This window comes from uncultured Tenacibaculum sp. (assembly GCF_947498805.1).
Taxonomy (GTDB): Bacteria; Bacteroidota; Bacteroidia; order Flavobacteriales; family Flavobacteriaceae; genus Polaribacter.
In genome coordinates, this window is record NZ_CANMLT010000006.1 from 230,515 (window position 1) to 288,185 (window position 57,671).

Genomic DNA, 57,671 nt, shown 5'->3' on the forward strand with positions numbered 1-57,671 from the left:
AAGTATTCTGATTTTAAAGTTCTAAAACCAACAGTTATATCCATTAACAGCATATCGGCAAAATTTAGAGCTAACATTCAACTCGCCTTAAAAAAGCATCATTTTTCTAGCGATGTTTATGCCGTAATTAATGCTTTATTGCTTGGACAAAGACAAAGTATTTCTAAAGAACTACAAGAAAGTTACGTCAACGCAGGCGCGATACATATTCTAGCTATTTCAGGACTTCATATTGGTATTATTCTTTGGATCTTATCTTTCTTTTTAAAGCCTTTAGAGAGGCTCAAATACGGCAAGATATTCAAAACTGGACTCATTATATGTTTTCTATGGTGTTTTGCCTTTATAGCAGGACTTTCTGCTTCTGTTGTAAGAGCGGTAACCATGTTTTCTTTCGTTTCCATTGCCTTAATATCAAATAGAAAACAACATATCGAACATTCGTTAATTACTTCTATGATCTTTCTTTTATTTATGAAACCGTTATTTCTATTTGACGTTGGATTTCAATTAAGTTATGTAGCTGTTTTTGGTATCGTTTGGGTGCAACCACTACTCTCTTCTATTTGGAAACCTAAATTTATTTTAACTCGTAAACTATGGCAATTATTCACTGTTTCGATGGCAGCTCAATTAGGAATACTCCCCATTAGTCTGTACTACTTTAATCAGTTTTCAAGTCTGTTTATCATTTCAAATATTATCATTATTCCTTTCTTAGGAAGTATTCTTGCAGGAGGAATTCTTATTATTCTACTCGCTCTTATCAATCTTTTACCACAGGAGGTAGCCAACATCTATGAGTACATCATTTCTTTAATGAATAGTATCATTTATGAGATCGCTAATCAAGAAGTATTTTTACTCAAAAACATATACCTATCCTTTCCAAAAATGCTTTTATGGTATGGATGTATTATTCTCACTTGCCAGCTTATAATTCATAAAAGAAATAAGCACTTGCTATATGCTTTGTGCTCTATAATAGCCCTGCAACTTCTGAGTCTTATTGAAACACGTATCAAAAACACCAAAGAAGAACTGATTGTTTTTCATAAAAATAAAACATCTGTTATAGGAGTGCGAAAAGGTAAAGAAATGAGCTTTTACAACAACTCTAAGAGCAGCAAGTTCACACAGGAAATGCTAAACCTCTACAAAACACATCAAAACATTAGTATATCACATTTAAAAAAGCATTCTAATATCCTAACTTTCAAGGACAATGTAATTTTAATAGTTGACAGTTTGGGTGTTTATAACCTTTCTTTAAAAAGACCTCTTGTACTCCTTCAACATTCTCCAAAAATCAATCTAAGAAGATTAATCACTTACTTACAACCTCGTTGTATTGTTGTAGATGGAAGTAATTATAATAGTTATGTGCTTAGGTGGAAGGAAACTTGTGAGCAACAAAAAACGCCATTTTACTATACCGGTAAAAATGGCGCTTATATTTTAAAGTGAAAGAGACTAGATTGAACTCTTAAAGTTCTTTTCAAAGTCTTTCCAATTTGATTTCTTATAGTTATCGTTGTTAAAGAAAGCTAATATTTTCTCAAAACGTTCTTTAGTTAAATAACCAGGAACTGTTTGAATTAATTTTTGTTCTTTATCGAAAAACGCTGTTGAAGGATAGCTCATTTTTCCTCTCATGATAGCTGCAGCTAACTGATGGAATTTACTCCTACCCTGTTGTACAAACTTAAAGGTTTTTCCTTGAAAACTAATATCTTCTTTTCCTTCTCCATCCATCTTAACTGCATAGTAGTTATCGTTAATGTATTTCACGATAGTTCCATTTTTATAGGTAGTTGCATCCATCTTCTTACACCAACCGCACCAGTCTGTATATAAATCAACCAAAATAGGTTTAGGATTCTCTTTGCTCTTCTCAATAGCCTCTTCAAAAGACAACCAATTTATTCCGTTCTGCGCAGTCATTTGTAAAGTACCTACAAATATAAATGCTAGTAATATTAATTTCTTCATATCCTCTAAGTCTCAATAAGTATTCCAAATTTACAAAAAAACCTATCAAGTTTTTACACTCAATAGGTTTTTCGCATATTTTAACGTTTGTAAAACTCTATTTTACTCCGTGCATTAACTTCTTAATTACAGGATATAAAACAGCAGATAATACTGCTAATCCCAAAGAAACAAATGTTAATAGCCAGAAGAAGCTACTTAATCCTTGCTCTTGCGCAATTGATTCTGAAGATTCCGCAAACACTCCAGCTAACTTCATACCAATAGCAACGGCTAAATACCAAATACCAAACATAAATGCAATCATACGTCCAGGTACTAACTTAGACACATAAGACAATGCTACTGGAGAAACGCATAACTCTCCCATTGTATGGAAAAGATATACTAAAATTAACCAAATCATACTTACAGATGCTGTTTTAGCTCCTGGTTCAATTCCTGATGCACCAACAGCCACACACGCCATACCTAAAGCTAATAGTCCCATTCCAATTGCCCATTTCATATTTGCATTAGGATTGTACTTACTTTCCCACCATTTAGAAAATAATGGAGCTAACGTAATAATAAATAAAGAATTTAATATAGAGAACCACGAAGCAGGAACTTCAGTTGTGTCTTTTTGGAATTCTGTTGATAGCATCCATAAAGCAATTCCCCAAACAATAACAAAACTTAACGCCAAGAAAATATTAGACCAAGCGTACTTTTCAAATGTCTTTTTAAATAATAAATATAATACCCAAGATATTATTCCTAAAGGGACAATAGTCATTAAAGAATTTACTACTTTAAAAATCATTCCAGCACTTCCTTCTAAAGTTCTTTGTGTATAATCCTTAGCGAATACTGTTAAAGAACTTGGTGATTGTTCAAAAATTGCCCAGAAGAAAATAGTTACAAAAGCAAAGAAAATTACTGCTAACATTCTATCTCTTAATACTGGCGTATATTTCGGAATTCTGATTACTAACAACGCTATAAAAAGGCCCAAAGCCACAAAAATTGCTAAATCTGTTCCAGATAATCCCGCAAATTCAAATGGAAATAAATTATACTTTCCTTTAGAAACTTTAGATATTGGATCGTTAAATATCCATGCTAAACCTAAAAGAGCTGAAATTGCAATCATTATTTTTTGAACTCCTGTAAAAGGATTTCTCCCTTCTTCTTCTAAAGATTCTTCTGATGTAATATCATCAATTAAATCAACATTTTTATTCTTTGGTCCATCTCCTATTTTACCAAAAATTCCTTGTGCAAACCAGAACTGTAACATTCCGAATAGCATAAAAATTCCAGCTACACCGAATCCCCAAGACCATCCTACTTTTTCACCTAAATAACCACAAAGTAAAATTCCTAAGAACGCTCCCGCGTTAACTCCCATATAGAAAATCGTATAAGCTCCATCTTTCTTTCCTTCTTTACCTTTATACATTTCAGAAATAATAGACGTCATATTAGGTTTAAAGAATCCACTTCCAATTACTAAAAATCCTAAACCAGCATAAATAAAGAATGGTGTTTCTACAGCCATACATCCATGACCAATGGTCATCAATACAGCTCCCCAAACCACAGCTTTACGAATACCTATAACATTATCAGCAAAATAACCACCTACCATTGTAGATAAATAAACTAATGAGGTATAAGTACCAAAGATTGCATATGCCCATTCTCTTGGCCATCCCCAACCTTCGTCTAAAAGCGATGCTGTAAAAAATAAGATTAATAATGCACGCATTCCGTAATACGAAAAACGCTCCCACATTTCTGTAAAGAACAACACAAACAATCCTGCTGGGTGCCCTAAAACCTTGTCTTTAAATAGATTTTCTATATCTGTATTCATATTATAAGTATATATAATTTAACATAACAAACCTCGTAATATTCCTATTACGAGGTTTGTTTTTATTTATTATTAATGCTTTTCTTCTATTAAAATTTCATCCTCTCCACTATCATCTACATCCACCCCATGCATCATTTTCTTAACTAATGGTGATAATGCTAATAGTAAGATTCCAAATCCAACTCCTGTATACAGTAAATATTCAAATAACTGCAAATAACTTTCTTTTGCAATACCCAAATCAGGAGCTGTTCCATTAGAAGTGTCTACTGATGCAATATTTGCTAATACAGAAGCTATAAATTCTGAACTCGCTGTAGCCAAAAACCATACTCCCATCATAAAACCAACGATTTTGGCAGGAGATAATTTTGTTACTGCCGATAATCCTACAGGAGATAAACATAACTCTCCACAAGTATGTAAAAAATATGTGATTACCAACCAATAAATAGCTACCTTTCCTAAACCAGATGCATTGATACCTAATACTAATGATCCAAATCCTAAACCTACTAAGATAAGTGCTAAAGAAAATTTCACCGCTGTATTAGGGTTATACTTTCCTAATTTAACCCATAACCAAGCAAATACTGGTGCTAATAAAATAATGAATAATGCATTTAAACTAAGGAATGTTCCTGCGGCTATTTCTCCTCTATCTAATACTCTATCTGCAAATAAGTTTAACGAAGTATAAGCTTGCTCAAACAATGCCCAGAAAATTACTGTAAATACAATTAAAATAGTGAGAGCAAACAGTCGCTGTCTTGCCACTCTATCTAACTGTGTAACTGCATAATAAACAATATAAATAAATGATGCCGCACCAGCTACCATTAAAGACATAGATACTGCTTCATGTCTTTGTACCATTTGCCAAAATACAACTGTAGATAAAATACTAGCTATATAAATTAACCATTCATTATTTATTCCAAATGTACTCTTACTTAATAACTCTGGATTGCTAGACTCTCCTTTACCGTTTAAATATTTCTTACCCATTATAAAAGTTGCTAAACCTAAAGCCATACCTACACCGGCTGCTCCAAATCCGTAACTCCATCCGTATTCTTCTCCTAACCAAACACAAATAATAGTTGCTAAAAACGATCCTAAGTTAATACCCATGTAAAAAATGGTAAACCCTGAGTCTCGTCTCTTATCTCCAACCTTATATAATTCTCCTACTAGCGAAGAAATGTTTGCTTTTAAAAATCCTACACCTAGAATAATCAAGGCTAACGAGAAATAAAATACTTGTAAAGCAGTATTGTCTCTTGTAATCTCTCCTGTCATTGATTCTGTTGCAGCATTCCCTTCATAGGCCATTCCTAAATGTCCTAAAACAAGCATGATTCCTCCAAAAACAATGGCTTTTCTAAAACCTAAATATTTATCAGCAATAAAACCTCCTATTACGGGAACCGCATATACCAATGCAGCATAACTTCCTATTAATAAGTTTCCTGCACTATCAGAAAACAAATGATATTTGGTTAAATAAAATATTAAAAGAGCTTTCATACCATAGAATGAAAAACGCTCCCACATTTCTGTAAAAAATAGTATAAACAGCCCAATTGGGTGTCCAAATAATTCTTTTTCCCTAATAGAAGTTGAATTTGCCATATTATAAGTTGTTTTTAATAAAGTTTGTCATTTTAGTATACAAGTGTAAACGTGTATTTCCACCATAAATTCCGTGATTCTTATCTGGATACATACCCCATTCGAATTGCTTGTTAGCTTGAATTAATGCTTCCGCCATTCGATATGCATTTTGCACGTGTACATTATCATCTCCAGTACCGTGAATTAACAGGTATTTTCCTTTTAATAATTCTGGGTAATTTAATGGTGAATTTTCATCGTATCCAGAAGGGTTTTCTTCTGGCGTACGCATATAACGCTCTGTATAAATTGTGTCATAAAACCTCCATGTAGTAACTGGAGCTACTGCGATTGCAGTAGAAAACACATCGTTTCCTTTTAACAAACAGTTGGTACTCATATGACCTCCAAAAGACCATCCCCAAATTCCAATTCTTTTAGCATCTACATATGGTAATTCTGCTAACTTCTTAGCTACAGCAATTTGATCTTCTGTTTCGTGTTTCACTAAGTTCATATACGTAACTTTCTTGAAGTCACGTCCTTTGTAACCTGTTCCTCTACCATCAACACAAACTATAATATAACCTTCTTGTGCTAACATTTGGTGCCAATAATCGTTAGAGCTATTCCAACGATTCGCTACCTGCTGAGAACCTGGTCCTGAATATTGATACATTAATACAGGATATTTCTTAGCTGGATCAAAGTTAGATGGTTTAATAGTATACATGTTCAACTCTTCTCCGTTTACTGAGATTGTTGAGAATTCTTTTTTACTTAAGTTAAACCCAGCAATACCATCTTTTAAAGCAGCATTGTCTTTAATTGTTTTTAATACCTTTCCTTCTGAGTTTCTTAAGGTATATACTGGTGGAGTATTTGCATCAGAAAATGTATTGATAAAATAATTTTTATTCTCACTAAAAGAAGCTCTATTTGTTCCTGATGGCTCACTTAATAGTTTTTTGTTTTCTCCTTTTAAAGAAATACTATATACACCACGGTTAATAGAACCGTTTTCTACTGATTGGAAATAAATAGTATTCTTTTTAGCATTATAACCGTAATATGAAGTTACATCCCAATTTCCTTTGGTAACTTGATTGATCAATGCTCCTGTTTTATCGTAGTGATAAATATGGTTGTATCCATCTTTTTCACTTGTCCAAATAAAGCTATTATCATCTAAGAAAGTTAAATCATCTGTAACATCAACATATGCCTTATCAGTTTCATTTAATACTAAAGTACTTCTGTAGGTTTTAGCGTCTACAAAGTACATTTTTAAATCATTTTGATGACGATTCAATGTACGAACTGCTAATACATTTGCATCTTTTGTCCAGTTAATTCTAGGAATATACTCGTATTCTCCAAAAACAATTCTTGCTGTATTATTAGATTCTAATGAATACATGTATAAAGTAACCTTAGCATTGTCTTCTCCTGCTTTTGGATATTTAAACACATGTTGAGATGGGTACTTTCCTTTTCCAAAAACATCCATAGAGAATGTTTTTACATCTGTTTCATCGAATCGTAAAAATGCTAAATTCTTACTGTCTGCACTCCATTCAAATGCTCTTACAAATCCAAATTCTTCTTCATACACCCAATCAGTAATACCGTTGATAATTTTATTTTTTTCACCATCAGTAGTTACTTTTACTAAAGTGTTCTCTGAAAAATCTCTTATGAATAAGTTATTGTCTTTTGCATATGCTACCTTTTTACTATCAGGTGAAAAAGTAGGTCGTTGAATATCTTCTCCAATTAACTTTAACGATTTAGTAGCGATATCATATAAATAATAGGTTCCTAAAAACGAACGACGGAAAATAGGTTTAAATTTTGTTCCTAAAATTAACTTGCTTTCGTCGTTATTAAAATCGTATGATTCAAAATAAGCTAACCCATTTAAATCTTTACTATCAACTATAGTAGCTACTTTTTCTAAAGTTTCGTAACTATATTTATCAACAGTTGAACCTGAATCGTTGTAATTTAAAAGTGAGTAGAAATTTCCATTCATTGAATTCAAAGAATTCATATAATCGGCTCTAAATGTGCCCTTTTTCCAAATATCCTCTAGCGTAATGTCTTTTTTTTGGGCTTGTAATAGTGAAGTAATCCCTAAAAAAAAGATGAATAATTTTTTCATTTATAGTTGTTGTTTACGTAAAAAGTTTGCCAAGTTTACGGAAAAATCATCAAAAATCAGTCCTAAAAAGTTATAAATAGTGAATATAACGGCTATTTTAACAGGATTCATTTATCTTTGACGCACCAAAAATGATGATAGAATGTCGAAAATTATTTCAGGATTTTCAAAACTTACCAAGGAAGAAAAAATTGATTGGTTAGCTAAAACTTATTTTGATAATCAACCAGAAATTATTCAAACTTTAAAACAATATTGGAATGTAGATGCTTCTTTACAGCAATTACATGATGATTTTATAGAGAATACAATCACCAACTTTTACATGCCTTATGGTATTGCACCTAACTTTGTAATTAATGGTCGGGATTATGTAATTCCAATGGTTGTAGAAGAAAGCTCTGTAGTTGCTGCGGCTTCTTTAGTTGCTAAATATTGGAGCACTCGAGGTGGATTTAAAACAGAGGTTATCTCTACAACTAAAATTGGTCAAGTACATTTTATGTACTCAGGTAATAAAGAAGATTTAACTACTTATTTCAAGCAGCAAAAAACAGAATTATATGCAGCTACGGCTTCCATTACTAAAAACATGGAAAAACGTGGTGGTGGAATTTTAGATATTGAATTAGTAGATAAAACTGATAAACTTGCTAACTATTATCAGTTGCATGTTACGTTTGAAACCAAAGATTCTATGGGAGCGAATTTTATCAATTCGTGTCTAGAAGCGATGGCTAAACAATTTCAAAAAGAAGACATTGAAATTGTAATGAGTATTTTATCTAACTATGTTCCTGAATGTGTTGTTAGAGCTGAAGTTAGTTGTAAAATTGAAGAGTTAGGTGGCGAAAACCCAGAAAAGTTTGCACAAAAATTCGCCCAAGCCGTAAAAATTGCTGAAATAGAACCTTACCGAGCAGTTACTCATAACAAAGGTATTATGAACGGTATTGATGCAGTGGTTTTAGCAACTGGAAACGATTTTAGAGCCATTGAAGCTGGAGCACATGCCTATGCTGCAAAAAATGGACATTATAAAAGTTTAACGCATTGTGAGGTCAAAGATGGAGTTTTTAGATTTTGGATTGAAATTCCGTTGGCTTTAGGAACTGTTGGTGGATTAACTGCGTTACATCCTATGGCTAAATTATCATTAGATATGATGGGGCGTCCATCTGCAAGAACCTTAATGCAAATTATGGCTACTGCAGGATTGGCTCAAAACTTTGCTGCTTTACGTGCCTTAACAACAAAAGGAATTCAGCATGGACATATGAAAATGCACTTGCAGAATATATTAAATCAACACAGCGCTACTTCAGAAGAAAAAGAGCTTATTACAAAGTACTTTGAAAACAGAACTGTTTCTCATAGCGCAGTAGTTGAAAAAATAAAATCATTACGAAAACCCGAAGTAAATTGGGTTAACTTTTTAAATAAAGAAGAGCTTACTCAAAAATTAAATGGTTTAAAAGCAGATGAGCATCCATTATTTGGAAAAATGAATGGACAACAGATGATCGAGCATGTAAGTTTCTTAGTAAAGATTTCAAATGGAAAGGTTGCACTTGATGAATTTGTTAACGAAGAAAAATCTGCAAGAAGAAAGCCTTTTTTAGACACTGAAAATGAAATTCAAGTTGGTTTTAAGGCTCCTATGTTGTCTGAAGAACCTTATCCGGTTAAATTTGATACAATTCAGGAGTCTATCAATGATTTATTTTCACAAATAGACAGGTTTGAAAGCTTCTTTAAAGAAAATCCTAATAAAGTTATTGTACATCCATTCTTTGGAGAATTGGATTATGAATACTGGAAGAAGTTTCATGTAAAACATTTTACACATCATTTTAAACAATTCGGATTAGTATAATGCAATTTTACTCTAACGGAAAATTATTATTAACTGGAGAATATGTAGTTTTAGATGGTGCTACTTCCTTAGCAATTCCTACTAAATTTGGTCAAGATTTAGTTATTCAACCCATCAAAGAACCTCAACTTATTTGGGGAAGCTTTACACACACAGGTGAATGTTGGTTTGAAGCAAGTTTTGATCTACCTAAACTCCGTTTAACCTCAGCGACTTTTAATTCAAGTAATGAAGGGAGTGCCGAATTTATTGCGGAAACATTACAAGGTTTATTACAAGAAGCTAGACAATTAAACCCATCATTTTTGAATGACAATTCGGGTTATGTTGTAAAAACTAATTTAGGTTTTCCTAGAGATTGGGGATTGGGTAGTTCTTCTACTTTAATTAATAATATTGCTACATGGGCAGAAGTGAATCCATTTACACTTTTATGGAATGCTTTTTCTGGAAGTGGGTATGATATTGCTTGTGCAAAACATAATACTCCCATTTTTTATCAATTAAACGATAAAAAACCTCTTGTGGAAGAAGTTTCTTTTTCACCAAACTTTACTGAGGAATTGTTTTTTGTTCACTTAAACCAAAAACAAAACAGTAGAGAGGGAATTGCACAATACAGAAAAAACAATAAAAATATCCAACAAGAGATAAATGATATTTCTGAATTATCAAAGGAGTTTATTGAAACTACATCTGTTAATGATGTCAATAAACTAATTGTGGAGCACGAAAGAATCATAAGTTCTATTATTAAGTTATCTCCTGTAAAAAAGGAATTGTTTGGAGATTACTTTGGAGAAGTTAAAAGTCTAGGTGCTTGGGGAGGAGATTTTGTTTTGGTTACTGGAAATGAAGATACTCCTAAGTATTTCCAACAAAAAGGGTTTGAAACGATTATTCCTTATTCAAAAATGGTTTTATAATGAAAAAAGTTATAATTATTGGTGGAGGTGCAGCTGGTTTTTTTACAGCGATAAATGCAAAAGAACAGAATCCTGACTTAGACATTACAATTCTTGAAAAAGGAAAAGAGGTTTTACAAAAAGTAAAAATTTCTGGTGGCGGACGTTGTAATGTTACGCATGCTTGTTTTGAACCAAAAGAACTAACAAAATTCTATCCAAGAGGTAAAAAGGAACTCTTAGGTCCTTTTCATCAATTTATGACAGGCGATACTTTTGAATGGTTTGAAAACAGAGGTGTTCCTTTAAAAATAGAAGGAGATAACCGCGTATTCCCAGAAGCAAATACTTCACAAGCAATCATCAACTGTTTTCAATCTTTGGTTGATAGCCTGGGGATTTCTGTTTTAAAAAATCATGGAGTTACTTCTGTTGAAGAACAAAACGATCGTTGGTTAGTACATACAAAAGAGCAATCTTTTGATGCGGATTATTTGGTTGTAGCAGCTGGGAGTAGCAAGAAAGTTTGGGACTTGGCTAAAACATTAGATCATTCAATTATTCAACCAGTACCTTCTTTATTTACTTTTAATATCAAAGATGAACGAATTGCAGATTTAGGTGGAATTTCTGTACCGAATGCAACAGTAAAAATACTAGATACCAAACTTGAAAACTATGGGCCTTTATTAATTACACATTGGGGATTAAGCGGACCCGCGGTTTTAAAGTTATCGGCTTTTGGAGCAAGAATATTAGCAGAGAAAAGCTACCAATATAAAGTAGAAGTAAACTGGCTAGGAAGTAATCCTTCAACAATACTTCAAGAGTTACAAAAACTTAAAAAACAACAGGCTAAAAAACAAGCATCTTTAAAATCTCCTTTTTCGGAAGTACCTAGAAGATTATGGGAACGCTTTGTAAAAGCTGCTGGCATAAAACCAAACCAAAACTGGGGTGATTTAAACAACAATCAACTTCAGAGCTTAGCAGATCAACTAACAAAGTCTGTTTTTAATGCAAATGGTAAATCAACTTTTAAAGAAGAGTTTGTAACTGCTGGAGGAATTGATTTAAAAGAGATTAACTTTAAACGCTTTGAGAGTAAGTTTCATAAAAACTTATTTTTTGTTGGAGAGGTTTTAAATATTGATGCCGTTACTGGAGGTTTTAATTTTCAAAATGCTTGGACGGGTGGTTTTATTTGTGCCAAGTCTATTGCTGAAAGTTAGTAACTCATTATCGTTCCATAATATAGCAGCTGATAGGTTTTTACATCTAACAATAAGTAGTTCATTGCCATCATCATTCCATAATTAGATTTGTCATAAAATAAATGATTGAAGTAATCTATTTTATTCTGGTCAAAATCAAAATAATCTTTATGGGTGTTAAATCGAGCTTCATAAAAATTTTCTAACTGAGAAAGCCTGTGAACATTTACTCCCTTTGAACATGTATATAAACTATCTATTTTTCTTTTAAGCTTGGTTCCTTTATATGTTAAACGACCGTTTGATTTAAAAATGGTGTTTTTATAAGCTTCTTTCTCTAACAAATCATATAAAATACTCTCTGTACCTACTTCTTTTTGTATCCTTTCTATATACTTTGATAAATTATTAGACAATCTATTCAACTCTCCTACTCTTACTTTTGTTTTCTGAAACATTAATGGTTTCTTTTCTGCTTGTTTTTCAAAAAATGAAGTTCTTCCTTCAATAAGATCAGATTGTACTCGAATAGCATCCATCATAGACTCATGCGCTTTATAGGTAGAAAAGCTATGCTGGGCAGTACCTTTCATAAAACAAAACAACAGACTCAAAATGACACAAACGTTCTTCATTAAATATTTTTTACGAAAGATAGTTTTTTTAAAATAAACCTATTAAGACAATATTTTCACTAGCTTTAACAACTAATTTAAACCTATGTTTTTAGACAATAGTTTTATTCAATTTTGGTTTCAAAGCGCATCTACAGTTTTGGTTCGTTACTTGATTTTTGCAAGTACAACCTTTCTATTGTTTTATATTCTATTCAGAAAACAACTATGGTTTCGAAAAATCCAGAAAAAACTACCAAAAATTAAAGATTATAAAAGAGATTTTGGCTACTCTATTTTATCTGTAACCATTTTTGCTACAGTATCATTGATTGTTTTCTACTATTTAAAACCATACACTAATATTTATTACAATTTCAATGAGTATTCTAATCTATATTATGCCTTAAGTTGGGTATGGATTTTCTTTTTACACGATACTTATTTTTACTGGATTCATCGTTGGATGCATAGACCTAAATGGTACAGAAAGGTACATTTGATCCATCATAAATCTACCAATCCTTCTCCTTGGACCGCCTATGCATTTCATCCATTTGAAGCATTTTTAGAAACACTTATTGCGCCATTAATTGCTTTTACACTTCCAGTACACATTTCTTCTATTGGATTGTTTTTCTTATTCCAAATAGCCTACAATGTATATGGTCATTTAGGTTTCGAACTTTATCCTAAAGGGTTTCACAAAACATGGATTGGAAAATGGATAAACACTTCAGTAGCCCATAACCTACATCATAAAAAATTTCATGGAAATTATGGGTTATACTTCCTTTTTTGGGATCGCATAATGGGTACCTTACGTGAAGATTATGATATTTCTTTTGAAGAAACTACTAGTCGTAATTCTAAACCATAGATTTATTACAATACCCTATTCTTTCAAAATCTCGAATATTCATAGACACAATTGGAGAATTTGGAAAAAGGTCTTTTAATACTTTTACAATACTTGAAGAGAGTTTATTCTTTTGTTCTGCAGTTCTTCCTTCCATAATATTACCAAATACATGAATAAAATCGTCTTTCTTACCTCCAACAATATAATCTTCATATACTTTTATTCGAACTTTGATATCTCCTTTTACAAAAAGTTCTGATGCTTCTGCAGCTTCATAAACTAACTGCATTACTTCTTGTTTAGAAGTATCTTTGATAAGATCACCAGAGCATTCAATAATAAAATGTGGCATAATAGTTTGATTTAAGCTAATTCTCCTCTGTGAGGTTTTAATGCATCTCTAAATACTTTCATATAAGTTTCATCAACTATTACAAAAGCAATGGTATGCATTTCATTTAGTTCTTTATAGTTTACCTCATCATATGGTAGTTTATCTATTTGAGCAAACTCTGTTAAATGGATACAGTGATGTTTTGCAGTTTCTAATCCGTCTGGACCTTTAAAATCCCAAATCAATTTTATTTTTCTACTCATACAACAAAAATACCCAATTCTACTGAGAGAACTGAGTATTTCTACTAATAATCAAAAACACTATCTCTATTTTTGCTCTACTTTCCAAGTATAGTTAATCTTTCTTTTTAAATATTCTTTTAGAGGTTCCAAACCAATCTCTTTTCTTCTTCTATCTACATATGCCGGGTCTTTTATTGGAAAAGGTTCTAATTTTCGCATGGCATTGTATCGGAACTGCATTCCAAACAATTGTGGTTTATTAGAATTGACTAAAATTCTATCTTGAATTTTTGCATATTCCATACAACTCCCCTGTTTTTTCAAACAGGCTTCTTTTATTTTGGATATATACTTTACTCGAATAGCATCGTCTTTATGATGATTAATTACCAACAACGGACCATCTGCTGCCAACTTCCCTACCATATCATAAGTAGGCCATCCTTTCTCCTTTATCAGCTTTTCCATTTCAGTAAAATTCCCTCCACCGATTTCTTCTTTCATTTTTGCTAATGGATAATACCAATGCGGAGCTTTTCCCTTTTTCATATAAAACCTCTTCGCCATATCTAACTGATAATCTAAAGCCTGATCTTTCATTATAATACGTAACAACTGTTTTGCATATACGGGTTGTTGAAGCTTTCCTTTCTCTTTCTGATATTTCTCAAGCTGCTGTTCTTCAATAGTAGGCCATCTTTCATCATCTGTTAACGACAATAAATCATTGTCCGCTAAAGCCCATAAAGAGTTATCATTTTTCAATGCTCTATTTAAATAGTGAAAAGCACTATCTTTTTGATACATGATTGCATAAGCACATGCTAAATTGTAGGTGTTCCTATAATTTGAAGCATCCTTTTTAAACACTTCTTTATATGCTACAATAGCTTTCTCCAAATCTCCTTCTCTTCTAAAAGCATCTCCTTTGTTTTCTTTTTGCCCAAACAAATTCACTGAAAATAACAGGAAACAAAGTACTAATTTTCTCATACCATTATTTCTTAGCGCTCGATGAAAGGTAGGTTTGTAGTATTTGAATAGCTGTTTGAGTTGCTGATACAGTAGCAGCATTAAACGTAAATGCTATCGATACTTTTTGAGCTGGTAAATAAATAGCCACTGATTGATAACCATCAATTCCACCATCATGTCCATAAATCGTTATCCCATTAAAGTTTATTACCGAAATTCCTAGTCCCCAGTCATTCCTGATTGGTGTTGTCATTTCATTCAATATTTCGTTTGAAATAATTTTTCCATTAAACAATGCATTATAAAAAGTATTTACCTCTTGAGCTGTTGAAGTTATTCCTCCAGCTCCCATAGTTGACTTTAAGTACGTCTCTTGATAAATAGGAGTCCAAATATTCTCTTTTAAAAAATAAGAATATGCTTCATTCTTCTTAGGCTTGAGTTTAGCACCAAATGTTGTTCTTTTTAATTTCAACGGTTTAAAAACCCTTTCATTCAACACCTTAGAAAACGATTTCTTTTCTATATCTTCTATAATATATGATAATAGTATAAAATTTGAATTGGAATAAGCCGTTTGTGATCCTGGTTCGAATACACTTCCTCCTTTTATGATTTTACCTATCATCTCTTTTCTATTTCTTGGTTTTCGTATCCAAGTATCAAACCCTTCTTCATCAGTAATATTAAACAATCCACTTTGATGACTTAATAAATACTTGATGGTTATTTTATCTGAATTAGGAACTTTTGGAAAGTATTTACTTAACAAAGTATTTAATTCTAGTTTTTGCTCTTCAATAAGTTTTAAAACGACACTCGCTGTAAATACTTTTGAGATAGATCCAATTTTATATCTGGTATTGGCATTAGCAACTTTATCTTGTACCAAATTAGCTTTACCAAAGGACTTATTATAAACCTCATTTCCATTTTGAAAGATCGAAACTGTTCCCATTGCTTTTTGTTCTACTTCAAAAGAATGCAACAATTGATCTAAATTTTCATGCTGTGCATAGGTAAAAAAAGAGCATACGAATCCTATAAAAACAAGTACATGTTTCTTCATAATTATAATTTAATAAGTTATACGAATACTTTTTACGCCTCTTTTTGCTTAAGGGTTAACCCAATAATTCCTAAACGCGCTATTAAGAAAACAACCATTCCAAAGGTTGGACAAAGTAATGCCACTTTTAATCCTCCTGCGAGTATGCTAGAGGATACCGGACCACTTTCACTTATTGAATCAAAAGCTCCAATTAATCCGATCATTTGTCCTAAGAACCCCCAAACCAAAGCAAATAAACTAATATGATGTACTGTTTTTTTTAATACTCCTTTTTCATCTCCTTTAAGTAAAGAAAAAACTACTAAACCAATACAAGTTAGCATCATTAGAAATAATGGATACATAAAAGCAGGTCCACCTTCGTTTAATCTATCGAAAAACTGACCAAAAATTAAAAATCTCATAGTTATTAAATTTTAAAAGTTATTATGCTCCAAACTTACTTGAGTTATAGCTTGCTTATTTTTAATTTCGACACATGACAAAATTAAAAACTAAAACTACGTTTTTTATAAGATAACTTGCAAATCTGCTATTCACCTCTTTTTTTCCGTTTTTTATCGCTAAAAACATTTCCTTTTCAAAAAAAGAAAGATATTGCACCAATGAAAAAAACTACATCAATACTAAAATGGTTAGCTACTACAGCCATTCACCTTTTATTTTGGATTGGTGTTTATTTCTTTTACACCTATTTTTTAGGATATGGTACCAGTAATACTGCTTATGTAAATAAGTTTTCTCTGTTTTTAATGCCTATTACAATCTGTACAGGCTATTTCTTTTTATTATTTCTAATACCTAAATACCTATTACAAAAAAAGCAAGTCTTGTTTATTGTATATACGATATATACATTTATTGTTAGTTCTTTCTTTATCCTACTTTCCATATTATACGGGCTAGTTTTTTCATATGACCTCACCATTAATGAAGCTTCCCCTTTAACAAAAACGCTTCCTTTTATTGTGTTTGGTGTGTACTTTGTTGTGTTGGTAGTTATCATGTTAGGACTGGTAATGCACAATTATAACTCAGCATTAAAAAGTGAAGACTTAAAGAATAAATTCTTAAAGACTCAATTACAACTGAAGGAACAAGAATTGAAGTTTTTAAAAATGCAAATTCATCCACATTTCTTATTCAATACACTAAATACACTCTATGGGTTTGCTTTAAAAAAATCAGACAATGCTCCTGATATGATCTTAAAACTATCTAACTTATTAGATTACATCTTATATCAAGTTGAAAAACCAAAAGTTTTATTAAGCAATGAGGTACAGCACATTGAAGATTATATCTCACTTGAAAAAATGAGGTTTCAAGAAAACCTACAGATAAATTTTGAAAAAGAAATTCACAGTGATCTAATCCAAATTGCTCCTATGATTTTACTGCCTTTTGTAGAAAACGCTTTTAAACACGGGAACCATTTCAATGGAAAATTAAGTATAGACATTCGTTTAAAAACATCTGATAATTCTTTATTTTTCAATATTGAAAATTCAGCAAAAAAAACAATCAACTCCAAAAAAGGAATTGGTTTAGAGAACATTAAAAAGAGATTAGAAATGTTATTTGACAATAATTTCAATTTGGATACAAACCAAACAGATACCAAATATGTGGTTAGTTTAAAACTTCCTTTAAAAAATGAGTACTAATCTAAATTGTGTTGTTGTTGACGATGAACCTGTAGCTAGAGAAATACTGGCTACCTATATCGAAAAAACTCCTAACTTACACCTTATAGCCAGCTACCAAAACGCTTTAGAGGTCATTCAAGCTACACATGATAATAGTATAGATATTTATTTCTTAGACATTAACATGCCAGAAATTACTGGGTTAAGTTTAGCTAAAATCTTAGGGAATTCAGCACATATCATCTTTACTACTGCCTATAGAGAATATGCTGTAGACGGCTTTGATTTACAAGCTACCGACTATTTATTAAAGCCTATTTCCTTTGATCGTTTTTTACAAGCCATACAAAAGATCACTTCAAAGTCAAAACCTACCCTAACTCCTTCAACAGAAACAAAAGCAACCGACTTTATGTTTGTTAGAGCAGACAGAAAAATGATTAAAATAAATTTTGATACTATTTTATACATTGAAAGCTTAGGTGACTATGTAAAAATTATCACTCAAAAAGAAACAATCACTACCAGAGAAACCATCTCGAATCTAGAGAAAGAACTTAACAGGAATTACTTCTTAAGAACTCATAGATCTTACATTGTTAACCTTCATCAAATAAACTCTTACACGAATGAGTTTATCGAAATAGAAAACAAAGCAATCCCTATTAGCAGAAGCTACAAAGAAGACGTTTTAAAGTTTTTAAAATAAGATAGTTAACGATACTATATTAACAATGAATTTGTTAATAAAATACATTTTTAACTGCTTACTGTACCATATTATCAAAAATTCGTAATTGATGTTTTGATTTAATTTATTTGGATTTCTAATTCAAAAATTTAAGTATGAAAACACGAATTTTATGGCTCTTATTTTTTATAACACAAATAACGCTAGCCCAAGAAAAATTCATTTCAGGAATTGTTAGTGACACTTCCGGACCACTCCCTGGAGTGAGTATAGTAATCAAAGGTACAACGCAAGGTACCGAAACAGACTTCGACGGAAACTATAGGATAAAAGCAAAAATTAACGATGTACTTGTTTTTAGGTTTGTTGGAAAAAAAACAGTTGAAAAAACAGTTACTACTTCAAACACTATCAATGTTTCTCTTGAAGATGACGATAACGTTTTACAGGAAGTAGTAGTTACTGCCTTGGGAAAAGTTAAGAAAAAGAAATCTTTAGGTTTCGCTCAGGCATCTGTTAGTGGAGAAGATTTAATTAGAACAAACGAAGTAGATCTTAACAACTCAATCGCTGGTAAAGTTTCTGGGGTACAAGCTATAGGTAACTCGGGGGCTACCTTTGACAGTGCAGGTATTAGACTTAGGGGTAATTCTAATGTATTGTATGTGGTTGATGGAGTTAGGGTACAATCTCCAGCCGATATTAACACCGCCGACATTGATGATATCTCTATTTTAAAAGGAGGAGCTGCAACGGCATTATATGGAACAGATGCAAGTGGTGGTGTGGTAGTTATTACTTCGAAAAAAGCAAAAAAAGGAACAGAAATAAACGCACAGTTTAGTACAGAAGTTGGTAGTGTTACCAATATGTTAGAATACCAAAACGAATACGGTGGTGGTTATAGCCAAAACTTTATAACCATGTCTAACGGTCAATTACGCCCTGATTATGGTGCAGATCAATCTTGGGGACCTAGACTAGATGGTACCTTAGTAAGGCATTGGGATAGTTGGATTGAAGGTGATCCTGAATACGGAAAACTAAGACCTTGGTCTCCAAACCCAACAAACGTAGAAGATTTTTATGAAGAAGCAATTATAAAAAAGGTAATCCTCACGTTTCAAAACGGAGGAGAAAATCACAATATAAGCTCTACTTTAAGACATGTTGATCAAGAAGGTATTCTTCCAAATTCAGGAAGAAAAACCACTCAATTTAGTTCAAATGTTAACTTTAATGTTACCGAAAAACTAAAATTAACTGCCAACCTTAACTATCAAATTAGAAACACTTTAAACAATCCACAACTAGGATACACAGGAAGTGGATCATTTTTTAGACCAAACCAATGGTGGCAAAGACAATTAGATATGAAACGTCTAAGAAACTATAAACGAAACGGTAAGTTTGTTTCTTGGAACATTCAAAGTCCTACCAATCCTATACCTGCTTTCTGGGATTCACCATATTTTGAATTCTTTGAAAACAGAAACGAACAGGACAAAAACGCAATTTTTGGGAAAGTTGCTTTAGACTATGAATTTAATGAACAATTTAGTGCCTCTTTACAGTATAGAAAAACATTCAATACATTTGATTTCTACAGACTAAGAGCCTTCGGAGGAAGAGGTGGTGCTACAGAACCAAGGTACGACGAAAGTACTTCTACAAACTCTGAAGACGAATTATTTGGTTCAATTACTCACAAGATCAAACTTGGAAACAATGATGAGTTTGATGTAAATACAACCGTAGGGTTTCAAATTCAAAATAAAGAATTCAAATCATACTTTGCTAATACTGTTGGAGGGTTAACTACTCCAGGGTTTTACTCGATAGATTCTTCAGTTGACAGGCCTTTTATTGGAAGAAATTTAGCTACGATAAAATCTAGAGCTATTTTCGGGAATCTTACTATTGGTTATGATGACATATTATTCCTAGATGCTACATTACGTTCTGACTGGAGCTCTACAGCAAATCCAGAAAAAAACAGGGTTATTACCTATGGAGTATCTACCAGTTTCGTTTTTAGCGAACTATTAAAAGACTTAGACTTTTTAAGTTTTGGTAAGTTAAGAGGAGGTTTTTCAAGTGCTCCAAGCTTCCCAGGAATTCATCAAATTCTAGAAACTTATCAAAGTGCTGGAAACTACAATGGACAACCATTATATTCAATACCTTCTACAGCTAAAAATCCAGAAATTATTGGTGCTAGCTCAAAAGAAAAAGAATTTGGTTTGGAACTGAAGTTTCTTAACAACAAAATTGGTTTAGACTTAACACATTACAACACAAAAATTGAAGGTTTTCCTAGACCGGTAGCATTACCCGCATCAACAGGATTCTCTTCAATTCAAAGAAATAGTGGAAAAGAAACAAGAAGTGGATGGGAACTAGGATTAAATTTTAAACCTATAACTACCGATGACTTTTCTTGGACTTCTTCTATCAATTTAGCTACTATTGATTGGGTTGTAGATGAGATAAACGCTACCGACGATCCTAGTCTTCCTAGTACAAGAGTATTAGACAGAGTATGGACATGGAATACAGGATATATTAACTTAAAAGATGTTGAAGGTAGAGCTAAAGGAGGTATTTATGGTTCTAGACCGAAAAGAGACGCACAAGGTAGATTAATTATTAATCAATCTGCAGGTGATTGGAGTAGACAATTATTTGAAGTTGAAAATGATGTTTTACTGGGTAATTTCTTACCAGACTTAACAGGTGGATTTAACAACACTTTTAGATACAAAAACTTTGAATTATCAGCTACTATCGATTTCCAAATTGGAGGTGATTATTATTCAACATCAAAAAGATGGGCTCGAGGTTCTGGACAATCTATAGAAACTGTTGGTACAAATGATAAAGGAAATCCTATTAGAGATGACGTAGCCGATGGAGGTGGTATTAGAGTTGATGGAGTAGATTCTGTAACTGGTGATCCTGTTACTAGATACATTACAGCATACGCTTATTTTGACAGACAATTACCTGCCTTTGGAGAAAGCCTAGTTTTTGATGCTAGTTATGTTAAGCTTCGTCAGTTTTCTTTAAGCTATACACTTCCAAAAGGGTGGTTTGACAAATGGGGAATTAAAAATGTAAGAGCAAGTATTTATGGAAATAATCTATGGTTAATATATGCAGCTGATGAAATAGATCCTTCAGAGATAGAAAATGTAAGCGGTACAAGTTTAGGAAGAAACGGAAACGGTTTTAGATGGCAAGAAGGAGCTCAATTTCCAAGTCAAAGAACCATTGGTTTTAATCTTAATTTAACTTTTTAAAGAAATAATCATGAAAAAGCATATTATAAATATCTCAATAGTATCTCTAACTTTTCTATTTACACTTTCTTGTACAAAGGTAGATTTTGGAGATACCAACATAGATCCAAACAATCCAACTGAAAATTTAACAAACGCATTATTATCAAATGCACTCTTTGTAACTGGTGGAGCTTCTACGGCAATTACTCCGGGGTATTATGTACAACATTATTCAGACATACAATACACCGATGGTTCAAGATATGGAACTTCTGAGTTTGGATATAACGGGTTTTACACAGGAACCTTACATAATTTAGAAAGGATAATTGCATTGAATACCAATGATAACACAAAGAACGACGTAGCTACTTATGGTAACAACGACAACCAAATAGCCGTAGCTAAATTAGTGAAAGCATTCACCTATCAACAAATGACAGATAGATGGGGATACATTCCTTTTTCACAAGCTCATAAACCTGGTGAATTTGATTTCCCAGAATTTGATTCTTCTATAACAATTTATGACCAATTGTTTAACTTAATTGATGAAGCATTAGCTCAAATTAAAACTTCGGAAAGTGGACCTACTGGAGATATTATCTTTCAGGGAAACATGGAAAGATGGAAACAATTTGGAAATACTTTAAAATTAGTAATGGCACTAAGGTTATCAGATGCTTCTTCGGAAATGACCACAGCATCTGGAATTAACAATTATGCAGAAACAAAATTTAATGAAGCAATGCCAGGAGCAATTAGCAACCAAGCAGAAGACATTTTGTTTCCATATACACTAGATGATGCAACCGATAATCCTTGGCAAGATCGATATAATGGAAATCGTGCACCTGATTTTACAGTAAGTAAAACTTTAGTGGATTTCTTACAAGATCCTAACAGAAATGATCCTCGTATAGCAAAATATGCCGATGAAGTTCAAAACGCACCAGGAACTTATGTAGGAATGGAATACGCAGTTATCTCACCAAACGTAGACAGACAAGATATTTCATTGCTAACCTCAAACATCGCTAACAAAGGAGATGCTCCTGGGTATGTTTTCACCTATGCGCAAGTAGCCTTTGCTAAAGCAGAAGCAGCTTTAAAAGGGTGGATTTCTGGAACTCCATCTGATTACTATTATGAAGGAATTAATGCTTCTATGAAACAATGGGCTGTTACTGACGCACAGTACAATACCTATATTACGCAGCCAGCCGTTGTATGGGACGCTGCAAGAGGAATCGAATTAATTGCTGAACAAAAATGGATTGCTCTTTTTATGCAACCTTTTGAAGCATGGGCAGAATGGAGAAGATTGGATTTGCCAGCATTAACTCCGGCAGCTAGCCCGATTAACGGAACTGCAATTCCAGTAAGATATGGTTATTCAAGTACAATCAACGATAGTAATAGAGCTGAGCTTCAAAAAGCAATACAAAGCCAAGGCTTACCTACTCTAGATGATTTGGGTACTAAACTGTTCTGGGATAAAAACTAATAAAAGTAATTTGACTATTGTTCGAATTACACATAATTGATGTGATAAAATTTACATTGTAACTAATCTTACATAATTATTTGAATTATTTTATCATTCGTTTAAAAGACTGTTTTTTATATAAAAGACAGTCTTTTTTATTTTATACTTTACAACTATCTTTACACCAAAATTTAGAGCATTGAACACTTCAGAATTTATTTATAAATCTTCAGAAAAGAACATTGAAAACTTAACAGTTGCATGGCAAACTCCAAGTAATATTGCTTTGGTAAAATATTGGGGGAAAAGCGAACCACAAATTCCTAAAAACGCCTCAATTAGCTTTACACTAAACAACTGTAACACAAAGACAAAAATTGAGTTTTCAAAAACAAACACACTTCAATCACCAGAATTTGAACTTTATTTTGAAGGTAAAAAGAAGGACGATTTTAAACCTAAAATTAATAAGTTCTTTGAACGTATAAAAGAATATTGTCCATATATCTTGGAGTATAAGATGGTAATCCATTCTGAAAATTCTTTTCCTCATAGTAGTGGAATTGCTTCTTCTGCTAGTGGAATGGCCGCTATTGCAATGTGTTTAATGAATTTAGAAAAAGAACTAAACCCATCATTAACCGATGCCTATATAAATCAAAAAGCTTCGTTTCTAGCCAGATTAGGTTCAGGTAGTGCTAGTAGAAGTATTGAAGGCCCATTAGTAGTTTGGGGAGAACATCCTAAAATAACCGGTAGTTCTGATTTATATGGAGTTAAATTCCCATTTAATGTACATACTGTTTTTGAAGATTATTGCGATACTATTTTGTTAGTTGACAAAGGAGAAAAGCAGGTTTCTTCAACAGTTGGGCATAATTTAATGCATGATCATCCATATGCTGAAAATCGCTTTAAACAAGCAAATGACAACCTAGAGAAACTTTCAGAAATTCTTCAAAATGGTGACATCAAAAGCTTTATTTCACTTGTTGAAAGTGAAGCTTTAACCTTGCATGCAATGATGCTTACTAGTAATCCGTATTTTATATTAATGAAACCTAATACCTTAGAAATAATTAATGAAATATGGGAATATAGAAAAGAAACCAACAGTAATGTTTGCTTTACTTTAGATGCAGGAGCGAATGTTCATTTATTATACCCTCAAAACGAAAAGGAAACTATTGAAAACTTCATTAAGGAAACTTTAAGTAAATACTGCCAAAAAAATCATTATATTTGTGATAATGTGGGCTTTGGCGCGCAAAAAATATAACTTAATTCCCTTTAATTATGAAAAATTCAACATTTTACCTGCTGATGTTGATTACCTTTTTATCTGTATCAGCTACCGCACAAGAAACTATATGGTTTGATGCCAATTGGCAAGAAACCTCAAAAGATAATGCTGAATATTACCGCCCTGCCCCACAAAAAAAAGGTAATGGTTATTTAATTGTTGATTATTTCAAAAATGGTCAAATACAAATGAAAGGTTTTAGTACTAACGCTGAACCGCATAAAGAAGAATTTCAAGGTTTAGTTGTGTATTATCATCAAAATGGAAAACCATATCACGAAGCAAATTATAAAGACGGAAAGTTACATGGTGTAAGGAAAGTTTATTTCGAAAGTGGTGAACTTAAAGAACAAGGAAAGTACAAAGATGGACAGCGAGATGGTATTTGGAAAACTTTTTATAAAACTGGAAAAATAGAAACTAAAGGAAAGTACCAAGACGGAGAAAAAGTCGGTGTTTGGAAAACCTTCTATAAAAACGTTCAATAGCAAGCAATTAAATAAATACTTTATCTATATTTGCTGTCAAAATTCAAACCTATGAAAGGACCTTTGTTTTATGCGAAAATATTGTTATTCGGAGAGTACGGGATCATTAAAGACTCTAAAGGACTCGCTATCCCTTTTAACACCTATAAAGGAGCATTAAAAACGGTAAGAAATTTAAGTGGTGAGGCTTTAAAATCTAATCAAAGCTTGCACAAGTTCTATGGTTACTTATCTAACTTAGATTCAGATGCTGTTTCTTTTGATCTAGATCGCTTAAAAGAAGATATTGATGCTGGAATGTATTTTGATTCTTCAATACCTCAAGGATATGGAGTAGGAAGTTCAGGAGCCTTAGTTGCTTCTGTCTATGATAAATATGCAAATGATAAGATTACCGTTTTAGAAAATCTTACTCGAGATAAACTATTACAATTAAAGCAAATCTTTTCTTTGATGGAATCTTTCTTCCATGGAAAAAGTTCTGGTTTAGATCCGTTAAACTCTTATTTAAGCTTACCTATTTTAATCAACTCTAAAGAACATATTGAGCCTGCTGGAATTCCGTCTCAAAAAGAAGGAAAAGGAGCGGTTTTCTTATTAGATTCTGAACAAATTGGAGAAACGGAACCTATGGTAAACATCTTTATGAACAAGATGAAAAACGAAGGGTTTAGAAAAATGATAAGCGAAGAGTTTGCAACTTACACTGATGCTTGTATTGATGATTTCTTAAAAGGAAATGTAACATCATTATTTGGAAATGTCAAGAAGCTTTCTAAAGTAGTTTTAGCAAACTTCAAACCTATGATTCCAGATGCTTTTCATAAAGTTTGGGAAAAAGGTATTCAAACCAATGATTACTACTTAAAACTTTGTGGTTCTGGTGGAGGTGGATACATCTTAGGGTTTACCGAAGATTTTGATAAAGCAAAGAACATTTTAAAAGAATATAAATTAGAAGTAGTTTATAGATTTTAAATAAATGTTTGTATTGATTCATTTAATATTCGAGTTTTTTAGAATCTCTATTCTCTCTTGTATTTATGGATTACTTTTGAATTTTACTTTTAAATCAAAAAGAATGAACCTACCAATAATCGTTGGCTTTTTGTTCATCTCTTTATTCATCTGGAGATTTTCTTACTGGAGAAATAATGGTCTTGGTGATTCTGGAAGAATACCATTATCAGGGACACATGAAATTAAAATTATTGACTGGGTTCAGGGCACCATTTATTCTAATGGATCGCAGTTAGCAATCGCCGAAAAAATCTATTGCAAAGATGACATTCTATATATCGCAAACAATAATGGCTATTCTATAATAGAGTTAAGAAATGATGTAATACATAAAAATCTTTCAGCAAAAGAATTCACTAACATGCAAGGAGAAGTAAACAAATTACAAAAGCTTAGTAAATTTCATTCTTCACATCATAGCACATTTAAATTACTGTTATTTTAGGGTGAAATGAGTAATACAAAAACTTTAAGTAAAAAACTATTTAGCCTTCTATCTGTTGTTAGAGGATATAATATATTAGTACTAATAGCAGCTCAATATTTGGCTGCTATTTTTATTTTTTCTGATGCTGATTCAATTAAAAAAGTAATTTTCGACTGGCATCTTCTTTATCTTGTACTTGCTACCGTTTGTGTTATTGCAGCTGGATATATTATTAATAATTTCTACGATTTAAAAGCAGATAAAATTAACAGACCTGTTAAATCAAACTTAGATGCTTATGTAAAACAAGAAACAAAATTAAGCCTGTACTTTTTTTTAAACTTTGTGGGCTTTTATTTTGGTTGGTTGGTTTCATGGAAAGCAGCATTATTCTTTGCACTCTATATCTTTGGTATATGGTTTTATTCACACAAACTAAAGAAGTATCCAGTTTCTGGTCTTATTGCAGCAACCATACTTACCATCCTTCCTTTTTTTGTGGTATTTATACATTATAAAAACTTTTCTAAAGTTATTTTTATTCATGCTTTCTTTCTATTCCTCGTAATAATGGTGAGAGAATTGATTAAATATTTAGAAAATATTAAAGGAGCTGTAGCCAATAATTACAACACATTCCCTGTGCAATATGGGGAACGAAACACTAAAAAAACCATTGTTTTTTTATTAGTTTTAACCTTGATACCCGTTGGTATTCTTTTTAATTACCCTGCTATTGAATATATGAAATACTACTTCTATTTAGCAGCTGTTATACTTATATTCATTGGATTTTATATTTGGAAAGCAACAGATAAAACCCAATATCAATTATTACATAACATTTTAAAGATACTTTTACTTATTGGTGTGTTTAGTTTGTTATTTATTGACAAGACTTTACTTTTAGATAAAGTTGTTGAAGTTTTAGATTAAAAATCAAATATTTAGCGTACATTTGCGCGCTTAAAATTTTCAAGAAATGCAAAGAAAAAACTCGTCGAGAGGACGACAAGCTGATAAAAACAGCAATCCTCAAGGAAAAGGTAAATTCAAAAAAGACTTCAGAAAACCAAAGTCATCTGCTTCTAAACCAACTCAAAAGAAGGATGATGGAGTACGTTTAAACAAGTACATTGCTAACTCAGGAATTTGTTCTCGTAGAGAAGCAGATACGTATATTGAGCACGGTAGTGTAGTTGTAAACGGGAAGTTAGTTACCGAAATGGGATACAAAGTTCAACCAGGAGATGAAGTAAAATTCGATGGTACCTTAATCTCTATGGAACAAAAGCGTTACGTTTTATTAAACAAACCAAAAAATTACATTACTACCATGGAAGATGATCGTGGAAGAAAAACGGTAATGGAATTGATTTCAAACGCTACCAAAGAACGTATTTATCCTGTAGGGCGTTTAGATAGAAACACTACTGGATTGTTACTTTTTACCAATGATGGAGAGTTAGCTAAAAAGCTTACACACCCTAAGCACAATGTGCGTAAATTATACCATGCTTCTTTAGATAAGAAACTATCATTAGCTGATTTAGAGAAATTACGTGGAGACGTAATTATTGAAGGAAGAAAAGTATTTATTGATGCAGTTTCATATGTTGAAGGTGAAAGAAAAACTGAAGTAGGTATCGAAATTCACTCAGGAAGAAATCGTATTGTTCGTAAAATATTTGAACACTTTGGTTATACTGTAGTAAAGTTAGACCGCGTAATTTTTGCTGGTTTAACGAAAAAGAATTTACCTCGTGGTAGATGGAGAGAGTTAACCAATCAAGAATTAAATAACTTACAAATGTTATAAGAAAAATCCCAAGTATATACTTGGGATTTTTTTTCAATAAAAACTAATTTAAAAATTATCTCCTGGATTTTCAGGACTTTGAGCTTGTGCTTTCTGAGGGTTTAAAATCATATAGGTACCCAACGCTGTTAAAGCGGTATACTTTCCGTATTTACCAATTTTTTTCAACGCCTCTTTTCTCGATATCTCTTTATTTTGCTTCATAATTAACTATTAATGAATCCTTATCTCTATAATATGTTATACTAATTAGATCTAGTTTATAATGATCTTTTTAACTCCTTGTTTATTACCTAAAACCGCTTTCACTAAATATACTCCCGTTGATAACCTAGGCAATTCAACTATACTATCATCTGCACTTACCTGCTTCTCTTTAAGTAATTCACCCTGAATCGAATACACATAAACATTCGTCTTATCCTCCACTCCAACAATCTCTAAAACGTTAGAATTCAATTGAATGATTTTAAAATCTGAAACTTCTTTGATTGTATTATCGGTAAGTACCTTTGAAGTTATATGTAGAAAAAAACGTCCAGTACCTATAGTTTTTTCAGTAATTTTAGCGGAGTAGCTTTTTGTATCATCATCAAGTTGAAAAAATTGCTCCTTTTCTTTATCTTCTATATATACTTTCATTTTACTTGAAACACTTTTAGCATCTATAGAAAACTTAACATCTTCTCCTTCTTCAGCCATTATTCCAATTGGAACAACTGTATGCTCTTTTACATTTGGTAATGACTGAATTTGAAACTTCTTATTTGTATTGTTTTCTAATAACTCAGTATATACCTCAAACTTACTTTCTACACCAGAGAACAATTCTCCATCATACCCATTATCGAATCCATTTGTTGCTAATTTTGAAAAATAAACTTTAGCATATTTATAAAGTTCTCCATTAAAAACATTTAGTTTGATTTCTGTTCTTTCGGCTAAGTTTCTTTGAAAGGTATCTGCTCCATGGCTTTGGTTAGCCTTACTAAACACCACAGGCTCATACCTTACCTTTGATTTCACAAAAAAACCTTGTCCAGGAGCTAACTTAAAATCATCTGCACTTACCTTAGTTTCATAACTATTCGTTGCCTGATTCCAAATCCAAATAGTTTCACTTTCTAACAAATGCGTGTTCTCATTTAAAAAAGCCTTAGAGTTAACCATTGCGAGATACGGATTACTTAGCAAATTATATGAGTTTAATCCTTTTTTAATATGGGTACTTACATTATTAGCATTGACAAACCCTCTTATAAAGAAATCATCAGGAGAAGCTAATTTAACAGCAAATCCCTTCCCTTGATTTACCCCTCCATATGAAGTTGTTTTTTGATATTCCCATCGATTACTTACGCCATTCTCATTATTATAATATGCCATACCGATGTTATTGTTTTTTCCTGTAGCAAACACATTATTAGCTCTCAAGTATTGAACCCCCTCTCCATTTAAAGGAACCCCCATTAGATACCAATTTGTAGTCGCTAAATTTCTTTTATAGGTAACATATCCAGATACTTCTGCATTAGCCACTAACGTAGTTCCCGATTCCATGACAATACTTTTTACAGTTGTATTGGTATTTATTGTTGGAAAATTACTAGCTGTTGAAGGAATTAATACCCTATCTGTCGAACTAGGCAATGTTCCTCCTTCCCAATTCCCTACCAAAGTCCAATCTGAACTTATATTTCCAGACCAAGTTATAGGCTCGCAATTTTCATTATAATTTACTGTTACATCCTTTTGTGTCCAATTTGTTGTACTCCATGTAGCATTATCTACTTGAATACAGCTCAGTCTTGGAGTATATCTAACAGAGAAATCCGAAGTACTAATAAATCCATTAGCTCCATTTTTCACATTCAAACGTTCTAATTTCGAATTACCAGACGCATGCAGTCGAATAAGTTTAGTATGTTGACTTACATCTAATTCTTTTATTAATGTATTATCTATTAGCAATGCCTGTATATCTAAATTCGTACTTAAATCAATACTTTTAAACAAGTTATGTCCTAATTCTAAACTCCCTCCTAGTTTTGTTTGATTCGTTATATCTAATTCTTCTAAGTTATTATTACTTAACGATAATCTAACTAACTCAATGTTTTTGCTAAGATCAATTGATGTTAGCTCATTTGACTGCAAATACAAATTAGTTAATGCCGTATTATTACTTACATCAATTGATGTCACTCTGGTAGCCCCTAAATTAAGGTATGTCAATTTTATATTCTTACTAAAGTCAAAATTCTGCATTCTAAAGTTCCCATAACAATTTAGATATGTTAACTCTGTATTCTTTGACAAGTCCATCTTTGTTAGGGAGGAATTCCTAAAAATTGACAATATTTTCAATGCTGTAAAATCCTCTATTCCTGTTAAATCTACAATTTCCAAATTATCGAGAGTCAAATTTTCAACATTGCTAATATTGGCTGTTACTACAGTACCATCAATAACGTCATCATGTCCTAAATTAATTAGCGCTTGCTCAAATTTAGCATCTGGAATTACTGTAGTTTGCGCATAGCCAACAATAGTTATACATGTTAATAGTAATAGTAATTTTTCTTTCATAATTAAGTTATTTAAAAAAAGCAAAACTACTCTTACCTCATGTTTTCAAGTTCACCCGAAAAAGGTGATTTTTTATTTTTCTATTTCCTCAAACTATTCAAACTATTCAAACTAAAATACAGATAACCTATACAGACCATTAAGAACAAATGAAAGACATAATAAAAAAGCCGAGTTTTAAAACTCGGCTTTTATCTTTAACTCTTTTCTTCTTGATGATCTTTTTTCACTTCTTCATCACGATATTTACAACATGGATGTAAATTATCATACGCTTCATCTGAAGCCTTTATCTCTTTAGTGTCATGTCCTACAGCTGCCATCTTTTGCTTAACAGCTTTTACATTGGTTTTTCGTTCATCCATAATAACCATTAGCTGATGTGTTTTAACATTCCAGTTAGCAAACTTTATCCCTTTAATATTTAAAGCTGCCTTTTCTATTCTTTTTTTACACATCATACAAACACCATCCACTTCAAAAGTAACCTTAGCATTTTTCTTTTGAGAAAATCCTGAAAAGCTAATGAACAGCACCGCTATTAATAATAATACTTTTTTCATTTTTTAAATTATTTAGTTTTTAAGTTAATCTATTCTATATCGTAAACCAGCATAGAAATTACCTCCAAAAATTGGTGCGTATACAATTGTAGTATCAAAATTTGCACCAAACGGGTCATTACTTCCTAGCACTGGATTACTTTGTTTATAATTTGTTACATTTTCTCCTCCTGCATATACTTCAAACTTCTTAGAAAACACTCTTGTAACCTGAGTATTTACCAAACTATAAGGCTCTACATATGTTGAAGTTCCAGGTAAACGTTGCTCTCCTATCCAATTATAGGTAACATCAAATTTCCAATTTGCTTGTTTTGTAGTTTTGGTTGTTTCATAAGAAACATTCGCAAAGAATCGATGTTTTGCTAATAACGATTTCGATAAGTTCCCTGAAGTAAAATCAGTATTTACGTCATAAAACTTATAAGAAAAACGGGTATTGAAATATGGAATAATATTTTGATTTAGTTCAATCTGAAAACTATTCGCCACACTATTTCCATCTAAATTGTAGAAAGAAATTGCTTGCGGATTTTCCCAATCTACGACTACCTGATTTTTAAAATCGGTCATGTAATAATCAAACGTAATATCTCCTTTTCTTCCAAACAACTTATACCCTTGTAAAAAAGAGAGTCCATAATTCCATGCAACTTCAGAATCTAATCCGTAAATATTACCACCAGCATTTACAATATTAATTGCTCTTGAGGAAGCAAACAACTTTTGGTTTTCTGCAAAAATATTAGCACTCCTCTTCCCTCTTCCTACTGATGCTCTAAAAACTCCTTTTTCCCATGGAGTATATCTTACGTGCAAACGAGGAGTAACAAAAGTTCCTAATAAATTATGCGTATCTATTCTAATTCCGGCAGTAATGCTTATATCTTCTGAATTATCATACCCATATTCAAAGAAAGCCCCAAAAGAAGTTTCATCTCTATTAAAATTAACAGCACCAGTTGAAGTAGTATTAATAAACTCATCATAATTATCATGGGTAAAATTAACACCTGTTTTAAACTTATGACGTGTATCTCCAATAATAGAGTTAAATATTAAATTACTATAAAAACTTTCATGGTGAATATCATAGTCTCTTAACCCAAAATAAGAATCTTGTTTATGATTACTATAGGCTGCTTGAAATCCTGCGCTTTGAAATGGCAAATCAGGAAAAACATACCCTACTTTAACCGAACTCTCAAACCTATTGGTCTTAATCTCACTTCCCCAAATAGTATTTGAACCTTTATGAAGATCTGGATCAAAACCTAATTGACCCGCTTGCTTATTATCATTTACAAAATGAACATTAAAGAAACTCACCCAACCTTTTTCAGCATCGGTATATTGCCATCTATTTAGCACATTAATTTGTTCGGCTAGTGGGTTATCTAAAAACCCATCTTTATTTCGATCAAACTTTTGTCCTCTGTAGTTTCCATGTAAATACAATCCTGTATCCCATTTATCACTTAGCTTTTTGTTTATATGAGTATTTAACTCAAATCTACCTCCGAGAGAACCATAGGCATTTACAAACAAGCTATTATCTGTAGATGGCTTTACTAACTCTGTATTAATTTGTCCAGAAATACTCTCAAAACCATTCACTACACTCCCAGCTCCTTTAGTAATTTGAATACTTTCTACCCAAGTACCAGGAGTAAAACTTAGTCCAAACACTTGAGACGCTCCTCTTATTGACGGAATATTCTCCTGAGTAATTAACAAATATGGACTTGTTAAACCCAACATTTTAATTTGCTTTGTTCCAGTTAATGCATCTGAAAAATTCACATCAATAGATGGATTCGTTTCAAAGCTTTCAGACAAATTACAACAAGCTGCTTTTAACAGCTCTTCACTATTAATGGTAACTAAATTTTGTGTTTGCAAATATGAACGTTGTGTAGCTTCTTTTTTCGCATCTATTTCAACCTCCTCTAAAACACTTTCTTCAGTTAAATAATGATGAATTGGTTTTAAACTTTCAACATCAATTGTATCGGTTTTATACCCAATAAAACTAACTACCAATTTCTTGTACTCCTCTTTATAAGGTAATGTAAACCATCCTTTTTCATTTGTTGTAGTTCCAATTTCAGTGTTCAACCACCAAACATTGGCTCCCATAACCCCCAAATTATCTTTAGAGTTATTTTTATCCATAATCATTCCCTTAAATTCTTCTTGAGAAAATGCTACAGATGATATTAGCATTAATATGCTAACTATATGTGTTTTCATTTTTTATCATATAATTGTATTACACCTTTATTATTTTATTTCTAAAAAAATAGTGTGTAAAATCATATAGTAAAAACCTCATGTAAAACGTTTAGATCAAAAAAGAGTTTGGGTGGTAAATAGTTTTTATGTGGAACAAATTGTTTTTCCAAGCCTTGAAATAACAATTTGTAAGAAACTGCATAAGAAAGTATGAATGCTTTTTGTTGAAAGGATATTTTATCTGTTGATAATTTTTGAAGTTCATCTTGCCCCTCAATTTTTTCAACTTCATCCTTGCAACATTTCTTTATTACTTTCTTAACTCCACAATCGGTTCCTGCTGCTTCTCCAGCACAACCACCTGACTCTCCAAAATAAGAAGTATTTACTAAAAAATCACCACAATAATGTTTTTCTACAGTAAAAGAAAATGTAGAAAACAACACTAATAGTGCTAGTAATACAGATGATATTTTAGTGAAATATTGTTTCATTAACAGGACAAAGTTACAAAAATTGATTTTTAGCTTTAATAAGACAATTGTTAAAAGTATTTTTGTAAGCTTTTATAAGCTATTACGAATAAGCTACTAAAACATATAAAATGAACATAGAGCAATTAAAAGATAAAGTAGATGGTATTATTTCTTCAACAAACTCAAGAGAAGAAAAATTACAACAGATATGCGATTATTTAGCAGGAGAAATATCTTATTACGATTGGGTAGGGTTTTATTTTAAGAATGGAGACAAAGAAGAATTAAAATTAGCTCAATATAATGGAGAACCAACAGACCATACTATTATCCCTTTTGGAAAAGGTATTTGTGGACAGGTTGCTGTTAGTAATGAAAATTTTGTCGTTCAAGATGTTAGTGAGCAAGACAATTATATTTCTTGTGGGTGGAAAGTAAAATCTGAAATTGTAATTCCAATTTTTGTTAACGAAGAAAATATCGGACAAATAGATATTGATTCTCATACAGTTAACCCTTTTACACCACAAGACGAAGAACTTTTAAAACATGTTTGTAACAAAGTTGCAACTATTTTATAATTTATTTCCTAAATATTTGATTATTAGCATTTTTTTTATTTAATTTGATGCTCAAAGCAAATTTTTAACTTTTTTTAATCCCCTTAAGATGAGTAACAAAGAATTCCCTACGTATGCTGCATTAGGAAATGCGCATTCGAAAACAAGATTATCTCTTTACGAAAAATTTGCAATGTGGTTCCGTAATTTTTTAGAAAATGCTGAATAACATTAAAATTTTCGTTTTGTTATAACAAAACACCATCAGAAAAGCACGCTTTTTTTGATGGTGTTTTGTTTTTTATGCCACTTCCATAACTTAGCAAATATACTGTTGTATAAGCGCCCTTGTTTTAGTAATTTTGCACGCTTAACAACACAACAACAAATGAACACAACAAAAACGATTAAATCTGCATTAATTTCAGTTTTTCACAAAGACGGATTAGCTCCAATAGTTAAAAAATTAAACGAGTTAGATGTTACTATTTATTCAACAGGTGGTACAGAAAAATTCATAAAAGAATTAGGTATCGATATTGTTCCTGTAGAGGACGTAACTTCATACCCTTCAATTTTAGGAGGTCGTGTAAAAACCTTACATCCAAAAGTATTTGGAGGAATCTTAAATCGTCAAGAGCATGAAGGAGACGTAGCAGAATTGGCTGAATATGATATTCCACAGATAGATTTAGTAATTGTAGATTTATATCCTTTTGAAAAAACAGTTGCTTCAGGTGCTCCTGAGCAAGATATCATTGAAAAAATTGATATCGGAGGAATTTCTTTAATTAGAGCAGCTGCTAAGAACTTTAAAGACACCGTTATTGTTTCTTCTATGGAACAATACGATGATTTTTTAAATTTAATTTCTGAAAATAACGGAACAACTTCAATTGCAGACAGAAAAAAGTTTGCTGCAAAAGCTTTTAATATTTCATCTCATTACGATACTGCTATTTTTAACTACTTCAATGCAAGCCATGAAGAAGCTGCTTTAAAAATTAGTGAAACGAATGGAAAAGTATTGCGTTATGGAGAAAATCCACATCAGAAAGGTTTCTTCTTTGGTGAGTTAGATGCTATGTTTGACAAGTTACACGGAAAAGAATTGAGCTACAATAACTTATTAGATGTTGACGCTGCCGTAAACTTAATGAACGAATTTAAAGGAGAAGCTCCAACCTTTGCAATTTTAAAACACAATAATGCTTGCGGTTTCGCTCAAAGAGACACGGTTTACCAAGCTTATGTTGACGCTTTAGCAGGGGATCCTGTTTCTGCTTTTGGTGGAATTTTAATTTCAAACTCAAATATTGACAAGGCGACAGCTGAAGAAATTCACAAATTATTTTGTGAAGTGGTCATCGCTCCTTCATTTGACGAAGATGCTTTAGAAATTTTAAAAGGAAAAAAGAATAGAGTTTTACTGATTCAAAAAGAAGTTGAACTACCTAAAACCACGGTAAGAACTTGCTTGAATGGTGCCTTAGTTCAAGAAAAGGACAATAAAACAGATAAGCTAGAGGATTTATCGTATGTAACGAACAATAAACCCTCTGAAAGTGAGTTAGAAGATTTATTATTCGCAGCTAAAATTTGTAAGCATACGAAATCAAATACTATTGTTTTAACTAAAAACAAACAATTGTGTGCCAGTGGTACTGGACAAACAAGTAGAGTTGATGCATTAAGACAAGCCATCGATAAAGCAAATAGTTTCAATTTTGATTTAAATGGAGCTGTAATGGCAAGTGATGCTTTCTTCCCTTTCCCTGACTGTGTTGAAATAGCAGATAAGGCAGGTGTAAAAAGTGTAATTCAACCAGGAGGATCTATTAAAGATCAATTGAGTATTGATTACTGTAACGACCATAATTTAGCGATGGTTTTTACAGGAACAAGACATTTTAAACATTAAGAACAAACGGCGTGAAATCAAGCATATTTTTATTAGATTTGTAAGATTCACCTTAAATTATAGAAATACCAAATAGCATATGGGTTTTTTCGACTTTATGACAGAAGATATTGCAGTTGATTTAGGAACTGCAAATACACTTATTATCCATAACGGTAAAGTAGTTATTGATAGTCCTTCTATTGTAGCTAGGAATAGAATGACCGGCAAAATTATCGCCACAGGTCACGAGGCTAACAAAATGCAAGGAAAAACTCATGAAAACATCAAGACCATTCGTCCTTTGAAAGACGGTGTAATTGCTGATTTCCAAGCTTCAGAAGAAATGATCAAAGAATTTGTTAAACAAATTCCTGCCATTAAAAAGAAGCTTTTCCCGCCATCATTACGTATGGTTGTTTGTATACCTTCAGGAATTACAGAGGTTGAAAAAAGAGCGGTTATTGACTCTGCTCGTCATATGAATGCTAAAGAGATTTATTTAATTTACGAACCAATGGCAGCAGCTATTGGTGTTGGTATTGATATCATGGAGCCTAAGGGTAACATGATTATTGATATAGGTGGAGGTACTACAGAAATTGCAGTTATTGCTTTAGCTGGTATTGTTTGCGATCAATCTGTAAAAGTTGCTGGTGATTTATTCACCAGTGATATTATGTATTATATGCGTACGCAACATAACTTATATGTAGGAGAAAGCACTGCCGAAAAAATAAAAATCCAAATAGGATCTGCTACGGAAGATTTAGACACTCCGCCAGATGACATGATGGTACAAGGTAGAGATTTATTAAGTGGTAAGCCAAAACAAGTTCAGGTATCTTATCGTGAAATCGCAAAGGCATTAGACAAATCTATCTTACGTATTGAAGATGCGGTTATGGAAACCTTATCTAAAACTCCACCAGAATTAGCAGCAGATATTTACAATACTGGTATTTATTTAGCAGGAGGTGGTTCTATGTTAAGAGGTTTAGACAAGCGTTTATCTAGAAAAACAGATTTACCAGTATACGTTGCTGAAGATCCATTAAGAGCAGTAGTTAGAGGTACTGGAATCGCATTGAAAAACATCGAAAAATATAAAACGGTTTTAATTAAATAAAACTCAATGATTATTTATGCAACAGCTTTTTTATTTCTTACGAAAGTTTAAATACTTCCTGTTTTTTATTTTTTTAGAAATAATCGCTGTTGCATTAATCATTAATAACCATTCTTTTCATCGAAGTAAATTTATTAGTTCAACCAATTCTTTTACAGGTAATCTTTCTCAGAAAAGAGCTAATATTAGTGAATACTTCAATTTAAAAAATGAAAACCAACTTCTCTCTGAAGAAAATAATCGCTTAAAAAATTTATTGGAAGTATATTTAAAAGGAAACGATTCTATCGTAGACCAACAAATTTCTGATAGTCTTAATAATCAAAACTATAAATACCTCAACGGAAAAGTTATTATCAATGACTACTTGACTCCTGACAATTTTATTACTATTAATAGAGGAACAAAAGCTGGAGTTCAAAAAGAAATGGCTGTAGTTAATAGTAAAGGAGTTATTGGAATTATAGACAATGTATCTGGTAATTTTGCTCGAGTACAATCTATTTTAAACTCTAAAAGTAGAATAAATGCCGGTTTCAAAAACAACAACCATTATGGTACGCTTAAATGGGATGGTAAAGACTACACTACTGTACAACTAACAGATATTCCAAGACAAGCACAGTTTAAAGCTGGAGATACTGTTGTTACCGGAGGTAAATCTACCATTTTCCCAAAAGGCATTTTAATCGGAACTGTAGTTAGCGTTCCTGAAAAAGTAACTGCTGTAAACACCATTAACATTAAACTTTTTAATGACATGACCAATCTTGGGTATGTTAACATTATAAACAACTTAAACAAAGAAGAAATTAAAATACTCAATTCAACGAATGAATAAACCTTTGCAAATAGCCTTTTTATTTGTCTCAGTATTATTGCTTCAAGTTTTAATATTGAACAATATTAAATTTATGGGATATATAAATCCATATCTGTACATAGCTTTTGTTTTTGTTTATCCTATAAGAATGAATCGATTTCCTTTTTTAATCTTAGCTTTTCTTCTTGGACTACTTATTGATACTTTTACAAACTCTGGTGGAATACACGCCTTTGCTACACTTTTTATAGCTTATATACGTTTATTCTTTATTAAAAGTATTTTTAAAAAAACTGAATCAGATTATCAAACTTTTAGTTTATCACTAGAATCATTTGACAAAGTATTTAATTATGTAGCCATATTAACTATTATACATCATTTCATACTTTTTCTATTAATCAATTTCGGATTTAGTAATTTTATTAATGTATTGTTAAACACCATTTTTTCAAGCATTTTTACATTAATTTTGTACTTTTTAGGCAGGTTTTTATTTACTAAAAAGCATTCATGAAACGTAGTCTTTTACTCATTTTCCTAATTGCATTTGTTAGCATTGTCTACGTTGTTAGACTATTTCAGCTTCAAATTATTAGAGGTGGCAATTCGAACCCTCTATACGGTGCTACTATTAAAATTGAATACGACTATCCGGAAAGAGGGTATGTATATGATAGAAATGGGAAATTATTAGTTGCCAATCAATTATCATATGATGTAATGGTTGTCCCTAAAGATGTGCAACCTTTAGACACTTTAGAATTCTGTTCATTACTAAAAATTGATAAGGAGAATTTTAAAAAGCGTTTTAAAAAAGCCGAAAAATATGCGCGTTGGCTTCCTTCCGTTTTCTTAAAACAGCTTGCTAAAGAAGACTTTGCTTTTCTTCAAGAAAAACTACACAAATTTAAAGGATTCTATATTCAAAAGCGTATCATTAGAGATTACCCTATTAAATCTGCTGCCAATGTAGTGGGATTTATTGCTGAAGTTAATGAACACAAAGCCCGTACGAGCGACTATTATGAACAAGGTGAGTTAATTGGTAAACTAGGAATAGAAGCGCAATATGAAAACCAACTAAGAGGAATAAAAGGTAAAAAACGCTTTAAGAGAAACAATTTAAACAAGATTACAGGTTCTTATAAGAACGGAAAATACGATACCCTAGCCGTAGCAGGAAAAGATTTAAAACTAACAATTGATAGTGAGTTACAGCAATATGGTGAATTATTAATGTCTGGAAAGAGAGGTGGTATAGTTGCTATAGAACCTGCAACTGGTGAAATCTTAGCATTGGTAACTGCTCCTTCTTATGACCCAAACTTATTAGTAGGTCGTAAACGCTCGCCTAATTCTGTACGCTTATTTAATGACACCATAAACACTCCTACTTTCGATAGAGGTTTGCAAGCAATGTACCCTCCTGGATCTCCTTTTAAAATAATTAATGGTCTTATTGGGCTTCAGGAAGGCGTAATCGATGAAAACTTTTATACATATTGTCGTCATGGTTATCGATACGGAAATAGAAAAAGTGACTTTATGGGATGTCATTGCGGTATTGTTGGACGACCTATCCGTTTAAAAACTGCCATTTCCCAATCTTGTAACAGTTATTTTTCAACAACCTATAGAAGAATCATAGATAAATACAACGATCCCAAAGCAGGTATGGAAACCTGGAGTAAACATGCCAAAAGTTTTGGATTAGGTAATTATTTAGGTTATGACCTACCATCTGGTAGAAAAGGATTTATTCCGAATCAAAAATTCTATAGTGATTGGTATAAATATAAATGGGGAGCCACTACTACCATATCCAATGCCATTGGTCAAGGTGAAATCTTAACAACGCCAATACAATTGGCAAATATGACAGCAGCCATTGCAAATAAAGGTTTTTTCTATACACCACATATTGTAAAAAGTATCGACAATCAACCCATTAACAATTCTACATATACAACTAAAAGACATACAACCATTGATCCAAAACACTTCCCTATTGCCATTGAAGCGATGCATCAGGTATTTACCTATGGAACTGCAAAATGGGTTCAGGTAAAAGGATTGGATATCTGTGGAAAAACTGGAACCGCAGAAAACAAAATTAAAATTATCGATGGTGAAAAAGTACAAGCCCCTGATCACTCTATTCTGGTTGCCTTTGCTCCAAAAGACAATCCGAAGATAGCCATGGCTGTATATATTGAAAACGGAGGCTATGGTTCTACCTATGCAGCACCTATTACAAGTTTAATGATTGAAAAATACTTAACAGGTAAAACCACAAGAAAATGGCTTGAAGACAGAATGAAAGATGCAAATTTTGAGAGCATATACGAAAAATTAATTCCTAAAAAAGATACACTTGCGACAGGAACGGAATAACATATTTGCTGGTATAGACTGGGTAATCGTAGTAATCTACTTATTACTCGTTGCTTTTGGTTGGATGAATATTTATGCTGCATCCTTAACCGAAGAAACACCAAGTATTCTTAATTTTAGTACAAAGTATGGTAAACAGCTTATTTTTATTTGCTGTAGTTTTCCACTTATTGTATTTATTTTATTCTTTAATGCTAAGTTTTACGAACGTTTTGCCAGTGTTTTTTATCTATTTTCCCTGATATTATTGACCGGAGTTCTTGTTTTGGGTAAGAAAATTAACGGTGCTACCTCATGGTATAATTTTGGAGGAATAGGACTTCAACCTTCTGAGTTTGCTAAGGCGTTTACCGCGCTAGCAGTAGCTAAATTAATGAGTGATAGACAATACAACCTTAAGCTACTTAAAAATCAAGCAAAGGCGTTTATTATTATTTTTTTACCTGCATTCTTTATTGCTCTACAGCCAGATATGGGATCGGTTTTAATTTTCTTTTCTTTCTTTTTTGTTCTTAATAGAGAAGGATTAACGTTAAAGTACTTTATTTTAGGAGTTACTTCTATTGTATTATTCCTTTTAACCATAAACTTTGGAACGAAATGGGTATTGCTAAGTTCGTTATCCATTTTAACCCTAATCGTGGTTTACTATACCTATAAAAACAGACAATTCTTTCGTTTTAATTGGCCATTGATAACGGGTGCTTACTTACTTTCTAGTGTATTCATTTTTGGTGTTGGTTATATGTATACAAATGTTTTAGAACAGCATCAAAAAGATCGTTTTGATATTCTTTTAGGTAAGATAAAAGATACTCGTGGTATTGGATATAACACACATCAATCTGAATTAACAATAAGTTCTGGTGGTTTTTTAGGAAAAGGATTTTTACAAGGAGATAGAACTCAAGGAGATTTTGTTCCTGAACAACACACAGACTATATTTTTAGTACCGTAGGGGAAGAATGGGGATTTATTGGCTCTACATTCGTAATTATACTCTTTATGGTTCTATTGTATCGAATCATATATTTAGCTGAGACGCACACTAATAAGTTTGGAAGAATTTATGGATATGGTCTTGCCTCTCTACTCTTCTTTCACGTTGTAGTAAACGTAGGAATGGTAATTGGGTTGCTTCCAACCATAGGAATACCTTTACCTTTCTTTAGTTATGGTGGATCCTCATTATGGGGTTTTACCCTACTCCTATTTATTTTTGTACGACTGGATGCACATAAAAAATACGATTGGTAAAACAAAACATCACATAAAAAAAGGCGATCATTAAATGATCGCCTTTTTTATAGGTTTACTTTTTTATTGTTTACGCTTTGCTTCAATACTTAAAGTAGCATGAGGCACTAATTTTAAGCGCTCCTTTTGAATTAATTTACCTGTTACTCTACAAACACCGTATGTTTTGTTTTCAATACGAACAAGAGCATTTTTTAAATCTCTAATAAACTTCTCTTGTCGAATAGCCAACTGCATGTTTGCTTCTTTTGCCATAGTATCTGACCCCTCTTCAAACGACTTAAACGTTGGCGAAGTATCGTCAGTACCATTATCAGATCCATTTTTGTAAGAGGCTTGTAATAATTTTAAGTCCTCTTCTGCTTTCTCAATCTTATTCAAGATGATTTCTTTGAACTCTTGTAAATCTCCATCAGAGTATCTTACTTTAACGTCATCCATAATGCTATATTTTTTGTATTAACATTTTACTTTTTATGGCATCGAATTCAATTTCTGTACCATTTTCTAACGTATTAACAAAAACTAACTCATTCGTTAAGGTTTCCGTTTTTATATAAACTTCATTTGAAGACACCGATTCCTGTAAATCAGCAGTATTTAAGATTGTTAATTTTATTTTATCAGTTACTTCTAACCCTGAATCTTTTCGAGCGTTCTGAATTCTATTTACTAACTCTCTAGCTACACCTTCTTTACGTAAATCATCTGTTATTGTAACATCTAACGCAACCGTAATACCTTCTGCATTTGCTACTAACCATCCTTCAATATCTTTTGATGAAATCTCTACGTCAGTGGTTTCCAAGGTAATCAATTTATCATTAATTTCCACGGAAATTTGCCCTTCTTTTTCGATTTTAGAAATTTCATCCTGCCCGAAAGACTGTATCTTGCTAGCTATCAGCTTCATATCTTTACCAAATTTTGGCCCTAATGCCTTAAAGTTTGGTTTAATCTGTTTCACTAAAATATCTGAAGCATCATCCAATAATTCGATCTCCTTAACATTCACTTCTGACTTTATTAAATCAGCTACTGCTAAAATCTCCTCTTTTTGAGTTACATTTAATACTGGAATCATTATCTTTTGAAGCGGTTGACGCACTTTAATCTTCTCCTTAGCTCTTAATGATAATACTAAAGAAGATATTGTTTGAGCACTTTCCATCTTACGTTCTAAAGACTTATCTACTAAAGCTTCATTATATTCAGGAAAGTTTGCTAAATGCACACTTTCAAACGCTTCTTTTCCTGTTGCTGCTACTAAATCTTTATACAATCGATCCATGTAGAATGGTGCTACTGGTGATGCCAATTTAGCTACCGTTAACATACAAGTATATAATGTTTGGTATGCAGATATCTTATCCTGACCATACTCTCCTTTCCAGAATCTTCTTCTACACAAACGAACATACCAGTTACTTAAATGATCTTGTACAAAATCAGAAATAGCACGTGTAGCACGTGTTGGTTCATAGTCTGCATAAAAAGCATCCACATTTTTAACCAATGAATTTAATTCAGATAAAATCCAACGATCAATTTCTGGACGTTCATTTAAAGGAACCTCAGCTTCAGCATAGGTAAAACCATCGATATTAGCATATAAACTAAAGAATGAATATGTATTGTATAAAGTACCGAAGAATTTACGACGTACTTCCTCTACTCCAGCTAAATCAAACTTTAAATTATCCCATGGATTCGCATTTGAAATCATATACCAACGTGTAGCATCTGCTCCATATTTCCCTAAAGTTTCAAATGGGTCTACCGCATTTCCTAAACGCTTAGACATTTTTTGCCCATTCTTATCTAACACTAATCCGTTAGACACTACATTTTTATATGCAACAGAATCAAACACCATGGTTCCAATTGCATGTAATGTATAGAACCATCCACGAGTTTGATCTACTCCTTCAGCGATAAAGTCTGCTGGATACGACTCTTTGTTATCTACTAACTCTTTATTTTCAAACGGATAATGCCATTGTGCATATGGCATAGAACCAGAATCAAACCAAACATCAATCAAATCGCTTTCACGTTTCATTGGTTTTCCTGTAGATGACACTAATGTAATTCTATCCACTACATTTTTATGTAAGTCGATTTTATCATAATTCTCATCTGACATATTTCCAACTTCAAAATCAGCAAAAATATCCTTAGCTAACACTCCAGCTTCTACTGCTTTTGCCATTTCCGCTTTTAATTCTTCTACAGAACCAATACATATTTGTTCTGTTCCATCTTCTGTTCTCCAAATTGGTAATGGAATACCCCAGAAACGAGATCGAGATAAATTCCAGTCATTAGCATTCTTTAGCCAATTTCCAAAACGTCCCTCTCCTGTTGATTTTGGTTTCCAGTTGATGGTTTCGTTCAATTCGAACATCTTATCCTTTACATCGGTTACTTTAATAAACCAAGAATCTAATGGATAATATAAAATTGGCTTATCAGTTCTCCAACAGTTTGGATAACTGTGCACATATTTCTCTACCTTAAAGGCTTTATTTTCTGTTTTTAATTTAATAGCAAGTTCTACATCAACCGATTTTTCAAGTGCTTCTCCATCTGCATAATATTCATTCTTTACATACTTCCCTGCAAATTCTCCCATTTCTGGTCTGAATCTTCCTTGTAAATCTACTAATGGAACTGGATTCTCATTTTCATCCAACACTAACATTGGTGGAACTTCTGGAGTAGCTTGTTTTGCTACTAAAGCATCATCTGCACCAAAAGTAGGAGCGGTATGTACGATACCAGTACCATCTTCAGTAGTAACAAAATCACCAGAAATTACTCTAAATGCATTCTCTGGATTTTGATATGGTAATGTATAATCTAAAAGTTGCTCGTACTTAATTCCAACTAAATCTTTCCCTACAAACTCTTTAATTATTGTATATGGAACCTGTTTATCTCCTGCATTATACGCTACTAATTCAGCTTCGTTTTCAACTTGATTAAACTTCTTTCCAGCAAATTGCTTTCCTACTAAGTTTTTAGCTAATACAACCTGAATTGGTTCAAAAGTGTATTGATTAAATGTTTTTACTAAAACATATTCTATTTTAGGTCCAACAGTTAAAGCTGTATTCGATGGAAGTGTCCATGGAGTAGTGGTCCAAGCTAAGAAATGTACATCTCCTTCTACTTGTAAAAAAGATGGTAATGTTTCTTTGATTGTTTTAAATTGAGCAACCACTGTGGTATCAGTAACATCCTGATAGGTTCCTGGTTGGTTTAACTCGTGTGAACTCAAACCAGTTCCAGCTTTTGGAGAATATGGTTGAATTGTATACCCTTTATATAATAAATCCTTCGAGTAAATTTGTTTTAATAACCACCAAACAGACTCCATATATTTTGGCTGATATGTTACATATGGATTATCCATATCTACCCAATATCCAGCCTTACGAGTCATATCATTCCAAATATCGGTATAACGCATCACCGCCTTTTTACATGCCGTATTATACTCTTCTACCGTTATTTTTGTTCCGATATCTTCTTTAGTTATTCCTAACTCTTTTTCAACACCAAGTTCTACTGGTAAACCATGAGTATCCCATCCTGCTTTACGTTTAACTTGATATCCTTTTTGAGTTTTATAACGACAAAAAATGTCTTTAATAGCACGTGCCATTACGTGGTGAATTCCTGGTAAACCGTTTGCTGAAGGTGGTCCCTCAAAAAACACAAATGGTTTATTTCCTTCACGTGAAGTTATACTTTTCTCAAAGATGTTGTTTTCTTCCCAATAGTTTAATATTTCTTCTGCTACTTTTGGTAAATCAAGTCCTTTGTATTCAGTAAACTTTTTACTCATTTTTTTGTTGTATTAATTGAATGTGCGAAATTACGTATTTTCTTGTAATTGTAGGGGTTGCACTACAAAAAAACATTTCTAATTATAACAAAAAACAAAGTACTAGTGACTAGGCGTAAGATTTGCCTTTAAATCTCTCTGATTCTCCTGATTGACATTTAGGTTTTTGACAAAAATTGCTGAAAAATAATTGAAGTTTAGCAAAACTTCCTATTCATTTTTTACAATATAAAAATATGATCTTCTATTCTTCTGATGTTCTTCCTCTGTACATTTTTTGGCATCATCACAATCATTTAACAACTGGTCTTCTCCGTACCCCAAGGCGCTTTCAATTCTATTAGCAGAGATACCTCGAGCAATTATATAATCTCTTGTAGATTTTGCTCTTTTATCTGAAAGATTCCTATTATAATCGGCAGGACCGCGACTATCTGTATGTGATTCAATTTTGATTATCATATTAGGATTGTTATTCAGCACAGCAACTACATTCTCTAATTCATATGCTGCATCTTTTCTAATATCATACTTATCAAAATCAAAATATATTGGATTAATAACAATCTGGTCTTCAACAATCAATGATTTCAATTGAAAGTTCGTGATAATACCTTCTCCATCAACATCTAATGTTTCTGTATCTTTTTTATCATTATCATAGTCTTCTTTTTCAGCAACTACAACAAACTCTCTATTACAATCTATCTGATAAAAAGCATAACCTCCATCTTCTCCGGTTCGCTCTTCTGCAAGGATTTTTCCTTCTTTATCTACCAGTTTAACTAAAGCTTCTTTTATAGGAGTGTTATCTTTTGCGTCTGTAACAATTCCTTTGATATCTTCTTTACAATGATAAATTAGAAAACTATAAATATCATCATCTCCTTTTCCTTCTTTTCTATTGGAAGAAAAGAATCCTCTATTTTTCTTGGTATTGATTACAAAACCGAAATCATCATAAGCCCCATTTACTGGTGCCCCTACATTTACCGGTTTTTTATAAGAGTTTTGTTCCTTTTTTACTTCAAAGATATCCAAAGCTCCTAATCCTAAATGTCCATCTGAAGAAAAATATAAGGTTCCATCATCTCCAATAAACGGGAACATTTCTCTTCCTTCTGTATTAATATCTTCTCCTAAATTTACTGGTCTTCCAAAGTCGTTTTCTCCAATAATATCAACCTTATAAATATCGGTCCCTCCAAAACCATCAGGCATATCCGACGAGAAGTACAATTCATCTTCATTTTCACTTAATGCTGGATGTCCTACTGAATAACTGTCGTCATTAAAAGGTAACTCCTTTATGTTTCCCCAAACATCACCAATCTTTTGAGCTTTATATATTTTTAAGTTCGCGATTTTATTTTTCCCTCCTCTTAACTTTTTACCGTCAAAACTTGTTCTTGTAAAATAGATTGTTTTTCTATCTTTTGTAATCGCTACACTAGACTCATGATACTTTGAAGATAATGAGTTTACTTTTTCGGAAGCATCTACATCTAAAATTAAAGTCCCTGGATTAAAAACTTCTTTAGATTTATAAATATTCAAATGTGGTTGATTATTCCATTTGTATATTTTTTTGTTCTCTTCATCGGGTTTTGTTGACGCATAATAAAAATAATCGTCCAACATAAACCCACCAAAATCAGAATACTTGGTATTTGTAGCTAGATTATGAATATTGATATAAGTCTTTTTTCTATTTGTATACTCTGAAAAATACCCTTGATTATCCACCAAATATTGCGCTCTTGAATCATCCTTTTTAATTTCATTGAGCTTTAGCATCCATTTATCAGAAACTTCTATTTTCCCATTACTTTTTAATACTTGGGCGTATCTAAAAAAGTATTCTGGAGATAAAACACTCAAATATTTATCTATTAATTTGGAGTACCATTCCTCGGCTTCTTTAAAATTTGCATTAAAATAATAACAATCACCTATTCTACTCAATACTTTGTATGAATCGGTACCATCATTATAAATATCTTCATAAAGTTTTACAGCTTTTTTATATGCGTAGTCTTCAAAATATTTATCTGCCGCATACTTCTTTTGACTAAACCCTAAACAACTAAAAAATAAAAATCCTAAGAAAAGTATTTTTTTCCCCATATTATCCATTAAAATTATATCTCCCCTAATTATAAATATATAAAAAAGAATGCACTATGCCATTCCTCTTTCCTTTTTTATCTTTTCATAAGCAGTTTGAATTCTCTGAAATTTTTCTTTTGCACCTTTTAAATGCTCATCTCCCAAGCCTTGTAATTTATCTGGATGATATTTCTTAGCCATTTTTCTATATGCCTTTTTTACTTCATCATTTGAAGCCTCTTTGGTAATCTCTAAAATTTTATAATCGTTATCAGAATTACCATAAAACATTGCTCTTATTGAACTGTAATCGTAGTCATTTACATATAAATATCCTGCAATCTTTCTTATCTCTTGCTCTTCTGATGAGATTACTTGACCATCTGCCTGAGCTATTCCAAATAAGAAATGAATTAATTGCAAACGTGTAGAGTGCGACATATGTTGACGTATTTGCAAACAAACTTGTCGCGTGGATATTTGTTTTTTTATAATTCCATTGAATAATTTAAATGCATGATTAGCTCTTTCTTTACCATACATTTTCACAAAGTACATTCTTACATAGTCCAACTCTCTTTTATCAATCTTACCATCTGCTTTGATTACAATTGATGCTAATATTAATAAACTAATCTCAAAATCACCTGAAGTTGCTCTACCTCTTCTCCCTTGCTGCTGATTTTGCTGATATTCTTTTTGTTCTTCTACAAAATCTTCTACGGAAATGCCATCTATAAAGCTCCCTACAACAAAGCCAATAATACCTCCGATTGGCCCACCTAAAGTAAAACCAGCACCTGCTCCCAACCATTTCGCAAATTTCCCCATTTTAAAAATTTAAAAACACAAATATAATAGAAAACATAATCATTTAAACTTAATCCTTTCAATGGAGCTAACTAACTTGGTTTATGCATGTAAAAAAGGTATCTTTGTAAAAAATTTTAATTAAAAATATGTATCCAGAGGAATTAGTAAAACCAATGCGCGATCAGTTAATAGATGCTGGTTTTGATGCATTATATACTGCTGAAGATGTTGACACTGCTTTAGCGAAAGAAGGAACTACTTTAGTAATGGTAAATTCAGTTTGTGGTTGTGCAGCAGGTACTGCAAGACCAGGAGCTATTGCTTCTTTAGGAGCTGATAAAAAACCAGATCATTTAACAACTGTTTTTGCAGGAGTAGAAAAAGAATCTACGGCAAAAGCAAGAGAGTATATGATTCCTTTCCCTCCTTCTTCACCTGCTATTGCATTGTTTAAAGATGGAAATTTAGTACACATGTTAGAGCGTCATCATATTGAAGGGCGTTCTGCACAAATGATTGCAGGTAATTTAGCGGAGGCTTACGACGAATTTTGTTAAGCTTTTTATATAAAAGAATATAGATAAAATCCGCTCAAACGAGCGGATTTTTCTATTTTTACTATCAAACTTATTACAATGAGTAAAAAACTAAAAATAGACGGAATAGACAAAATCATCATTAAACGATTGGTGAAGGATGCCCGTACTCCTATTTTAAGTATTGCAAGAGAGGTAGGAATCTCTGGAGCAGCTATACATCAAAGATTACGTAAATTAGAAGATTCGGATCTTATAGATGGATATAAAATGACACTAAACCCTAAAGCCTTAGGATATACTACTACGGCATTTGTTGGTGTATTTTTAGACTCATCAAGTTTATATTCTTCTGCTATCAAAAGATTAAAAGATATTCCTGAAGTTGTTGAAAGCCACTACACTACGGGTAATTACGCTATTTTTATAAAAATAATGTGTAAGAATAACGAAGACTTAATGCATTTGTTAAATAAGGATATTCAAACTATAAAAGGTGTATCAAGAACCGAAACTTTTATATCTTTAGACCAACAAATAGAGAGACAAATAAAAATTTAAACCCCGAATGAACGATTTCATTTACTACTTTAAACTAGGGCTATTTCATGTGTTAGATATTAGAGCCTATGATCATATTTTATTTTTAATTGTATTAGCTGTTGTATATCAGTTTAAACAATGGAAAAAAGTGCTATGGTTAGTTACGTTATTTACCATTGGACATTCTATTACTCTGGCATTATCTGCCTATGGAATTTTAAATGTTCGAGCTGATTTAGTCGAATTCTTGATTCCTTTAACCATATTCATTACTGGTTTAATGAATGTATTAACCGCAAAGAAAGCCTCTGTAGGAAAAGAAAATCAAAATCTGTTCTTTGCTTTATTTTTTGGTTTAATTCACGGATTAGGATTTTCAAACTATTTTAAAATGATGATTGGTAAAACTAGTGAGAAATTCTTGCCTTTGGTAGAATTTGCTTTAGGTGTTGAAGCCGCTCAAATTATTATTATTGCTTTGATATTGCTAGTTGGTTCTTTAGTACAATCGGTTTTTGGAGTAAATCGTCGTGATTGGATTTTAGTTGCTTCTTCTATTGTAATCGGCTTTGCTTTTCAAATGATGATTGACCGTGTTTTTTGGTAAAAATTAACACCTTACTCTTTCATTTCTAATTAACTTAGCTAAGTAAAATTCTAATTTTGAATAAAAAACAATTAAAATACGATATTGCCTATTTAAAAATGGCAAGAGAATGGGGACAACTTTCTCATTGTATTCGTAAAAAAGTAGGTGCTTTAATTGTTAAAGACAGAATGATTATTTCTGACGGATATAACGGTACTCCTTCTGGTTTTGAAAATTATTGTGAAGATGAAGATGGATATACAAAATGGTATGTTTTACATGCGGAAGCCAATGCCATTTTAAAAGTAGCCGCTTCGACACAATCTTGTCAAGGTGCAACATTATATATTACACTTTCTCCTTGCCAACAATGTAGTAAACTTATACATCAAGCAGGAATTAAAAGGGTTGTATATGCCGATGCTTATAAAGACAAAACAGGGTTAGAATTTTTAGAAAAAGCAGGCGTAGAATTGATGCATTTACCATATGAACAAAAATAACTTACCAATATATTTTTCAATTGCCGTAGTTTTCGGAATGTTAATAGGATCATTTTTTGGTTCTGGTAACAAACCTATCGTTGGCAGTAGTTCTGCCAATGAGCAAAAAATAAAGCGTTTAATTAATTACATTCAACGAGATTATGTTGATGAAGTTAATACAGACGAATTATTAGATGGTGCTATTGCGCAAATGTTAGAAAAATTAGACCCACACTCTGTATATATTCCAAAGGAAAACTTGCAACTTGTTACTGAAAACATGCAAGGTAATTTTGTGGGAATTGGGGTTCAGTTTCGAATGATTGGTGATACCATTACTGTAATACAACCAATAAAAGGAGGTCCGAGTATTAAAAAAGGGATTAAAGCTGGAGATAGAATTCTTATTGCCGACAATGATACTTTATATGGAAAAAAACTGCTGTCTGGGCAAATATTAAAACGTTTAAAAGGACAACCCAATACAGAAGTAAATCTTCAAATGTATCGCAAATCTAACGACAGTATTTTCAATGTTACTTTAAACAGAAATAAAGTCAATATTAAAAGTGTTGATGTAGCTTATATGTTGAATGACAGTATTGGTTACATTAAACTAGATCGTTTTGCTCGAAATACTTTTAAAGAATTTAAAACATCTTTAGATACTCTCTTAGTAAAAGGAATGACAGACTTGGTCTTAGATTTAAGAGGAAACGGTGGAGGTTTTATTGATATTGCTAATAAAATTGTAGATGAGTTCTTAGAGGACGGAAAACTTATTGTTTTTACTAAAAATAATAAAGGAGATGTAAATGAATCTTTTGCAACCTATAAAGGTGATTTTGAAAAAGGAGGTTTATACGTATTAATAGATGAGAATTCTGCATCTGCTTCAGAAATTGTAGCAGGAGCCTTACAAGATAACGACAAAGGAATTATTATTGGACGACGTTCTTTTGGTAAAGGACTTGTACAAGAGGAAATGGATTTAGGAGATGGTTCAGCAGTTCGTTTAACAACAGCTAGATATTATACTCCTACGGGTCGTTCTATCCAAAAACCATATAAGAAAGACGAAAGCTCTACTAGTTATGATCAAGATTTTAGAAATAGATATCAAAACGGAGAACTCTTTCATAAAGACAGTATAAAAACGGTAGATAGCCTACAATTTAAAACTCCAAAAGGAAAAATTGTTTTTGGTGGTGGAGGAATTGTTCCTGATGTTTTCGTTCCAATAGACACTAGTGCATATATCCCTACTATTTTCTTTGGAAGGCTGAACAACTTTGCTTTTAATTATGTAGACAATAATAGAGTAAAACTTTCGAAACTTACCATTGATGAATTCATTGATAATTTCGACAAGAATAAAGAAGTCTCGAATAAGTTTTTTAACCAACTTAGAGATTATAAGGTTTCATTTAAAACAGATCAACTTATTAGACGTAATTTAAAAATTCTTATTGCAAGAGATCTATTTAATGATGAAGGTATGTACAAACTTCAGCATAAGAGCGATAAAATGATTCAAAAAGTTCTCGAACTAGAAACCAAACAATAACACTTCAAACCTCATAAATTTCTATGAGGTTTTTTTATTTCTAAAAAAAATATTTAAAAAATGTAACCTTTTTATAAATTGATGGTTTTAAAGATAGAAACTAATCAAAACTAACACTCGTTGAAACATCTAACTGATGAAGAAATAATGTTAGCAGTAGCTAACGGAGAACTCAAACAATTATCTATTCTATTTGATAGATACCATGTTCGCATATTTAATTTTTTCAATAAAATGTTACACAACAAAATGGTTAGTGAAGATTTAACACAAGAAGTATTTGTGAAGGTTTTAAAATATAGAACATCATATAAAAGTGGAAATTTTACTTCTTGGATTTATACCATAGCTCGAAATATATTTTCTAGTTATTATCAAAAACAAAAAAAGGAAAGAACTAATTTAATTGAAGACCATTTAATAAGCTCAGAAGAAAAGTTAATCACAGAAAGCAATCAAGAGGAGTTAGAACATTTACAAAAATCGCTCTTACGATTGAATCAAACAGATAGAGAGCTGATTGTAATGCACCGATTTCAAGAAATAAATTACGGACAAATAGCAGAAATCATTGGAAGTTCAGAAGGAGCCGTAAAAGTAAAAGTGCATCGAGCTTTAAAAAAATTAAAAGATATTTTCTTTCAAACAACACACAGTTAATTATGGATTGTAAACACATACAAAATAAACTTATTGATTACATCGAAGAGCAGCTTTCACAAGTGGAAATGAAAGAATTTGAAGCACATTTAGCTTCTTGCGATAACTGTAAAAAAGAATTAGAAAACATCAAACAATTTCTAGCAATTCTTTCTTCTGATAGTCAAGATATTCCTAGTGAAGGTTTAAAAGCTAATTTCGAAAAAATACTAAGCGAAGAAATTCGTAAAGAAGAATCAAAAGTGATTCCTCTTAATCCAACAACAAATTGGAAAACTTATTTAAGAGTTGCTGCTAGTATTTTAATAGTGGTTAGTGCATTTGTAATTGGACAACAATCGAATAAAACTGAAAATTCAGAACAACAACAGGTATTAGCATTGTTAGAAAACCAATCTGCAAGTAAACGAATTCTTGCAGTATCAAAAGCAGAAGAATTTAATAACAATGACACACAAATAATTGATGCCCTTATACAAAAGTTATTTAATGATAAAAATGTAAATGTGCGTTTGGCTGCAGCAGAAGCACTGTCTAAATTTTCATCATTAGAACGTGTAAAACAAGCATTGATAAAATCGCTAGAGACAGAAAAAGTACCAACAATGCAAATTGAATTGATTCAAATTTTAGCTAAGATTCAAGAAAAAAGAGCGCTCGAACCTATGAAAAAACTATTAAACAACGAAGAAACACCAGCATACGTAAAACAAGAATTAGAATACAACATAGCGAGTTTATTCTAAAAAAAAACATATCAAAATCATGAAAAAATTATTAGTAATATTTTTATTTATTAGCGGAGCCTTAATAGCTCAGGATAAAGAATACACACAATCTTTATCAGGAATCAAAAAGGTACGTATTGAAACCAATACAAAAACCAAAATCGTAGTAAGCTCAGGAAACTCTTTAACTATCAAAAATCTAGCATCATCACACGGAAATTGCGGCGATTGTGATTATGACAAACACGAAGATCATGAAGATGAGTCTCACTGGCCAAACAAAGATCACGCTGATAAAAAAAGAAAGAAAAAAGAAGATAAAAGAAAAGGGTTAACAGCTATTTATCCTGGTGGAAAAGACAATACTAACGGATTTGGATTTAGTATTAACAAAGATGGAAACACTTTAATTGTAAGAGATTTAAAATCACATTTCCAACGCCATGGTATACAATTAGCATTACCTAAAAATGTAAACATTTCAGTTGACACCGGAAACCTTGGTAGTATTGAAGTAGTTGGGTTTACTGCTGAAGTAGAAGTAAACACCAATGTAGGAAGAATCAATATGGTAGATGTTACAGGACCTATTACTGCACATTCGAACGTTGGTCCAATAAATATTGAGTTTTCAAAAGTGAGTCAGGCCTCTCCTATTACAGTAAGCTCTTCTGTAAGTGAAATAGACGTAGCAATTCCTGCAAATACAAAAGCAAACCTAGAGTTAAAAACCAATGGTACGGTATATACAAACTTTGACATAGAGGTACCAACTCCTAAAAAAGGAATGAGAAATGTTAGTGGTGTTAAAAAAATTGTAAGCGCTATTAATAATGGAGGTGTAAAGATTAAGCTAAAATCTTCAATGGGAAACATCTACTTACGTAAAAAGTAATTTCAAACAACATAAAAACTTATACAATGAAAAGATATATCTTCTTCATAGGGCTTCTATTGTCTTATAGTACCCTAACAGCTCAAAAAAAAGTTACCGAAAGCACAAGTGCTTCAAACATTGAAAATGTTTATGTTAAGCTCAAATTCGCAGAAAAAATTGAGGTAAAAAACTGGAATAAAAATGAAATTTCTGTGGAAGCCATGGTTAACATCAATGATAACAAAGACAATGATGTTTTCAGCTTAAAAACAGACAAGTCAGGTAATAGCTATAAAGTTTACTCTGATTATGGAGACCTTTTTAAAAAACATAAAAAAGGTGTAACAATTACTTCTAATGGCAAGGACTGCGATAGTTACAACTACTGTAACCAACATAACAAAATGAAAATTAACTATACCGTTTATGTTCCTAATGGTATTGCCCTAAAAGTTAAAAGTATTTCTGGAGATGTAGACGCATTAAGTTACGATGGAAAATTAACCTTAGACCTTATTAGCGGAAACGTTACCGTAAAAAAGCATTCAAAAGATATGCATCTTAAAACCATAAGTGGAGATATTGATTTGGTTGTGTCTGATGCAGAATTTAAAGCGGAGACACTTACTGGAACTGTATATTCTGACCTTGATATTGAATTCAATAAAAACAAAAGGAATATGGTTGGAAGCAAAATATATGGTACGGTAAAAAACGGAATTGCTTCCTTAAATCTAAAAACCATAAGTGGAGATATTTATTTAAGAAAGAACTAAGTTTTGTTTTATTATTACATAGTAAAGCTGTTGGTATATAGGTACTAGCAGCTTTATTTTTTTATTCAATTTGAGGTCTTTTATAATTAAGTTCATTATTTTTAAAGAAAATAGTCCCTTTTTATTCTCAACAATCGTCTTAAGAGAAATAAACTTTAAAAAATTTAGAAATTATGAAAGAATTTATGATGATTTTTATCGGAACTGAGTACACAGATTTAGGACTTTCTCCTGAAGAAATGCAAAACAGAATGGGAAAATGGTTTGCATGGAGTGAAAAGATGGAGAAACAAGGTATTGTAAAGCATGGAAATGCTTTAACTCCTCAAATTAGACGTATTGTTGGTAAAAACAGAACGGTTACCGATTTAACTTCTGCAGAAGTAAAAGAAATCGTTGGCGGATATTACATTATCACAGCCAAAGATTTTGATGCTGTACAGGAGATTGCTCAAGATTTTCCTGATTATGACTTAGGAAATACGGTAGAGATTAGAGAAGTAATGGTTTTTGACCAATAATGGAGCACAAAATAATTGACCATCTTTTCCGTACACATAGCGGAAAGATGGTTTCTGTTTTAACAAGAATTTTCGGTTTTTCAAATCTTGAAATTATAGAAGATGCTGTTCAGGATGCTTTTTTAAAAGCCAGCGTTAAATGGGATAAGCAGTTACCCGAGAACCCTGAAGCCTGGCTAACACAAGTTGCCAAGAACAGAATTTTAGATATTTTCAAAAAATTGCAAATAGAGCGAAAACACCTCCCTCAAATAAAAAGAGGTATTGACACTATTGCTATAAATGAGCTCTTTTTAGAAGATGAAATTGAAGATGCGCAATTACGAATGATCTTTACCGCTTGCCACCCTCAACTTGATCAAAAAGACAGAATTGCCTTTGCTTTAAAAACAATTTCAGGTTTTAGCTCTAAAGAAATTGCTACTGCACTGCTAACCAAAGAAGGTACTATTAGAAAACGAGTCTTTAGAGCAAGAAGTAATATTCAGAAATTAAATATTGATTTTAAAATCCCACAAGGAAAAGAACTACCTCAACGAATTGATAGTGTATTAGAAGTCTTGTATTTAATCTTTAATGAAGGTTTTCACTCCAACAGAAAAGATGTTTTAATACGAAAAGATTTATGTGGTGAAGCCATGCGTCTTTGTAAATCTTTATTAAAAAACAAACACACACATACCAAAGACACTTATGCTCTGTTTGCTTTAATGTGTTTTCATTCCGCTCGTTTGGATGCTAAAATCAATACATCCAATGAAATTTTAGATTTAAAATCTCAAGACAGAAACAAATGGTCTTATCCGCTTATTCAATTAGGAAATGCTATGATGAATAAAGCTGTTGAAACAGAACAGTTTTCTTCTTATCATTACGAAGCAGCCATAGCCGCGGAACATATCAAAGCTCCTTCTTTTAAGCTAACAAATTGGAATAAAATTTTATATTGGTATACCTGTCTGTATGATATTGCTCCATCTCCTTCGCTACTACTAAATATGGCGGTGGTTTGTATTCAAAATCAAAACTTTGTAAAGGCTAATTATTATTTTGAACAATTCAATCCTGAAGATTTAGAGCAACGTTCCTATTTATATTACGGAGCTAAATCTGATTATTTTGCTGCTACATCCAATACAGAAAAAGCACTTGAGTTTATTAATATTGCTTTGAAGAAAGTAAGCAATCAATTAGAAAAAGAATATTTGGCAAAGAAACAACAACAACTACTTGCCCTATAAAACACTTCATATTCACTTTTAAAAGAAGTATCTTAGAACTCTATAACAGGAAGGATGCAAATCAAATACAACAAAATAGGTAAAGGCTACAATCAAACAAGAAAAGCTGACAAATATTTAACAGAAATACTTTTATCTCTTTTAAATCCTCAATCTGGAAAACTTTATTTAGATATCGGTTGTGGTACTGGTAACTATACCCATGAGTTTCAACAAAGAGGCTATAACTTTATAGGAATAGATCCTTCTGAGACCATGCTTACCAAAGCAAAAGACAGGAATAATCTAATAGATTGGAGAGTAGGCACAGCAGAAAACACACAACTAGAAAGTAATACTATAGACGGAATTATTGGAAGTTTAACTATTCACCATTGGAAAAACATTAGTGAGGCTTTCAAAGAACTTTTCAGAGTACTAAAACCTAATTGCTCATTGGTTATTTTTACCTCAACCCAAGAGCAAATGCATGGTTATTGGTTAAATGAGTACTTTCCTAAAATGTTAGAAGACTCTATTAATCAAATGCCAAAGCATCA

Annotated in this window: 53 protein-coding genes (2 of these 53 only partly in view); 34 read left to right on the forward strand and 19 right to left on the reverse strand. The window is 32.0% G+C overall.

Annotation, left to right across the window (positions count from 1 at the left end; all coding sequences use genetic code 11):
• On the forward strand, nt 1-1,467 hold the 3' portion of the coding sequence (locus tag Q0873_RS13900; RefSeq protein WP_299108335.1) for a ComEC/Rec2 family competence protein. It extends 552 nt beyond the left edge of the window; only the last 1,467 of its 2,019 coding nucleotides appear in the window; the start codon falls outside the window, past its left edge; the stop codon is at nt 1,465-1,467.
• A 6-nt stretch (nt 1,468-1,473) separates the two neighbouring features.
• Here Q0873_RS13900 and Q0873_RS13905 read toward each other — a convergent pair whose 3' ends face one another.
• The 4 genes from Q0873_RS13905 to Q0873_RS13920 all read right to left on the reverse strand — a co-directional run bounded on the left by Q0873_RS13905 (nt 1,474) and on the right by Q0873_RS13920 (nt 7,637).
• A complete protein-coding gene (locus tag Q0873_RS13905; RefSeq protein ID WP_299108337.1) occupies nt 1,474-1,992 on the reverse strand; it encodes a DUF255 domain-containing protein in 519 nt (172 codons plus the stop codon).
• 97 nt (nt 1,993-2,089) lie between these two features.
• Nucleotides 2,090-3,853 carry a peptide MFS transporter gene (locus Q0873_RS13910; RefSeq protein WP_299108339.1) on the reverse strand — a complete coding sequence of 588 codons (1,764 nt, stop codon included), beginning with the start codon at nt 3,851-3,853 and terminating at the stop codon, nt 2,090-2,092.
• A gap of 72 nt (nt 3,854-3,925) precedes the next feature.
• Entirely contained in the window at nt 3,926-5,491 is a 1,566-nt protein-coding gene (locus Q0873_RS13915; RefSeq protein WP_299108341.1) for an oligopeptide:H+ symporter, read from the reverse strand.
• Nucleotide 5,492: 1 nt separating this feature from the next.
• Nucleotides 5,493-7,637, reverse strand: a complete 2,145-nt coding sequence (locus Q0873_RS13920; RefSeq protein WP_299108343.1) for a S9 family peptidase — start codon at nt 7,635-7,637, stop codon at nt 5,493-5,495.
• A 142-nt stretch (nt 7,638-7,779) separates the two neighbouring features.
• Here Q0873_RS13920 and Q0873_RS13925 point away from each other — a divergent pair, with 142 nt between their 5' ends.
• Genes Q0873_RS13925 through Q0873_RS13935 form a run of 3 tightly spaced genes read left to right on the forward strand, consistent with a single transcriptional unit; the run spans nt 7,780 to nt 11,650 of the window.
• Nucleotides 7,780-9,513, forward strand: coding sequence for a hydroxymethylglutaryl-CoA reductase, degradative (locus Q0873_RS13925; protein WP_299108345.1), 1,734 nt, complete (start codon nt 7,780-7,782; stop codon nt 9,511-9,513).
• A complete protein-coding gene (locus tag Q0873_RS13930) occupies nt 9,513-10,439 on the forward strand; it encodes a GYDIA family GHMP kinase (RefSeq protein ID WP_299108347.1) in 927 nt (308 codons plus the stop codon). The genes Q0873_RS13925 and Q0873_RS13930 overlap by 1 nt, the downstream gene beginning before the upstream one ends.
• On the forward strand, nt 10,439-11,650 hold the full coding sequence (locus Q0873_RS13935; protein WP_299108349.1) for an NAD(P)/FAD-dependent oxidoreductase: 1,212 nt from the start codon (nt 10,439-10,441) through the stop codon (nt 11,648-11,650). The genes Q0873_RS13930 and Q0873_RS13935 overlap by 1 nt, the downstream gene beginning before the upstream one ends.
• Here Q0873_RS13935 and Q0873_RS13940 read toward each other — a convergent pair.
• Complete coding sequence (locus tag Q0873_RS13940; protein ID WP_299108351.1) at nt 11,647-12,267, reverse strand: hypothetical protein; 621 nt, start codon at nt 12,265-12,267, stop codon at nt 11,647-11,649. The two genes, Q0873_RS13935 and Q0873_RS13940, sit on opposite strands and share 4 nt — an antisense overlap.
• An 85-nt stretch (nt 12,268-12,352) precedes the next feature.
• On the opposite strand from Q0873_RS13940, the gene Q0873_RS13945 reads away from it, so the two are divergent.
• Nucleotides 12,353-13,126: a sterol desaturase family protein gene (locus Q0873_RS13945; protein ID WP_299108353.1), complete on the forward strand. Its 774-nt coding sequence runs from the start codon at nt 12,353-12,355 to the stop codon at nt 13,124-13,126.
• Here the strand turns inward: Q0873_RS13945 and Q0873_RS13950 are convergent.
• From Q0873_RS13950 to Q0873_RS13970, 5 genes are all read right to left on the reverse strand, one after another.
• Nucleotides 13,116-13,460: a 5-carboxymethyl-2-hydroxymuconate Delta-isomerase gene (locus tag Q0873_RS13950; RefSeq protein ID WP_299108355.1), complete on the reverse strand. Its 345-nt coding sequence runs from the start codon at nt 13,458-13,460 to the stop codon at nt 13,116-13,118. The two genes, Q0873_RS13945 and Q0873_RS13950, sit on opposite strands and share 11 nt — an antisense overlap.
• Nucleotides 13,461-13,471: 11 nt before the next feature.
• Complete coding sequence (locus tag Q0873_RS13955) at nt 13,472-13,705, reverse strand: hypothetical protein (protein ID WP_299108357.1); 234 nt, start codon at nt 13,703-13,705, stop codon at nt 13,472-13,474.
• Nucleotides 13,706-13,771: 66 nt separating this feature from the next.
• Complete coding sequence (locus tag Q0873_RS13960) at nt 13,772-14,680, reverse strand: DUF6624 domain-containing protein (RefSeq protein ID WP_299108359.1); 909 nt, start codon at nt 14,678-14,680, stop codon at nt 13,772-13,774.
• A 4-nt stretch (nt 14,681-14,684) separates the two neighbouring features.
• The gene (locus Q0873_RS13965; protein WP_299108361.1) at nt 14,685-15,731 is read right to left on the reverse strand and encodes a serine hydrolase domain-containing protein; all 1,047 of its coding nucleotides are present in this window, start codon (nt 15,729-15,731) and stop codon (nt 14,685-14,687) included.
• A 32-nt stretch (nt 15,732-15,763) separates the two neighbouring features.
• Entirely contained in the window at nt 15,764-16,138 is a 375-nt protein-coding gene (locus Q0873_RS13970; protein ID WP_299108363.1) for a MotA/TolQ/ExbB proton channel family protein, read from the reverse strand.
• A gap of 201 nt (nt 16,139-16,339) precedes the next feature.
• Between Q0873_RS13970 and Q0873_RS13975 the strand changes: the two genes are divergently transcribed.
• The 10 genes from Q0873_RS13975 to Q0873_RS14020 all read left to right on the forward strand — a co-directional run bounded on the left by Q0873_RS13975 (nt 16,340) and on the right by Q0873_RS14020 (nt 27,904).
• The gene (locus Q0873_RS13975) at nt 16,340-17,401 is read left to right on the forward strand and encodes a histidine kinase (RefSeq protein WP_299108365.1); all 1,062 of its coding nucleotides are present in this window, start codon (nt 16,340-16,342) and stop codon (nt 17,399-17,401) included.
• Nucleotides 17,391-18,092: a LytTR family DNA-binding domain-containing protein gene (locus Q0873_RS13980; RefSeq protein WP_299108367.1), complete on the forward strand. Its 702-nt coding sequence runs from the start codon at nt 17,391-17,393 to the stop codon at nt 18,090-18,092. Before Q0873_RS13975 ends, Q0873_RS13980 begins: the two co-directional genes overlap by 11 nt.
• Nucleotides 18,093-18,229: 137 nt before the next feature.
• Nucleotides 18,230-21,376 (forward strand): SusC/RagA family TonB-linked outer membrane protein, encoded by a 3,147-nt coding sequence (locus Q0873_RS13985; RefSeq protein WP_299108369.1) that lies wholly within the window; start codon nt 18,230-18,232, stop codon nt 21,374-21,376.
• 10 nt (nt 21,377-21,386) lie between these two features.
• On the forward strand, nt 21,387-22,865 hold the full coding sequence (locus tag Q0873_RS13990) for a SusD/RagB family nutrient-binding outer membrane lipoprotein (RefSeq protein WP_299108371.1): 1,479 nt from the start codon (nt 21,387-21,389) through the stop codon (nt 22,863-22,865).
• Between the two features lie 181 nt (nt 22,866-23,046).
• Entirely contained in the window at nt 23,047-24,126 is a 1,080-nt protein-coding gene (locus tag Q0873_RS13995) for a diphosphomevalonate decarboxylase (protein ID WP_299108373.1), read from the forward strand.
• Between the two features lie 17 nt (nt 24,127-24,143).
• Nucleotides 24,144-24,638, forward strand: a complete 495-nt coding sequence (locus Q0873_RS14000) for a hypothetical protein (RefSeq protein WP_299108375.1) — start codon at nt 24,144-24,146, stop codon at nt 24,636-24,638.
• Between the two features lie 51 nt (nt 24,639-24,689).
• Complete coding sequence (locus Q0873_RS14005) at nt 24,690-25,616, forward strand: mevalonate kinase (protein WP_299108377.1); 927 nt, start codon at nt 24,690-24,692, stop codon at nt 25,614-25,616.
• Between the two features lie 103 nt (nt 25,617-25,719).
• A complete protein-coding gene (locus Q0873_RS14010; RefSeq protein ID WP_299108378.1) occupies nt 25,720-26,103 on the forward strand; it encodes a hypothetical protein in 384 nt (127 codons plus the stop codon).
• Between the two features lie 6 nt (nt 26,104-26,109).
• The gene (locus Q0873_RS14015; RefSeq protein WP_299108379.1) at nt 26,110-27,021 is read left to right on the forward strand and encodes a geranylgeranylglycerol-phosphate geranylgeranyltransferase; all 912 of its coding nucleotides are present in this window, start codon (nt 26,110-26,112) and stop codon (nt 27,019-27,021) included.
• A 46-nt stretch (nt 27,022-27,067) separates the two neighbouring features.
• A complete protein-coding gene (locus tag Q0873_RS14020; protein ID WP_299108380.1) occupies nt 27,068-27,904 on the forward strand; it encodes a pseudouridine synthase in 837 nt (278 codons plus the stop codon).
• Between the two features lie 48 nt (nt 27,905-27,952).
• Here Q0873_RS14020 and Q0873_RS14025 read toward each other — a convergent pair whose 3' ends face one another.
• The 5 genes from Q0873_RS14025 to Q0873_RS14045 all read right to left on the reverse strand — a co-directional run bounded on the left by Q0873_RS14025 (nt 27,953) and on the right by Q0873_RS14045 (nt 33,785).
• Nucleotides 27,953-28,108, reverse strand: a complete 156-nt coding sequence (locus tag Q0873_RS14025; RefSeq protein ID WP_299108381.1) for a hypothetical protein — start codon at nt 28,106-28,108, stop codon at nt 27,953-27,955.
• A gap of 51 nt (nt 28,109-28,159) precedes the next feature.
• Nucleotides 28,160-30,493, reverse strand: coding sequence for a T9SS type A sorting domain-containing protein (locus Q0873_RS14030; RefSeq protein WP_299108382.1), 2,334 nt, complete (start codon nt 30,491-30,493; stop codon nt 28,160-28,162).
• 197 nt (nt 30,494-30,690) lie between these two features.
• Nucleotides 30,691-31,056 (reverse strand): heavy-metal-associated domain-containing protein, encoded by a 366-nt coding sequence (locus Q0873_RS14035; RefSeq protein WP_299108384.1) that lies wholly within the window; start codon nt 31,054-31,056, stop codon nt 30,691-30,693.
• Between the two features lie 24 nt (nt 31,057-31,080).
• Nucleotides 31,081-33,309 carry a TonB-dependent receptor gene (locus Q0873_RS14040; RefSeq protein WP_299108385.1) on the reverse strand — a complete coding sequence of 743 codons (2,229 nt, stop codon included), beginning with the start codon at nt 33,307-33,309 and terminating at the stop codon, nt 31,081-31,083.
• Nucleotides 33,310-33,371: 62 nt separating this feature from the next.
• Nucleotides 33,372-33,785: a hypothetical protein gene (locus tag Q0873_RS14045; RefSeq protein WP_299108386.1), complete on the reverse strand. Its 414-nt coding sequence runs from the start codon at nt 33,783-33,785 to the stop codon at nt 33,372-33,374.
• Nucleotides 33,786-33,895: 110 nt separating this feature from the next.
• Between Q0873_RS14045 and Q0873_RS14050 the strand changes: the two genes are divergently transcribed.
• The 7 genes from Q0873_RS14050 (at nt 33,896) to rodA (ending at nt 41,834) form a co-directional block, all read left to right on the forward strand.
• On the forward strand, nt 33,896-34,348 hold the full coding sequence (locus tag Q0873_RS14050; RefSeq protein ID WP_299108389.1) for a GAF domain-containing protein: 453 nt from the start codon (nt 33,896-33,898) through the stop codon (nt 34,346-34,348).
• 367 nt (nt 34,349-34,715) lie between these two features.
• On the forward strand, nt 34,716-36,248 hold the full coding sequence (purH, locus tag Q0873_RS14055) for a bifunctional phosphoribosylaminoimidazolecarboxamide formyltransferase/IMP cyclohydrolase (protein WP_299108392.1): 1,533 nt from the start codon (nt 34,716-34,718) through the stop codon (nt 36,246-36,248).
• Nucleotides 36,249-36,327: 79 nt separating this feature from the next.
• Nucleotides 36,328-37,356 (forward strand): rod shape-determining protein, encoded by a 1,029-nt coding sequence (locus tag Q0873_RS14060; RefSeq protein WP_299108394.1) that lies wholly within the window; start codon nt 36,328-36,330, stop codon nt 37,354-37,356.
• A gap of 16 nt (nt 37,357-37,372) precedes the next feature.
• Nucleotides 37,373-38,197: a rod shape-determining protein MreC gene (gene mreC, locus Q0873_RS14065; RefSeq protein WP_299108396.1), complete on the forward strand. Its 825-nt coding sequence runs from the start codon at nt 37,373-37,375 to the stop codon at nt 38,195-38,197.
• Nucleotides 38,190-38,696, forward strand: coding sequence for a rod shape-determining protein MreD (gene mreD, locus Q0873_RS14070; protein WP_299108398.1), 507 nt, complete (start codon nt 38,190-38,192; stop codon nt 38,694-38,696). The genes mreC and mreD overlap by 8 nt, the downstream gene beginning before the upstream one ends.
• Nucleotides 38,693-40,576 carry a penicillin-binding protein 2 gene (gene mrdA, locus Q0873_RS14075; RefSeq protein ID WP_299108400.1) on the forward strand — a complete coding sequence of 628 codons (1,884 nt, stop codon included), beginning with the start codon at nt 38,693-38,695 and terminating at the stop codon, nt 40,574-40,576. Before mreD ends, mrdA begins: the two co-directional genes overlap by 4 nt.
• Nucleotides 40,557-41,834 (forward strand): rod shape-determining protein RodA, encoded by a 1,278-nt coding sequence (gene rodA / locus Q0873_RS14080; RefSeq protein ID WP_299108401.1) that lies wholly within the window; start codon nt 40,557-40,559, stop codon nt 41,832-41,834. Before mrdA ends, rodA begins: the two co-directional genes overlap by 20 nt.
• A gap of 63 nt (nt 41,835-41,897) precedes the next feature.
• Here rodA and Q0873_RS14085 read toward each other — a convergent pair whose 3' ends face one another.
• The 4 genes from Q0873_RS14085 to Q0873_RS14100 form a co-directional block, all read right to left on the reverse strand.
• The gene (locus Q0873_RS14085; RefSeq protein WP_299108496.1) at nt 41,898-42,278 is read right to left on the reverse strand and encodes a TraR/DksA C4-type zinc finger protein; all 381 of its coding nucleotides are present in this window, start codon (nt 42,276-42,278) and stop codon (nt 41,898-41,900) included.
• Between the two features lies 1 nt (nt 42,279).
• Nucleotides 42,280-45,687, reverse strand: a complete 3,408-nt coding sequence (ileS, locus tag Q0873_RS14090; RefSeq protein ID WP_299108402.1) for an isoleucine--tRNA ligase — start codon at nt 45,685-45,687, stop codon at nt 42,280-42,282.
• A gap of 210 nt (nt 45,688-45,897) precedes the next feature.
• Nucleotides 45,898-47,814: an OmpA family protein gene (locus tag Q0873_RS14095; RefSeq protein WP_299108403.1), complete on the reverse strand. Its 1,917-nt coding sequence runs from the start codon at nt 47,812-47,814 to the stop codon at nt 45,898-45,900.
• Nucleotides 47,815-47,868: 54 nt separating this feature from the next.
• On the reverse strand, nt 47,869-48,627 hold the full coding sequence (locus Q0873_RS14100) for a molecular chaperone DjiA (RefSeq protein WP_299108404.1): 759 nt from the start codon (nt 48,625-48,627) through the stop codon (nt 47,869-47,871).
• A gap of 128 nt (nt 48,628-48,755) precedes the next feature.
• On the opposite strand from Q0873_RS14100, the gene Q0873_RS14105 reads away from it, so the two are divergent.
• The 12 genes from Q0873_RS14105 to Q0873_RS14160 all read left to right on the forward strand — a co-directional run.
• Nucleotides 48,756-49,166 carry a BrxA/BrxB family bacilliredoxin gene (locus Q0873_RS14105; RefSeq protein ID WP_299108405.1) on the forward strand — a complete coding sequence of 137 codons (411 nt, stop codon included), beginning with the start codon at nt 48,756-48,758 and terminating at the stop codon, nt 49,164-49,166.
• Between the two features lie 78 nt (nt 49,167-49,244).
• Nucleotides 49,245-49,706: an Lrp/AsnC ligand binding domain-containing protein gene (locus tag Q0873_RS14110; RefSeq protein WP_299108406.1), complete on the forward strand. Its 462-nt coding sequence runs from the start codon at nt 49,245-49,247 to the stop codon at nt 49,704-49,706.
• Between the two features lie 7 nt (nt 49,707-49,713).
• On the forward strand, nt 49,714-50,295 hold the full coding sequence (locus Q0873_RS14115; protein ID WP_299108409.1) for a HupE/UreJ family protein: 582 nt from the start codon (nt 49,714-49,716) through the stop codon (nt 50,293-50,295).
• A 53-nt stretch (nt 50,296-50,348) separates the two neighbouring features.
• Nucleotides 50,349-50,780 (forward strand): dCMP deaminase family protein, encoded by a 432-nt coding sequence (locus Q0873_RS14120; protein WP_299108498.1) that lies wholly within the window; start codon nt 50,349-50,351, stop codon nt 50,778-50,780.
• A complete protein-coding gene (locus Q0873_RS14125) occupies nt 50,767-52,329 on the forward strand; it encodes a S41 family peptidase (protein WP_299108411.1) in 1,563 nt (520 codons plus the stop codon). Before Q0873_RS14120 ends, Q0873_RS14125 begins: the two co-directional genes overlap by 14 nt.
• A gap of 120 nt (nt 52,330-52,449) precedes the next feature.
• On the forward strand, nt 52,450-52,989 hold the full coding sequence (locus Q0873_RS14130) for an RNA polymerase sigma factor (protein ID WP_299108413.1): 540 nt from the start codon (nt 52,450-52,452) through the stop codon (nt 52,987-52,989).
• A gap of 2 nt (nt 52,990-52,991) precedes the next feature.
• Nucleotides 52,992-53,735 (forward strand): HEAT repeat domain-containing protein, encoded by a 744-nt coding sequence (locus Q0873_RS14135; RefSeq protein WP_299108417.1) that lies wholly within the window; start codon nt 52,992-52,994, stop codon nt 53,733-53,735.
• 19 nt (nt 53,736-53,754) lie between these two features.
• Nucleotides 53,755-54,612 (forward strand): hypothetical protein, encoded by an 858-nt coding sequence (locus Q0873_RS14140; protein ID WP_299108419.1) that lies wholly within the window; start codon nt 53,755-53,757, stop codon nt 54,610-54,612.
• Between the two features lie 26 nt (nt 54,613-54,638).
• Nucleotides 54,639-55,370, forward strand: a complete 732-nt coding sequence (locus Q0873_RS14145; protein WP_299108422.1) for a DUF4097 family beta strand repeat-containing protein — start codon at nt 54,639-54,641, stop codon at nt 55,368-55,370.
• A gap of 173 nt (nt 55,371-55,543) precedes the next feature.
• Nucleotides 55,544-55,891, forward strand: a complete 348-nt coding sequence (locus Q0873_RS14150; RefSeq protein WP_299108424.1) for a YciI family protein — start codon at nt 55,544-55,546, stop codon at nt 55,889-55,891.
• Nucleotides 55,891-57,132, forward strand: a complete 1,242-nt coding sequence (locus Q0873_RS14155) for a sigma-70 family RNA polymerase sigma factor (RefSeq protein ID WP_299108426.1) — start codon at nt 55,891-55,893, stop codon at nt 57,130-57,132. Before Q0873_RS14150 ends, Q0873_RS14155 begins: the two co-directional genes overlap by 1 nt.
• A 54-nt stretch (nt 57,133-57,186) precedes the next feature.
• Nucleotides 57,187-57,671, forward strand: partial view of a class I SAM-dependent methyltransferase gene (locus tag Q0873_RS14160; protein ID WP_299108428.1) — the 5' portion only. Its footprint extends 298 nt past the window's final position; the window shows 485 of its 783 coding nt (coding positions 1-485); the start codon lies at nt 57,187-57,189; its stop codon lies off the right edge, out of view.

What these genes read in the sequence shown, in the direction of transcription:
- Q0873_RS13905 (WP_299108337.1), bottom strand. Translation starts at nt 1,992, where the DNA reads ATGAAGAAATTAATATTACTAGCATTTATATTTGTAGGTACTTTACAA.
- Q0873_RS13910 (WP_299108339.1), bottom strand. Translation starts at nt 3,853, where the DNA reads ATGAATACAGATATAGAAAATCTATTTAAAGACAAGGTTTTAGGGCAC.
- Q0873_RS13915 (WP_299108341.1), bottom strand. Translation starts at nt 5,491, where the DNA reads ATGGCAAATTCAACTTCTATTAGGGAAAAAGAATTATTTGGACACCCA.
- Q0873_RS13920 (WP_299108343.1), bottom strand. Translation starts at nt 7,637, where the DNA reads ATGAAAAAATTATTCATCTTTTTTTTAGGGATTACTTCACTATTACAA.
- Q0873_RS13925 (WP_299108345.1), top strand. Translation starts at nt 7,780, where the DNA reads ATGTCGAAAATTATTTCAGGATTTTCAAAACTTACCAAGGAAGAAAAA.
- Q0873_RS13930 (WP_299108347.1), top strand. Translation starts at nt 9,513, where the DNA reads ATGCAATTTTACTCTAACGGAAAATTATTATTAACTGGAGAATATGTA.
- Q0873_RS13935 (WP_299108349.1), top strand. Translation starts at nt 10,439, where the DNA reads ATGAAAAAAGTTATAATTATTGGTGGAGGTGCAGCTGGTTTTTTTACA.
- Q0873_RS13940 (WP_299108351.1), bottom strand. Translation starts at nt 12,267, where the DNA reads ATGAAGAACGTTTGTGTCATTTTGAGTCTGTTGTTTTGTTTTATGAAA.
- Q0873_RS13945 (WP_299108353.1), top strand. Translation starts at nt 12,353, where the DNA reads ATGTTTTTAGACAATAGTTTTATTCAATTTTGGTTTCAAAGCGCATCT.
- Q0873_RS13950 (WP_299108355.1), bottom strand. Translation starts at nt 13,460, where the DNA reads ATGCCACATTTTATTATTGAATGCTCTGGTGATCTTATCAAAGATACT.
- Q0873_RS13955 (WP_299108357.1), bottom strand. Translation starts at nt 13,705, where the DNA reads ATGAGTAGAAAAATAAAATTGATTTGGGATTTTAAAGGTCCAGACGGA.
- Q0873_RS13960 (WP_299108359.1), bottom strand. Translation starts at nt 14,680, where the DNA reads ATGAGAAAATTAGTACTTTGTTTCCTGTTATTTTCAGTGAATTTGTTT.
- Q0873_RS13965 (WP_299108361.1), bottom strand. Translation starts at nt 15,731, where the DNA reads ATGAAGAAACATGTACTTGTTTTTATAGGATTCGTATGCTCTTTTTTT.
- Q0873_RS13970 (WP_299108363.1), bottom strand. Translation starts at nt 16,138, where the DNA reads ATGAGATTTTTAATTTTTGGTCAGTTTTTCGATAGATTAAACGAAGGT.
- Q0873_RS13975 (WP_299108365.1), top strand. Translation starts at nt 16,340, where the DNA reads ATGAAAAAAACTACATCAATACTAAAATGGTTAGCTACTACAGCCATT.
- Q0873_RS13980 (WP_299108367.1), top strand. Translation starts at nt 17,391, where the DNA reads ATGAGTACTAATCTAAATTGTGTTGTTGTTGACGATGAACCTGTAGCT.
- Q0873_RS13985 (WP_299108369.1), top strand. Translation starts at nt 18,230, where the DNA reads ATGAAAACACGAATTTTATGGCTCTTATTTTTTATAACACAAATAACG.
- Q0873_RS13990 (WP_299108371.1), top strand. Translation starts at nt 21,387, where the DNA reads ATGAAAAAGCATATTATAAATATCTCAATAGTATCTCTAACTTTTCTA.
- Q0873_RS14000 (WP_299108375.1), top strand. Translation starts at nt 24,144, where the DNA reads ATGAAAAATTCAACATTTTACCTGCTGATGTTGATTACCTTTTTATCT.
- Q0873_RS14005 (WP_299108377.1), top strand. Translation starts at nt 24,690, where the DNA reads ATGAAAGGACCTTTGTTTTATGCGAAAATATTGTTATTCGGAGAGTAC.
- Q0873_RS14010 (WP_299108378.1), top strand. Translation starts at nt 25,720, where the DNA reads ATGAACCTACCAATAATCGTTGGCTTTTTGTTCATCTCTTTATTCATC.
- Q0873_RS14015 (WP_299108379.1), top strand. Translation starts at nt 26,110, where the DNA reads ATGAGTAATACAAAAACTTTAAGTAAAAAACTATTTAGCCTTCTATCT.
- Q0873_RS14020 (WP_299108380.1), top strand. Translation starts at nt 27,068, where the DNA reads ATGCAAAGAAAAAACTCGTCGAGAGGACGACAAGCTGATAAAAACAGC.
- Q0873_RS14025 (WP_299108381.1), bottom strand. Translation starts at nt 28,108, where the DNA reads ATGAAGCAAAATAAAGAGATATCGAGAAAAGAGGCGTTGAAAAAAATT.
- Q0873_RS14030 (WP_299108382.1), bottom strand. Translation starts at nt 30,493, where the DNA reads ATGAAAGAAAAATTACTATTACTATTAACATGTATAACTATTGTTGGC.
- Q0873_RS14035 (WP_299108384.1), bottom strand. Translation starts at nt 31,056, where the DNA reads ATGAAAAAAGTATTATTATTAATAGCGGTGCTGTTCATTAGCTTTTCA.
- Q0873_RS14040 (WP_299108385.1), bottom strand. Translation starts at nt 33,309, where the DNA reads ATGAAAACACATATAGTTAGCATATTAATGCTAATATCATCTGTAGCA.
- Q0873_RS14045 (WP_299108386.1), bottom strand. Translation starts at nt 33,785, where the DNA reads ATGAAACAATATTTCACTAAAATATCATCTGTATTACTAGCACTATTA.
- Q0873_RS14050 (WP_299108389.1), top strand. Translation starts at nt 33,896, where the DNA reads ATGAACATAGAGCAATTAAAAGATAAAGTAGATGGTATTATTTCTTCA.
- purH (WP_299108392.1), top strand. Translation starts at nt 34,716, where the DNA reads ATGAACACAACAAAAACGATTAAATCTGCATTAATTTCAGTTTTTCAC.
- Q0873_RS14060 (WP_299108394.1), top strand. Translation starts at nt 36,328, where the DNA reads ATGGGTTTTTTCGACTTTATGACAGAAGATATTGCAGTTGATTTAGGA.
- mreC (WP_299108396.1), top strand. Translation starts at nt 37,373, where the DNA reads ATGCAACAGCTTTTTTATTTCTTACGAAAGTTTAAATACTTCCTGTTT.
- mreD (WP_299108398.1), top strand. Translation starts at nt 38,190, where the DNA reads ATGAATAAACCTTTGCAAATAGCCTTTTTATTTGTCTCAGTATTATTG.
- mrdA (WP_299108400.1), top strand. Translation starts at nt 38,693, where the DNA reads ATGAAACGTAGTCTTTTACTCATTTTCCTAATTGCATTTGTTAGCATT.
- ileS (WP_299108402.1), bottom strand. Translation starts at nt 45,687, where the DNA reads ATGAGTAAAAAGTTTACTGAATACAAAGGACTTGATTTACCAAAAGTA.
- Q0873_RS14095 (WP_299108403.1), bottom strand. Translation starts at nt 47,814, where the DNA reads ATGGGGAAAAAAATACTTTTCTTAGGATTTTTATTTTTTAGTTGTTTA.
- Q0873_RS14100 (WP_299108404.1), bottom strand. Translation starts at nt 48,627, where the DNA reads ATGGGGAAATTTGCGAAATGGTTGGGAGCAGGTGCTGGTTTTACTTTA.
- Q0873_RS14105 (WP_299108405.1), top strand. Translation starts at nt 48,756, where the DNA reads ATGTATCCAGAGGAATTAGTAAAACCAATGCGCGATCAGTTAATAGAT.
- Q0873_RS14110 (WP_299108406.1), top strand. Translation starts at nt 49,245, where the DNA reads ATGAGTAAAAAACTAAAAATAGACGGAATAGACAAAATCATCATTAAA.
- Q0873_RS14115 (WP_299108409.1), top strand. Translation starts at nt 49,714, where the DNA reads ATGAACGATTTCATTTACTACTTTAAACTAGGGCTATTTCATGTGTTA.
- Q0873_RS14125 (WP_299108411.1), top strand. Translation starts at nt 50,767, where the DNA reads ATGAACAAAAATAACTTACCAATATATTTTTCAATTGCCGTAGTTTTC.
- Q0873_RS14135 (WP_299108417.1), top strand. Translation starts at nt 52,992, where the DNA reads ATGGATTGTAAACACATACAAAATAAACTTATTGATTACATCGAAGAG.
- Q0873_RS14140 (WP_299108419.1), top strand. Translation starts at nt 53,755, where the DNA reads ATGAAAAAATTATTAGTAATATTTTTATTTATTAGCGGAGCCTTAATA.
- Q0873_RS14145 (WP_299108422.1), top strand. Translation starts at nt 54,639, where the DNA reads ATGAAAAGATATATCTTCTTCATAGGGCTTCTATTGTCTTATAGTACC.
- Q0873_RS14150 (WP_299108424.1), top strand. Translation starts at nt 55,544, where the DNA reads ATGAAAGAATTTATGATGATTTTTATCGGAACTGAGTACACAGATTTA.
- Q0873_RS14155 (WP_299108426.1), top strand. Translation starts at nt 55,891, where the DNA reads ATGGAGCACAAAATAATTGACCATCTTTTCCGTACACATAGCGGAAAG.